Annotated in this window: 57 protein-coding genes (2 of these 57 cut by a window edge); 28 read left to right on the forward strand and 29 right to left on the reverse strand. The window is 60.7% G+C overall.

Annotated features, from left to right (window positions below; genetic code table 11):
• Positions 1-220, reverse strand: the 5' end (the start) of a protein-coding gene (typA, locus tag AC245Y_RS20840; RefSeq protein ID WP_012759331.1) for a translational GTPase TypA. The gene continues 1601 nt to the left of window position 1, outside the view; the window shows 220 of its 1821 coding nt (coding positions 1-220); its start codon is at positions 218-220; the stop codon falls past the left edge of the window.
• Positions 221-377: 157 nt separating this feature from the next.
• Positions 378-2465 (reverse strand): M3 family metallopeptidase, encoded by a 2088-nt coding sequence (locus AC245Y_RS20845; RefSeq protein ID WP_017995421.1) that lies wholly within the window; start codon positions 2463-2465, stop codon positions 378-380.
• Positions 2466-2674: 209 nt separating this feature from the next.
• On the opposite strand from AC245Y_RS20845, the gene AC245Y_RS20850 reads away from it, so the two are divergent.
• Positions 2675-3106 carry a hypothetical protein gene (locus AC245Y_RS20850; protein WP_017995422.1) on the forward strand — a complete coding sequence of 144 codons (432 nt, stop codon included), beginning with the start codon at positions 2675-2677 and terminating at the stop codon, positions 3104-3106.
• Positions 3107-3132: 26 nt separating this feature from the next.
• Here the strand turns inward: AC245Y_RS20850 and AC245Y_RS20855 are convergent, their stop codons facing one another.
• On the reverse strand, positions 3133-3774 hold the full coding sequence (locus AC245Y_RS20855; protein WP_017995423.1) for a LysE family translocator: 642 nt from the start codon (positions 3772-3774) through the stop codon (positions 3133-3135).
• Between the two features lie 322 nt (positions 3775-4096).
• Positions 4097-5257 (reverse strand): hypothetical protein, encoded by a 1161-nt coding sequence (locus AC245Y_RS20860; protein WP_017995424.1) that lies wholly within the window; start codon positions 5255-5257, stop codon positions 4097-4099.
• 439 nt (positions 5258-5696) lie between these two features.
• Between AC245Y_RS20860 and AC245Y_RS20865 the strand changes: the two genes are divergently transcribed.
• Positions 5697-8951, forward strand: coding sequence for a tetratricopeptide repeat protein (locus AC245Y_RS20865; RefSeq protein WP_157628343.1), 3255 nt, complete (start codon positions 5697-5699; stop codon positions 8949-8951).
• A gap of 252 nt (positions 8952-9203) precedes the next feature.
• Here the strand turns inward: AC245Y_RS20865 and AC245Y_RS20870 are convergent, their stop codons facing one another.
• Positions 9204-10427 carry an argininosuccinate synthase gene (locus AC245Y_RS20870; protein WP_026157498.1) on the reverse strand — a complete coding sequence of 408 codons (1224 nt, stop codon included), beginning with the start codon at positions 10425-10427 and terminating at the stop codon, positions 9204-9206.
• A gap of 177 nt (positions 10428-10604) precedes the next feature.
• On the opposite strand from AC245Y_RS20870, the gene AC245Y_RS20875 reads away from it, so the two are divergent.
• The 3 genes from AC245Y_RS20875 (at position 10605) to AC245Y_RS20885 (ending at position 12847) form a co-directional block, all read left to right on the forward strand.
• A complete protein-coding gene (locus tag AC245Y_RS20875) occupies positions 10605-11456 on the forward strand; it encodes an SDR family NAD(P)-dependent oxidoreductase (protein WP_017995427.1) in 852 nt (283 codons plus the stop codon).
• A gap of 84 nt (positions 11457-11540) precedes the next feature.
• Entirely contained in the window at positions 11541-12182 is a 642-nt protein-coding gene (locus AC245Y_RS20880; protein WP_017995428.1) for a LysE family translocator, read from the forward strand.
• 299 nt (positions 12183-12481) lie between these two features.
• Positions 12482-12847 (forward strand): hypothetical protein, encoded by a 366-nt coding sequence (locus tag AC245Y_RS20885; RefSeq protein WP_080634393.1) that lies wholly within the window; start codon positions 12482-12484, stop codon positions 12845-12847.
• Positions 12848-12919: 72 nt separating this feature from the next.
• Here the strand turns inward: AC245Y_RS20885 and AC245Y_RS20890 are convergent, their stop codons facing one another.
• The 5 genes from AC245Y_RS20890 to AC245Y_RS20910 form a co-directional block, all read right to left on the reverse strand.
• A complete protein-coding gene (locus AC245Y_RS20890; RefSeq protein WP_017995430.1) occupies positions 12920-13714 on the reverse strand; it encodes an ABC transporter ATP-binding protein in 795 nt (264 codons plus the stop codon).
• Positions 13711-14589 carry an ABC transporter permease gene (locus tag AC245Y_RS20895; protein WP_011653881.1) on the reverse strand — a complete coding sequence of 293 codons (879 nt, stop codon included), beginning with the start codon at positions 14587-14589 and terminating at the stop codon, positions 13711-13713. The genes AC245Y_RS20890 and AC245Y_RS20895 overlap by 4 nt, the downstream gene beginning before the upstream one ends.
• A 130-nt stretch (positions 14590-14719) precedes the next feature.
• Entirely contained in the window at positions 14720-15673 is a 954-nt protein-coding gene (locus AC245Y_RS20900; RefSeq protein WP_017995431.1) for an ABC transporter substrate-binding protein, read from the reverse strand.
• 93 nt (positions 15674-15766) lie between these two features.
• On the reverse strand, positions 15767-16996 hold the full coding sequence (gene rlmN, locus AC245Y_RS20905) for a dual-specificity RNA methyltransferase RlmN (protein WP_017995432.1): 1230 nt from the start codon (positions 16994-16996) through the stop codon (positions 15767-15769).
• A gap of 245 nt (positions 16997-17241) precedes the next feature.
• Entirely contained in the window at positions 17242-17751 is a 510-nt protein-coding gene (locus AC245Y_RS20910) for an invasion associated locus B family protein (RefSeq protein WP_003543638.1), read from the reverse strand.
• Between the two features lie 336 nt (positions 17752-18087).
• Between AC245Y_RS20910 and AC245Y_RS20915 the strand changes: the two genes are divergently transcribed.
• Complete coding sequence (locus tag AC245Y_RS20915; protein ID WP_012759346.1) at positions 18088-18648, forward strand: sigma-70 family RNA polymerase sigma factor; 561 nt, start codon at positions 18088-18090, stop codon at positions 18646-18648.
• 81 nt (positions 18649-18729) lie between these two features.
• Here AC245Y_RS20915 and AC245Y_RS20920 read toward each other — a convergent pair whose 3' ends face one another.
• Together AC245Y_RS20920 and AC245Y_RS20925 are read right to left on the reverse strand one after the other, a co-directional pair.
• Positions 18730-19122, reverse strand: a complete 393-nt coding sequence (locus AC245Y_RS20920; protein WP_012759347.1) for a YkvA family protein — start codon at positions 19120-19122, stop codon at positions 18730-18732.
• An 80-nt stretch (positions 19123-19202) separates the two neighbouring features.
• Positions 19203-19508: a 4a-hydroxytetrahydrobiopterin dehydratase gene (locus tag AC245Y_RS20925; RefSeq protein ID WP_012759348.1), complete on the reverse strand. Its 306-nt coding sequence runs from the start codon at positions 19506-19508 to the stop codon at positions 19203-19205.
• 35 nt (positions 19509-19543) lie between these two features.
• Between AC245Y_RS20925 and AC245Y_RS20930 the strand changes: the two genes are divergently transcribed.
• On the forward strand, positions 19544-20044 hold the full coding sequence (locus AC245Y_RS20930) for a low molecular weight protein-tyrosine-phosphatase (RefSeq protein ID WP_026157499.1): 501 nt from the start codon (positions 19544-19546) through the stop codon (positions 20042-20044).
• Here AC245Y_RS20930 and thpR read toward each other — a convergent pair.
• Both thpR and AC245Y_RS20940 read right to left on the reverse strand, forming a co-directional pair.
• Positions 19951-20544 (reverse strand): RNA 2',3'-cyclic phosphodiesterase, encoded by a 594-nt coding sequence (gene thpR, locus AC245Y_RS20935; RefSeq protein ID WP_003543644.1) that lies wholly within the window; start codon positions 20542-20544, stop codon positions 19951-19953. The two genes, AC245Y_RS20930 and thpR, sit on opposite strands and share 94 nt — an antisense overlap.
• 68 nt (positions 20545-20612) lie before the next feature.
• Positions 20613-21257 (reverse strand): arylesterase, encoded by a 645-nt coding sequence (locus AC245Y_RS20940; protein ID WP_017995436.1) that lies wholly within the window; start codon positions 21255-21257, stop codon positions 20613-20615.
• A gap of 72 nt (positions 21258-21329) precedes the next feature.
• On the opposite strand from AC245Y_RS20940, the gene AC245Y_RS20945 reads away from it, so the two are divergent.
• The 4 genes from AC245Y_RS20945 to AC245Y_RS20960 all read left to right on the forward strand — a co-directional run bounded on the left by AC245Y_RS20945 (position 21330) and on the right by AC245Y_RS20960 (position 26145).
• A complete protein-coding gene (locus AC245Y_RS20945) occupies positions 21330-22037 on the forward strand; it encodes an ABC transporter ATP-binding protein (protein WP_017995437.1) in 708 nt (235 codons plus the stop codon).
• Positions 22034-24577, forward strand: a complete 2544-nt coding sequence (locus AC245Y_RS20950; RefSeq protein ID WP_017995438.1) for an ABC transporter permease — start codon at positions 22034-22036, stop codon at positions 24575-24577. The genes AC245Y_RS20945 and AC245Y_RS20950 overlap by 4 nt, the downstream gene beginning before the upstream one ends.
• Positions 24578-24757: 180 nt before the next feature.
• Positions 24758-25486, forward strand: coding sequence for a Bax inhibitor-1/YccA family protein (locus tag AC245Y_RS20955; RefSeq protein ID WP_012759353.1), 729 nt, complete (start codon positions 24758-24760; stop codon positions 25484-25486).
• Between the two features lie 110 nt (positions 25487-25596).
• A complete protein-coding gene (locus AC245Y_RS20960) occupies positions 25597-26145 on the forward strand; it encodes a GNAT family N-acetyltransferase (protein ID WP_017995439.1) in 549 nt (182 codons plus the stop codon).
• Between the two features lie 6 nt (positions 26146-26151).
• On the opposite strand, the gene AC245Y_RS20965 is transcribed toward AC245Y_RS20960, so the two are convergent.
• The 3 genes from AC245Y_RS20965 to acnA all read right to left on the reverse strand — a co-directional run bounded on the left by AC245Y_RS20965 (position 26152) and on the right by acnA (position 30534).
• Positions 26152-26553: a DUF2794 domain-containing protein gene (locus tag AC245Y_RS20965; protein ID WP_026157500.1), complete on the reverse strand. Its 402-nt coding sequence runs from the start codon at positions 26551-26553 to the stop codon at positions 26152-26154.
• A gap of 315 nt (positions 26554-26868) precedes the next feature.
• The gene (locus AC245Y_RS20970) at positions 26869-27609 is read right to left on the reverse strand and encodes a DUF1223 domain-containing protein (protein ID WP_017995441.1); all 741 of its coding nucleotides are present in this window, start codon (positions 27607-27609) and stop codon (positions 26869-26871) included.
• Positions 27610-27843: 234 nt separating this feature from the next.
• Positions 27844-30534: an aconitate hydratase AcnA gene (gene acnA / locus AC245Y_RS20975; protein ID WP_012759357.1), complete on the reverse strand. Its 2691-nt coding sequence runs from the start codon at positions 30532-30534 to the stop codon at positions 27844-27846.
• 262 nt (positions 30535-30796) lie between these two features.
• Between acnA and ccmA the strand changes: the two genes are divergently transcribed.
• The 5 genes from ccmA to AC245Y_RS21000 are packed head-to-tail and all read left to right on the forward strand — an operon-like array spanning position 30797 to position 33750.
• Entirely contained in the window at positions 30797-31441 is a 645-nt protein-coding gene (gene ccmA, locus AC245Y_RS20980; RefSeq protein ID WP_017995442.1) for a heme ABC exporter ATP-binding protein CcmA, read from the forward strand.
• Between the two features lie 52 nt (positions 31442-31493).
• Positions 31494-32153 (forward strand): heme exporter protein CcmB, encoded by a 660-nt coding sequence (gene ccmB / locus AC245Y_RS20985; protein ID WP_012759359.1) that lies wholly within the window; start codon positions 31494-31496, stop codon positions 32151-32153.
• 48 nt (positions 32154-32201) lie between these two features.
• Positions 32202-32963 carry a heme ABC transporter permease gene (locus AC245Y_RS20990; RefSeq protein ID WP_012759360.1) on the forward strand — a complete coding sequence of 254 codons (762 nt, stop codon included), beginning with the start codon at positions 32202-32204 and terminating at the stop codon, positions 32961-32963.
• 2 nt (positions 32964-32965) lie between these two features.
• Positions 32966-33145, forward strand: a complete 180-nt coding sequence (ccmD, locus tag AC245Y_RS20995) for a heme exporter protein CcmD (RefSeq protein ID WP_012759361.1) — start codon at positions 32966-32968, stop codon at positions 33143-33145.
• Positions 33142-33750, forward strand: a complete 609-nt coding sequence (locus AC245Y_RS21000; protein ID WP_017995443.1) for a DsbE family thiol:disulfide interchange protein — start codon at positions 33142-33144, stop codon at positions 33748-33750. The genes ccmD and AC245Y_RS21000 overlap by 4 nt, the downstream gene beginning before the upstream one ends.
• 19 nt (positions 33751-33769) lie before the next feature.
• Here AC245Y_RS21000 and AC245Y_RS21005 read toward each other — a convergent pair whose 3' ends face one another.
• From AC245Y_RS21005 to AC245Y_RS21030, 6 genes are all read right to left on the reverse strand, one after another.
• Positions 33770-34357, reverse strand: a complete 588-nt coding sequence (locus tag AC245Y_RS21005; protein ID WP_017995444.1) for a DUF2585 domain-containing protein — start codon at positions 34355-34357, stop codon at positions 33770-33772.
• Positions 34354-34998, reverse strand: coding sequence for a septation protein A (locus AC245Y_RS21010; protein WP_017995445.1), 645 nt, complete (start codon positions 34996-34998; stop codon positions 34354-34356). Before AC245Y_RS21010 ends, AC245Y_RS21005 begins: the two co-directional genes overlap by 4 nt.
• A gap of 75 nt (positions 34999-35073) precedes the next feature.
• The gene (gene ftsY / locus AC245Y_RS21015; protein ID WP_017995446.1) at positions 35074-36675 is read right to left on the reverse strand and encodes a signal recognition particle-docking protein FtsY; all 1602 of its coding nucleotides are present in this window, start codon (positions 36673-36675) and stop codon (positions 35074-35076) included.
• A gap of 16 nt (positions 36676-36691) precedes the next feature.
• Positions 36692-37966: a tRNA (N(6)-L-threonylcarbamoyladenosine(37)-C(2))-methylthiotransferase MtaB gene (gene mtaB, locus AC245Y_RS21020; RefSeq protein WP_012759366.1), complete on the reverse strand. Its 1275-nt coding sequence runs from the start codon at positions 37964-37966 to the stop codon at positions 36692-36694.
• The gene (dapF, locus tag AC245Y_RS21025; protein WP_017995447.1) at positions 37963-38877 is read right to left on the reverse strand and encodes a diaminopimelate epimerase; all 915 of its coding nucleotides are present in this window, start codon (positions 38875-38877) and stop codon (positions 37963-37965) included. The genes mtaB and dapF overlap by 4 nt, the downstream gene beginning before the upstream one ends.
• Positions 38878-38993: 116 nt before the next feature.
• Positions 38994-39218, reverse strand: a complete 225-nt coding sequence (locus AC245Y_RS21030) for a hypothetical protein (protein WP_017962453.1) — start codon at positions 39216-39218, stop codon at positions 38994-38996.
• A 500-nt stretch (positions 39219-39718) separates the two neighbouring features.
• On the opposite strand from AC245Y_RS21030, the gene ffh reads away from it, so the two are divergent.
• The 10 genes from ffh (at position 39719) to AC245Y_RS21080 (ending at position 48558) form a co-directional block, all read left to right on the forward strand.
• Positions 39719-41305 (forward strand): signal recognition particle protein, encoded by a 1587-nt coding sequence (gene ffh / locus AC245Y_RS21035; RefSeq protein WP_017995448.1) that lies wholly within the window; start codon positions 39719-39721, stop codon positions 41303-41305.
• A gap of 16 nt (positions 41306-41321) precedes the next feature.
• Positions 41322-41642: a chorismate mutase gene (locus AC245Y_RS21040; RefSeq protein ID WP_003543666.1), complete on the forward strand. Its 321-nt coding sequence runs from the start codon at positions 41322-41324 to the stop codon at positions 41640-41642.
• Between the two features lie 49 nt (positions 41643-41691).
• The gene (gene rpsP, locus AC245Y_RS21045) at positions 41692-42063 is read left to right on the forward strand and encodes a 30S ribosomal protein S16 (protein WP_003543667.1); all 372 of its coding nucleotides are present in this window, start codon (positions 41692-41694) and stop codon (positions 42061-42063) included.
• Positions 42064-42176: 113 nt separating this feature from the next.
• Positions 42177-42746: a ribosome maturation factor RimM gene (gene rimM / locus AC245Y_RS21050; RefSeq protein ID WP_012759372.1), complete on the forward strand. Its 570-nt coding sequence runs from the start codon at positions 42177-42179 to the stop codon at positions 42744-42746.
• On the forward strand, positions 42746-43477 hold the full coding sequence (trmD, locus tag AC245Y_RS21055) for a tRNA (guanosine(37)-N1)-methyltransferase TrmD (protein WP_026157501.1): 732 nt from the start codon (positions 42746-42748) through the stop codon (positions 43475-43477). Before rimM ends, trmD begins: the two co-directional genes overlap by 1 nt.
• A 286-nt stretch (positions 43478-43763) precedes the next feature.
• A complete protein-coding gene (gene rplS / locus AC245Y_RS21060) occupies positions 43764-44318 on the forward strand; it encodes a 50S ribosomal protein L19 (protein ID WP_012759374.1) in 555 nt (184 codons plus the stop codon).
• A 144-nt stretch (positions 44319-44462) separates the two neighbouring features.
• Complete coding sequence (locus AC245Y_RS21065) at positions 44463-45260, forward strand: transporter substrate-binding domain-containing protein (protein ID WP_017995451.1); 798 nt, start codon at positions 44463-44465, stop codon at positions 45258-45260.
• Positions 45261-45276: 16 nt separating this feature from the next.
• A complete protein-coding gene (locus AC245Y_RS21070; RefSeq protein ID WP_012759375.1) occupies positions 45277-46089 on the forward strand; it encodes an amino acid ABC transporter permease in 813 nt (270 codons plus the stop codon).
• Positions 46090-46373: 284 nt separating this feature from the next.
• Complete coding sequence (gene leuC / locus AC245Y_RS21075; RefSeq protein ID WP_003543674.1) at positions 46374-47783, forward strand: 3-isopropylmalate dehydratase large subunit; 1410 nt, start codon at positions 46374-46376, stop codon at positions 47781-47783.
• 421 nt (positions 47784-48204) lie between these two features.
• Positions 48205-48558, forward strand: coding sequence for a hypothetical protein (locus AC245Y_RS21080; protein ID WP_017995452.1), 354 nt, complete (start codon positions 48205-48207; stop codon positions 48556-48558).
• 86 nt (positions 48559-48644) lie between these two features.
• On the opposite strand, the gene AC245Y_RS21085 is transcribed toward AC245Y_RS21080, so the two are convergent.
• Positions 48645-49475 carry an aldo/keto reductase gene (locus AC245Y_RS21085; RefSeq protein ID WP_017995453.1) on the reverse strand — a complete coding sequence of 277 codons (831 nt, stop codon included), beginning with the start codon at positions 49473-49475 and terminating at the stop codon, positions 48645-48647.
• A 131-nt stretch (positions 49476-49606) separates the two neighbouring features.
• Positions 49607-50128, reverse strand: a complete 522-nt coding sequence (locus tag AC245Y_RS21090) for a L,D-transpeptidase family protein (protein WP_017995454.1) — start codon at positions 50126-50128, stop codon at positions 49607-49609.
• Positions 50129-50295: 167 nt separating this feature from the next.
• Between AC245Y_RS21090 and AC245Y_RS21095 the strand changes: the two genes are divergently transcribed.
• On the forward strand, positions 50296-50979 hold the full coding sequence (locus tag AC245Y_RS21095) for a response regulator transcription factor (protein WP_017995455.1): 684 nt from the start codon (positions 50296-50298) through the stop codon (positions 50977-50979).
• 114 nt (positions 50980-51093) lie between these two features.
• A complete protein-coding gene (locus AC245Y_RS21100; protein WP_017995456.1) occupies positions 51094-51549 on the forward strand; it encodes a cyclic nucleotide-binding domain-containing protein in 456 nt (151 codons plus the stop codon).
• 49 nt (positions 51550-51598) lie between these two features.
• Here the strand turns inward: AC245Y_RS21100 and AC245Y_RS21105 are convergent, their stop codons facing one another.
• The 4 genes from AC245Y_RS21105 to AC245Y_RS21120 all read right to left on the reverse strand — a co-directional run.
• Positions 51599-52402: an exodeoxyribonuclease III gene (locus AC245Y_RS21105; protein ID WP_026157502.1), complete on the reverse strand. Its 804-nt coding sequence runs from the start codon at positions 52400-52402 to the stop codon at positions 51599-51601.
• Positions 52403-52653: 251 nt separating this feature from the next.
• Positions 52654-53322, reverse strand: a complete 669-nt coding sequence (locus tag AC245Y_RS21110) for an outer membrane lipoprotein carrier protein LolA (protein WP_012759384.1) — start codon at positions 53320-53322, stop codon at positions 52654-52656.
• A 139-nt stretch (positions 53323-53461) separates the two neighbouring features.
• Positions 53462-56155 (reverse strand): FtsK/SpoIIIE family DNA translocase, encoded by a 2694-nt coding sequence (locus AC245Y_RS21115; protein WP_017995458.1) that lies wholly within the window; start codon positions 56153-56155, stop codon positions 53462-53464.
• A 250-nt stretch (positions 56156-56405) separates the two neighbouring features.
• A protein-coding gene (locus AC245Y_RS21120; protein WP_017995459.1) for an ammonium transporter crosses the window boundary here: on the reverse strand, positions 56406-56700 show its end. 1136 nt of this gene lie beyond the right edge of the window; only the last 295 of its 1431 coding nucleotides appear in the window; its start codon lies beyond the right edge, outside the window; its stop codon occupies positions 56406-56408.

Here is a 56700-nt window from a genome sequence, read left to right on the forward strand (position 1 = left end):
GGGTGTCGACGATGTTGATGCGGACACCCTTCCATTCCACCGAGGTCGCCTTGGCGAGAATGGTGATGCCGCGTTCTTTTTCGAGATCGTTCGAGTCCATCACGCGTTCAGCGACACGCTGATTTTCGCGGAACGAGCCGGACTGCTTGAGAAGCTCATCCACCAGGGTCGTTTTGCCATGGTCAACGTGCGCGATGATCGCGATATTGCGAAGTGACATATGTGAAATCTCTGAGGCTGGGGCGCACGCTCTAGAGGACGCGCCTATTAGTTTGGGGCGTCCATACAGTTTTTTTTGCGTTTGCGAAAGGGGGGAACGCGCAAAAGCTGCGGCAGGGCTGTCGCCCCGCCGCACCATGGCATGTCATCAAATTGTCTTAGGCGTCGCTGCCTGTCAATTCCTCGAAGGTCGAAAGTCCCTTTTTGACAAGCATCGCATCCGGGCTCGGCAGCTTGCCGCGGAAGGCCTTGTATGCGTCTTCCGGATCGACCGAACCGCCGACGGAATAGATATTGTCCTTGAGCTTGCGCGCCATCTCGCCGTTGAAGGCGTCTCCCGTCTCCTCGAAGGCGGCAAAGGCGTCGGCGTCGAGCACCTCCGACCACATGTAGGAGTAATAGCCGGCCGAATAGCCTCCCGAAAAGATGTGCTGGAAGTGCGGCGTCGCATGGCGCATGACGATCGACTTCGGCATGCCGATCTCGGCCAGTACCTCCGCCTGCACCGCCATCGGGTCCTCGACGGCCGTTCTCGTGTGAAACGCCATGTCGACCAGCGCCGACGAGGTGAACTCGACGGTATTGAAGCCGGCATTGAAGGTCCGGGCGGCAAGCACCTTGTCGAGCAGGGCCTGCGGCATCGGCTCGCCGGTTTCGACATGCACGGCGTAACGCTTCAGGATAGCGGGCACCGTCAACCAGTGCTCATAGAGCTGCGACGGCAGTTCGACGAAATCGCGAGAGACGCCGGTGCCCGCAACCGAGGGATAGGTGACGTTCGAAAGCATGCCGTGCAGCGCATGGCCGAATTCGTGGAATAGCGTGCGGGCATCGTCGAGCGAAAGCAGCGCCGGCTTGCCTTCCGCCGGCTTGGCGAAGTTGCAGACATTATAGATGATCGGCAATTCGCCGTGGCGGCCGTTCTTCAGTTCCAGCCTGTGCTGCGATTGCAGCGAGCTCATCCAGGCGCCTGATCGTTTCGAACTGCGGGCGAAATAATCGCCGAGGAAGAGGGCGACGAGCTTGTCTTCGTGGTCCCTGATTTCGAACACCCTAACGTCAGGGTGATAGGCGGCGACGCCCTTCTTCTCGACGGCCCGGACGCCGAACAGTCGGCCGGCGACGTCGAAGCAGGCTTCGATAATCTTCTCGAGCTGCAGATAAGGCTTGAGCTCGGTTTCGGAGAAGTCGAACTTCCGCGCCCGGATCTTTTCGGCATAGTGGCGCCAGTCCCAGGGCATGACCTCATGGTTCCGGCCCTCCTCGGCGATCAGTGCCGCGATATCGATCTCCTCCTCGCCGGCGCGTTTCACCGCCCGCGCCCAGACGGCCCTCAGCAGGCCGTTCACCGCATCCGCCGTCTTCGCCATCGTATTGTCGAGCTTCAACTCGGCGAAGTTGCCGTAGCCAAGCAGCGTCGCCACCTGATGGCGCAGCGCCAGCGTTTCCCTGATGACGGCGCGATTGTCCGTCTCACCGTCATTTTCGCCGCGCGCCACCCACGCCTTGAATGCCTGCTCGCGCAGATCGCGGCGCTCCGAAAAGGTGAGGAACGGCTCGATGATCGAGCGCGACAGCGTCACCGCATATTTGCCCTCCTCGCCGCGTTCGCGCGCTGCCCCCGCCATCGCGTCGCGAAGGAATTCCGGCAGGCCCTCGAGCTCGGCGCCGTCGGAAAGGACCAGTGCCCAGGCCTTTTCGTCGGCCAGCACGTTCTGGCCGAATTGCGTGCCGAGGCCGGCAAGCTTTTCATTGATCGTGGCGAGTTTTTCCTGCTCGGCCTTTTCAAGCTTGGCGCCCGATTTGACGAAGCCTTTCCAGTGGCGTTCCAGCACCCGTGTCTGTTCGAGCGTCAGGCCGAGGCTGTCGCGGCTCTCCCAGAGCGTGTCGATGCGGGCAAAAAGCGCTGCATTCATCCCGATCTTCGAATAGTGGCGCGACATCTTCGGCGAGATCTCCCGCTCCAGCGCCTGGATCACATCATTGGTATGGGCGCCCGCCTTGTTCCAGAACAGCGACGAAACACGCGACAGCGCGTCGCCGGCAATCTCCAGCGCCGCGACCGTATTCTCGAATGTCGGCGCATCGGCGTTTCCGGCGATCTCATCGATCTCCCTTTCATGCGCGGCAAGCGCTGCTTCGAAGGCAGCGGCGAAATCGCCGTCATTCAATGCGTCGAAACGCGGCAGGCCGTGAAGACCGTCCCAGGTTACCAGCGCCGGATTGAAATCATGGGGAGAAGACATCGAAGAATTCCTTTTTGGCATGCAAGTGGATCGTCAATATAGGAGAGCCGTCAGAGAATTGGTATGTTGCCGGAAGGGCCTTTTTGGCTCGCCTATCAAATCTGGTGGACAACAATTGATACGTGAAAATTAACCAATCGTTAACGATTGACGCGAATCACGCGTAAGCGCTACGTTCCTCATGTTCTTCTTGTAAGGGGACATGCGCCATGGAAATTTTTTCTGTGCGGTCCTCTCAGAGTTTGCTTTTTAAAAACAATCCTAATAACGCAAAAAGTTCGAAGACCTCTGATATTGAAATCGAGACCAGAGCTCCCGCCCCGGCCTCGTTCCAGTTCGAAGACGAAGTTGGCGAAGGCCCGGATTTCACCGCGGTCAGCCCTGGGGAACTGCGCAATTACGCACGCCAGAGTTTCGACAGCGGCCTGATCGATCAGAACACCTACGCCGCGATCTCCGAACCGCTGCCGATGCATGCGATCGATCCGCTCGGCAACATCGTCGATCTCTCCAGCGTCACCGACGGCACCAGCTTCAATTTCCTCGACTATTACAAGAACCAGCTGCAGATCGCCATGTCGATCGGCGATGCTGACGAGGTCCAGACGCTGAAATCGATCGTCAATTTCCTGGATGGCTGATCGGGGCATGATGCCGAAAATCTAGGTCAGGCCTTGCGCCAGCCGAGCAGGCCGGGCGTTGCGTGCCAGAGCGCCTGGGCGGCAAATCCCATGAAAAGCACGCCGGAGCAGCGCACGATCAGCCGTTCATGGGCGCGATAGAAGCGCCGCACCGTACCGGCGCCGATGATGCCGATCAGGATGATGTCGGCCGTCACGAAACCGACGAACGACACGACGAGCAGCACCGGCAGCGCCTCGAAATCGAGCGCGCCGGCCGAGCCTGCAACCAGTGCGGTGAAGGTGGCGAGCGCCACCGGATAACCCTTCGGATTGGTGACGCCGAAGATCAGACCACGGCGAAACGGCTGCTCGACCACAACAAGCGCCTGCCCTTCCGCTTTCGGCTTGGCATTGACGGCGCTCCAGCCGATCCAGGCAAGGTAGAAACCGCAGGCAAGGCCGAGCAGGTCGAAGACGAAGGTTCCGATCGTCTTTGCGCCGACGATCGCGATCAGCGCCAGCGACGACCAGATGAGATCCCCGACCAGATGCCCCATCATGAAGAAGGCGCCGGCCTTGCGCCCCTGCCCGGCGCCGATGCCGAGCAGCTGCAAAAAGGCGGGTCCCGGAATGAGCACATAAAAGAGCGCCGCCAGAAAGGCGCCGAAGAGCAAAGACTGCGTCATGGAAATGCTCCGGAGGATGATGGCAGCAGACTAGGCGATCACGGGCGTTCGTCAAGGGTGGTGCGCTGGCACGAAGAGTGGGATCAGGTAGCAAACGCTACCGGAGGCGGCTTTCGGCCCGAGGCGGACATCTGTTCGTTGTTGAAGGATGCGGCTGCTTTGCGCTCTCTTCTCGGCCGTTGAGTCCAGTTCCACGATGTCCCAAAAGCAGCCCTTCAGCTCAAACCGCCTCATCGTCGATGATGGGGCGGGGAGCGGTCGCGACCAACGCGCCTACCCATTAACATAGCTCTGTGGGCAAAGGGGGTTGGTCGCAGTCGGATTACGATTCCTTCGGTTTCCGATCCGGTGAGCCGCCATACTGAGCATAGGCGTCCAGCATCATTTGCGTATACTCACTCGTGCTAGAGGCTATCTCGCCCAGGCCCGGCCAGGCGAAAGGTATCGTGGACCAACTCGAGACAAGTTCAACCTCGAGATCTAGTAGCTCCGCTACAGCCAGAGCCTGAACGGGGTCCTTGCCCTCCGGCCACAAATCTTCCTCAAGAACAATCCCGACGCCATTCTCGTCATCGACACTGATCTCAGCCTGAAGAGCGCCCAGCTTCTCGCTGATGTTGGTAGCGTCATCAAGCAAAGCGCTGCGGATGAGCAGAATAATCTTCTCTTCATTCAGGTCGAGCTTGGGCCTGCCATCGACAATCCGGGAATCGGGCTCGTCTCTATCCACGGCACCGTCAGCTTTCACCGGGAGGAAAGACTTGCCGTCATCATCAGACCAGAATGGCGTGTCAAAGATGTCGAGAGGCGATGCCCCGCATCCCGGGCAATGCCAGAGGTTCTGAGCGATCTGGGCGCCGGTGATCTTTCCATCGCAATGTAGACAGAACCACACGGCCGACTCGCCGCGGCCTAGCGGATGTCGAACCACACCACTAAGGTCAGGTTTGGTAGACCGTCGAGGCCAATCGGCAGAGATTTCCGCACGAACCTGAAGAGCCCGATCTCTGGCCAGACTGAGTGCTTTCTGCAAGAATTCTGGATCAAGGACAGGGCATTCCGCTTCCTGATCCGCAAATGTCTCGACGATCGGGGGCACGCCAGGGTTCTCTGGCACTCTGATGCTCCATCCTTCACCTGCTATGATGACGTCGTGAAAAACCTCTTGAAGCCGATATGCATGATCCCCAATCATGCCTTGTTCGGCCTGTTCGAGGTATGCGAAGCGCCGGTTCATGGTTTCGGGATCACCGTTCCGGAAGGTTGCCGCCGGGAGGGGGCGCTTGACGAAGGTTTCGAGGCCCGCCATTTGTTCGGTAGCGATCTGCCAACCTTTCTTGCTGGCAGCGATGAGCTTGGTCCAGTGAGGGAAACCCAGTTCCCCCGCTATCAGGTCAAGGGCCTGATGTTGCGCGATCCTGTTTGCGCGCGCGTATCGCTTTGCCAGAGCCTTAAGTCTGCGAAATTCATTTGTTTCGGTCATTATCCAAATCCTGGATTGATCCGACCATGTGCCCGCTAATGGCCAGACCCATGCCCGTTGGCATGGAGTGACACTTTTAGAATTTAAACGCTGACATAGCTTTGCGTGGCGGGCACACCGGCCCGCGTGTAGGGCCATGCTCTGTATGCCAAGCCTGACGATAGCGGTCAAGCCTATCTATATTTGCTCATAGCAATCAGGCGCAACGTGCCGGCTCCTGACCCGCATTCGGAACCGCAACATCTGAGCACTTATGAAAGAATGCCGCGCGCGGGATAAGCTGGGATGGAGCAACAGCTGGGGGTCGGCAACGGCCGGTCTACAATGTGCCCTATCCGGCTATGGCGGTGGGCTAAAGAGAAATGTGCAATAAAACCGGACTGCAATCATGGAGTGAGGGTAATGGAATCTGCTATGCTTTCGAGTAGAGGAAACAAAGATGAGTCGCTTCCCCACACCGTCTGAAATGATGCGGGTCAGGCGCCCTTATCTCTATTCAGATAGCGAATGCACTGACGCCTATAGGCTGAGCGAATCCGAGCTGAGCCACCATCTGGACACGCTCACCGATCGCAACCAGCACAAGGATTTCGAAATCTTCTGCCGCAAATTGAGCGAGCGGGAACTTTGCCCCAACTTGCGCCCCCAAACAGGGCCGGAAGGCGGGGGAGATGGCAAGGTGGACACAGAGACCTATCCGGTTGATGAGCGAATTTCAGAACGTTGGTATGTTGGCGACGGGAAAAGCGGCACAGAGCGATGGGGATTTGCATTCAGCGCAAAGAAAGCCTGGTCCGATAAGGTGCGTTCCGATGTCAAAGGGATCGTTGGAACAGAGCGTGGCTATGACCGGATCATCTTCTTTACAAACCGCCCTGCACGGCAGCGTGATCGTCTTCGGATAGAAGACGAATTGCATAAGGAACATGGCGTTAAGGTCGCAATTCTTGACCGGGAGTGGATCATTGACCGCATATTTTCCCACGGTCATAAAGACCTCGCCTACGAGCACTTGAAAGCCGGAGAACATCAACCCGACAACATCAAGCTCGGACCGAGAGATTTCAAGCGCCAGCAGGCACTGGATGAACTGGAAGCCGGCCTGAAGAAACTGGGCTCGACCGCTCAAGAGCAGACCCAGGCGGTTTCTGATACATTTGAAGCTGCACGGCTCTCAAGAGAACTCGAAAGGCCTCGGTTTGAGACAGAAGGCCGCTTTAAGCGAGCAATTGACCACGCAAAGAAATACGGCGCGAGCTACCAGCATCTACGTGCGGTGTACGAGCATGCTTGGACGGCGTTTTGGTGGTTCGATGATATCGAGACCATTCAGGATAAATACGAACAGGTCGAGGCCATTGCCTTTGCGAGCGGGCACGCCGTCCACATCAGCAAAGTCTGCAATCTCCATCAGCTTTTGGTGGGCAGGGTCTTCCAAGGTCATGAAACCCCCGAAGAATTATCCTTTGTTGATAGGTCAAAACGGCTGAAGGAAAAGCTTTTAGAACTCGCTGCCGATGAAACCCGCCCCAACAATGCCTTGCATGCGGAGACGCTGCTTGTCTTTCACCGTATGAGTGAAATGTCCCTTTCCGCGGAGCGGGAAAATCTGGACGAAATTTGGCAGGCCCTCTGCGGGATCATTGATAGAGCAGAGGGCTTGGCAGAGTTTCCGGCTGATTTGCTGGAAACCATGGTCGAGGCAATTGGTGGAAGCGCACCAGATAGCAAAGCTTTCGATACCCTGGTCGAAAAGCTTGCGGAATTCATGGCCGAGCGGAGCAAAGAGATTAAGGCTGGAAGCCTCTATTTGCAGCAAGGTGAACGCAAGCTCGCTGCTGAAAAACCTGTTGACGGCATAAAATGGCTTGGCCGTGCCGTCATACATCTTTCGAAAGACGAAAGCAGGGAGGATCAGGCCAAGGCGCTCTATTACTTGGCGGTAGGCTATCGCGGGGCCGGTCTTCGCTGGGCAGCCCGCGCTGCTGCTCTGGCTTCAATCATCCAGTATTTCGCGTTGTCGGAAACTGAGGGAGATTTGCGGGTCGAAACGATCCCGGCGCTAAACCTGTTCGCAATGCTGTCTTTGCAGCTAGGCCATATCATGGATGTCCTCAGCGCCATTCGCTTTCTACAGGCTATCGGAAGCAATGCTCCGCTGGATGATGAGAGCGGGGAGAGGCTGAAGAACCAGATCAGTCAGTTTGATCAATTGCTCGCTTGCCTGCTCATAATTCAGCCGCCCGAAGAAATCCGCAGATTGGAGAGCTTGCCCGATGTTCTGGACGGGTTGACGCTGTTTTCGGCACGTGTGGCTCTGCTCTACCGCCTCGGACACATTGATGAGCTGAAGGCGGACGGTTCAATTCCCGAAGAGACAGACGATCACGAAATCCATGAAATGATGACGTTCCTGGCCTCACAGCCTGCATGTGGCAGCCTCCCGAACAAAGTCGTACTCTTTGATGAGGCGTTCAGCGGCGTTCGAACCAAAATACTGGGCGTGGAGATTAGAATCGAGGCCTCGAACACGCTTGAAGGGGTTCTACAGGCCGAAACGTATGCCGCAGCATTTGAGGGATTTGCGGCAACACTGCTCAATGCCGGGGCGTTTCCACATACAGAAAAGTTCAGGGTTCGGATTCGGCAGCTAGACAACATTCAGGAAGCATCGGTCGCCGAAGATGATGATTTCATGATGGAGGTTTGTGTCCCGGCGGATTGGCGGCTTGCTGAAATAGGCAATATCGGGAAGTACAACAAACACCTAATTTTCTCCTGCATCCATGCCTTGGCGAGCGTGGCTATGCTGCGCGATGCCGCCGAGACCATCGAAGAATTGGTGAGAACCGAGAACGTGTTCGAGCGCGCCACATTGTTTTGCCGTGCCGGCATTTCCAGAAACAGGGTGTTCGGAACCCATGCAGGCCGTATTTCCGATTGGGGTGACTACATCATTCAGAAATTTCCAATGGCATCGGATGCGCCTGCGAGGCCAGCAGCAATAGAACTACCGGCGCTCGAAGGCGACGATGAAGAAGAGGTGCCGCAGGTTTTCGGTGAAATTCGCAGCCACAGTGATGTGGTCGTTCGAGCAATCATCAATCCACGGCTTTGGGACGCTGCTGAGTGGAAAGGTATGATGTACGGAGTGACAGTGCCGGGCGAACCGCCGTTTCTTGGCTTGATGTTTGCAAATGCATCAAAGGGCGAAGCAATTTTCAAGGACTGGCATGCCCGTTTCGGCAGAGAAGACAGCCAAGATGAAATTCATATTTCGGTCATCAAAGGCATAGATCGCCAGAACCCGTTTCATTACAGAGGGCACATTACACAGGACTTCGGCACGCTGTCAGGAGAACCCGGGAAGGTATTCGTCAATACGTCCCGTATGAATACGATGATGGTGGATAATCATCGGAACCTTGAGATGTTCTTCGAACACCTGAAGGCCTGCGGAGCTTATTTTCTCGTTCCCGCTGTTTTTGGTGAGTCGGGCCTGCCGGAACTTCGCATGGAACTCGCGATCCTCAAGCAAAAATTCCAGGTGCGGGAAGCCTGGCAGATCGGTCCGCATGACGTCGATATGGTGGCCGTACGGTCGGACGACGATGTTATCATACCGGAAGGGGAGACCGCTCCACCTGTTCACGAGCTTGCCAAATTCCGCGAGAAACTGCGTCGGAAAGGGTGAGATTAAAAGCTTCGCTTCTTTGCCTTCGGGGAGAGTCGAATGACAGCTATCCGCCGCACCCTGCGGATAGCGGACCTTCAGAAAACGGCCCCCTAGCGGTCGTCTATCCAAGCCGAGCCGATGTCCGTTGTCGATGCAATCCGGCCATCCAAAACGCTCTATGAATTTGGTGGCGTTTGCTACCTCACTCCACGAAAAAGCCCGCACGGCAATGCCGGCGGGCTCATATCCGGTTCGAAAAGCGAACCGTGATTACTTCGCGAGGTTGCGCTTGGCGAGCGTGCGCAGGCGCAGCGCATTGAGTTTGATGAAGCCGGCCGCATCCTTCTGGTCGTAGGCGCCCTGATCATCCTCGAAGGTGACGAGCTTGTCGGAATAGAGCGACTTTTCGCTTTCGCGGCCGATGACCATGACATTGCCCTTGTAGAGCTTCAGCGTCACTTCGCCATCGACATGCTCCTGGCTCTTGTCGATCAGCGCCTGCAGCATCTCGCGCTCCGGCGAGAACCAGAAGCCGTAATAGATCAGCTCGGCGTAACGCGGCATGATGTCGTCCTTGAGATGGGCGGCACCACGATCGAGCGTGATCGATTCGATGGCGCGGTGCGCCGTAAGCAGGATCGTGCCGCCTGGCGTCTCGTAGACGCCGCGCGACTTCATGCCGACAAAACGGTTTTCGACGAGGTCGAGACGGCCGATACCGTTGTCGCGGCCGTAATTGTTGAGCGCAGCCAAGAGCGTCGCCGGGCTCATGCGCACGCCGTTGATCGAAACCGCATCACCCTTTTCGAAGCCGACCTTGATGGTCGTTGCCTTGTCGGGGGCTGCCTCAGGCGAAATGGTGCGCATATGCACATATTCAGGCGCCTCCTGGGAGGGGTCCTCGAGAACCTTGCCTTCGGAAGAGGAATGCAGAAGGTTGGCGTCGACCGAGAACGGCGCCTCGCCCATCTTGTCCTTGGCAACCGGGATCTGATGCTGTTCGGCAAAGGCGAGCAGATCCGTGCGGCTCTTGAACGCCCAGTCGCGCCACGGCGCGATGATCTTGATGTCGGGGTTCAGGGCATAGGCGGAGAGCTCGAAACGGACCTGGTCGTTGCCCTTGCCGGTCGCGCCGTGGGCGATCGCATCGGCGCCGGTCTTCTTGGCGATATCGATCAGGTGCTTGGAAATCAACGGACGGGCGATCGACGTGCCGAGCAGGTAGACGCCCTCGTAGACGGCATTGGCACGGAACATCGGGAAGACGAAATCGCGCACGAATTCCTCGCGCACATCCTCGATATAGATCTCCTTGATGCCGAGCATCTCGGCCTTCTTGCGCGCCGGCTCCAGCTCTTCGCCCTGGCCGAGATCGGCGGTGAAGGTGACGACTTCGGCGCCGAGCTCCGTCTGCAGCCACTTCAGGATGATCGAGGTGTCGAGACCGCCGGAATAGGCGAGAACGACTTTCTTCACGTCTTTGTATGATGCCATGATGATGAGGTCCGTTGCATAAAAGGCCGGCAAAACCCGGTATCGCGGCACTTTTAGCGAGATTGGCGCGTGACGCAAGGGCAAGTGCGACGGTGATGGTGCCGATAGCGTTTGACAGGGAGAAAGCGGAGCCCATATTCGCCAGCGTCCGCAAATGCTCGAGGAGAGGCTGCCCCCGTGACGAATATTCAAGACATTTTCAAGACATCCAATGTTGCCGTCATCACCGGCGGCGCCTCCGGCATCGGCCTTGCCGCGGCGAAATATTTCGCCGGACGCGGCATGAGCGTCGCCATTGCCGATCTCGGCGGCGATCGGCTGGCCGACGCCGCCAACGAACTCAAGGCCATCGCCGGCGAGGAAAATGTGATGGCGGTCGAGACCGACGTCGCCAGCAGAGACTCGCTGGAATCGCTTGAGCGCGCCGTCCTCCAGCGTTTCGGCCGTGTGCACGTGCTGATGAACAATGCCGGTATCGGCCCGGAAACCTCGATCTTCAGCCCGCAGGCGAACTGGGACAATATCTTCGCCGTCAACCTGATGGGCGTGATCAACGGCACGCGCACCTTCGGCCCGAAGATGCTGTCGCACGGCGAGCCGGGCCTGATCATCAACACCGGCTCCAAGCAGGGCATCACCACGCCGCCCGGCAATCCCGCCTACAATATCTCCAAATCGGGCGTGAAAGTCTTCACCGAAGCATTGCAGCATGAGCTTCGCAATACCGAAGGCGGAAAGATCTCCGCCCATCTTCTGATCCCCGGCTTCGTCTTCACCGGCCTCACCAAGGGCGATCGCGCGGAGAAACCGGCCGCCGCCTGGACGCCGGAGCAGACCGTCGATTTCATGGTCGTGAGCCTCGAACGCGGCGATTTCTATATCCTTTGCCCCGACAATGATGTCGCGCGTCCGGTCGACGAGCGCCGCATGCTCTGGGCAGCCGGCGATATCGTCGAGAACCGGCCGCCGCTGTCACGCTGGCACAAGGATTATGCCGACAAGTTCAAGGCCTTCCTCGACCAGAAGTAATCGGCGCCATCAGAAGGTTTGATTGGTAATTTTCCGAAAGCCGGGTAAGAGATCGTCGGATCTTTCCGGCTTTCGGAGCGTGTCATGGATTTCCTGCCCAGCCTGCCGACCCTTCTGGCCTTCGCCGCCGCGACGCTGCTGCTTGCAGCGACCCCAGGCCCCGACATGACGCTGTCGATTAGCCGCGCGCTGGCCCAGGGCAAAAAGGCGGCGCTCTTCGTTGTCGTCGGCACCAGCCTCGGCATCGTCGTCCACACCATGCTGGTCGCTTTCGGCATTTCGGCGCTGATCACCGCCTCGCCGACCGCCTTCCTGATCCTGAAGACCGGCGGTGCCGCCTATCTGCTCTGGCTGGCGGTGCAGGCTATCCGCTTCGGCTCGAAGCTCACCGTCGCCAAGGTCGAGGAGCAGAAGGGCACGCCACTTTCCAACATCTCCTCGGGCTTCTGGGTCAATCTTCTGAACCCCAAGGTCATCATCTTCTTCATGACCTTCCTGCCGCAATTCGTCAGCGCCGGCGATCCGGCCGTCACCCAAAAGCTGCTCTTTCTCGGCTTCTGCTTCATCCTGATCGGCATGCCGGTCAACGCCAGCGTCGTCTTTGCCGCCGACTGGCTGGCCTCATGGCTGCAGAACAACAAGAAAGTGCTCCGCGGCATGGACTACACCTTCGCCGGCGTCTTCTCGGTCTTCGCTGCGAAGATCCTGCTCACCCAGGCGAAATAGCCCGCGGTCGGCTTATCGATCCGCCCGCGGTCGGTTGATCGATCCGCCCGAGGTCGGTTGATCGATCCGCCCGAGGTCGTGAAACGATCCGCCGCCAGCTACACCAATATTCGCGAGACGCCACGCCGGAGCAGGCTGTGACCGCGAATTTCGTCATCTTCCAAATTTATTCCATGCCTTTCGCGCGATTACTTGTGATCAACATATGATCGTAAGTCGGCAATTGTGGCTAGGCCACGCCACCTTCGCTGCCCACATATCCTTTACGGCTCGAAGAGCTGCCTTGAAAGGATAAGCCCATGATTATGTTCCGCAATATCATAACGGCAGGAGTTGTTGCGCTGACGCTTGCCGCCACGTCCCTTACAGCGACAACACCTGCCTTAGCTCACGGCGGCGAAGGCCATGGCGGTGACGGCTTCTCGCGGGATGGCGGCCATTTCGGCGGTGGTGCGCATATGGGCGGCGGCAATTTCGCCGATCGCGGCTTCGGAGCGCATCATTTCGGCGGAGCCGGCCATTTTAGCGGACACCGCGACGGCCGTTTCGCCTTCCATGATAGAAATCGTCTGTTCTTCGGCGATGACGACTATGACCCGGAACAATGCCAGCCGGAATGGCTCAACCAGTACGGCCATCGCGTGCTGGTGGAAGTCTGCTCTTGATGACGGTTCCCCTGGCTTCTGAGGAGTCGTGAAACGATCAGCTGCCCGCTAACCGATCAGCTCGCTGTCGGCCTAGCCGATCAGCAACGCATCGTCATCCAGCGTCTGGCCGCGCATCTTGCGGAACATCGCGATCAGATCCTCGACCTGCAATGTCTTGCGGCTGTCGCCGGCGACATCGAGCACGATCTCGCCGCCATGCAGCATCACCGTGCGGTGGCCATAATCGAGCGCCTGGCGCATCGAATGCGTCACCATCAGCGTCGTCAGCTTGCGCTCGGAAACGATTTTCTGGGTCAGGCCCATGATGAATTCCGCCATGCCGGGGTCAAGCGCCGCCGTATGTTCGTCGAGCAGCAGCACTTCCGAGCCCGCCAGCGTCGCCATGACGAGCGAGACCGCTTGGCGCTGGCCGCCGGAAAGCAGGTCCATGCGGTCCTTCATGCGGTTCTCCAGCCCGAGATTGAGCTCGGCGATCCTCGCGCGAAAATGGTCGCGCCGTTTTGCGCCAAGCGCCGAGACGAGCCCGCGTCGTTCGCCGCGGCGCGCCGCAAGCGCCAGGTTTTCCTCAATCGACAAGGCGCCGCAGCTCCCGGTCAGCGGGTCCTGGAAGACACGGGCGACCAGCCCGGCGCGCGCCGCCGTCGTCTTGCGCGTCACGTCGGCACTGCCGATCAGCACCTGCCCTTCGCTCGCCAGCACATCGCCGGCGAGCACACCGAGCAGCGTCGATTTGCCGGCGCCGTTCGAGCCGATGACGGTAACGAAGGAGCCTTCCTCGATCGTCAGGCTGACACCCGAAAGCGCCTGCTTCTGCAGCGGCGTGCCGCGCCCGAAAACGACCTTGATGTTCTTGAGGTTGATCACGACGCGGCACCTCCGCGCAAACGGGGAAGGATGAGCGCCACGGTCACCAGCACGGCCGTCACGAAATTGAGGTCGGACGCCTGCAGGCCGATGACGTCGCTCGAAAGCGCCAGCTGGATCGCGATGCGATAAAGGATCGAGCCGAGCACGCAGCCGATCAGCGCGATCAGCAGTCCGCGGCGCCCGAGCAGCGTCTCGCCGATGATAACGGCGGCCAGACCGACGACGATCGTGCCGACGCCTGAGGTGACGTCGGCAAAGCCGTTCGTCTGGGCAAACAGGGCGCCGCCGAGCGCCACCAGCGCATTCGAGATCGCCATGCCGAGATAGATCTGCCGGCTGGTATCGACACCCTGGGCCCGCGCCATCCTTGCATTGGCGCCGGTCGCCCGCATTGCCAGCCCGGCATCACTCTCGAGGAAACGCCAGACCAGGATGAGCGCGATGACGACCAGAACACCGACGAAAAGCGGCCGCACGTAGAAATCGCGAAGGCCATGGCCGAAGAACGGGCTGATCATCGTGTCGGCATTGATCAGCGCGACATTGGGTTTGCCCATCACGCGCAGATTGACGGAAAACAATGCGATCATCGTCAGGATCGAGGCGAGCAAATTGAGGATCTTGAAGCGCACGTTGAGCAGCGCCGTCACCATGCCCGCGGCGGCACCGGCCGCCATGGCGATCAGCGCTGCAAGCCAGGCATTGACGCCGGCAATGATCAGCACGGCCGTCACCGCCGCACCAAGCGGAAAGGAGCCGTCGACCGTCAGGTCGGGAAAGTCTAGAACACGGAAGGCGAGATAGACGCCGAGAGCGACGAAGGAATAGACCAGTCCGAGTTCGACGGCCCCCCAGAATGCGATTTGGCTCAAGGCTTCCGCCCCTCTTCTGTCCGTTTCCGCTCCGCGCCTTGCGCGAAACATCAGGCTTTTAATACCATCAGCCGCCCCCGTGTGGAACGGGAGCGGCTGCAAACTCGATCAGCGACGGCAGTCGCCTTGTTTATTCGATGACTTTGCTAGCGCGGGAAAGCACGCTCTGCGGCAGTGTGACCCCCATCTTCTCGGCCGCCGCCTTGTTGACGACGAGGTCGCTGCCGGCGGCAGTCTTGACCGCGATGTCGCCCGGGTTCTCGCCCTTCAGCACACGCACGACGATCTCGCCGGTCTGCTTGCCGACATCATAATAGTTGAAGCCGAGGGCGGCGATCGATCCACGCGAAACCGAATCCGTATCGGCGGTAAAGAGCGGCAGCTTGCTCTCCTCGGCCACCGCGACAGCGCCTTCGAGCGCTGAGATGATCGTGTTGTCGGTCGGAATGTAGATCACATCGGCGCGGCCGACGAGCGCGCGTGTCGCACCCTGGACCTCGGCCGATTTGGTGGCAGCCGATTCGACTACCTTCAGGCCAGCCTTTTCGGCTTCAGCTTTCAACACGGCGAGCAGCGAAACGGAATTCGCCTCGCCGGAATTGTAGAGATAGCCGATGGTTTTCACATCGGGCAGGATTTCCTTGATCAGCGCGAGGTGCTCGGCGACCGGCGACATATCGGAGAGGCCGGTGACATTGCCGCCGGGCTTGTCCATGTTCTTGACGAGCTGGGCGCCGAGCGGATCGGACACGGCCGTGAAGACGACAGGAATGTCGCGCGTCGAGGAGACGACGGCCTGGGCCGAGGGTGTCGAGATCGGCACGATGACATTGGGCTCGTCACCGGCGAACTGGCGGGCGATCTGGGCTGCCGTCGCCGGATTGCCCTGCGCCGATTCGAACACGAATTTCAGGTTCTCGCCTTCCTTGTAGCCGGCAGCCGTAAGCGCATCGAGAACGCCCTTGCGCGCCGCATCCAGCGCCGGATGTTCGACGATCGCCGTCACGGCGACGGTGACATCATCGGCCTTTGCGGGCAGGGAAAGGGCCAAAGTGGCGGCAAGAGCGAGCAAAATCGGGCGCATGGGGATTCTCCTGAATGATTTTGGGGGCACTTTTAGGAAAAGTGCCCCCTGAAATCAATCGCGGAGAATTGTAGCGAGGATCAAACTTGCTGATCAGTCGTCGGCGCCGTGATTGGCAATCATCATCGCCTCGAAGGCCAAACGATCGGTCTTGCGCATGCGTTCCGACTCCGATTTCAGCTGGCCGCAGGCGGCAAGAATGTCGCGACCGCGTGGTGTGCGGATCGGCGAGGCATAGCCTGCCGAATTGATGAAATCGGCGAACTTCTCGATCTGCTCCCAGTCCGAACACTGGTAATTGGTGCCGGGCCAAGGATTGAACGGAATGAGGTTGATCTTCGCCGGCACGCCTTTCAGGAGCTTGATCAGCCCCTTGGCGTCTTCCAGGCTGTCGTTGACATCCTTCAGCATCACATACTCGAAGGTGATGCGCCGTGCGTTCGAAAGGCCAGGATAGGTCCGGCAGGCTTCGATCAGCTCCTTCAGCGGATACTTCTTGTTGATCGGAACCAGAAGGTCGCGCAGATCGTCGCGCACCGCATGCAGCGAAATCGCCAGCATGACGCCGATTTCCTCGCCGGTGCGGAAGATCTCCGGCACAACGCCAGAAGTAGAAAGCGTCACGCGGCGCCTGGACAGCGACAGGCCGTCACCATCCGTGGCGATCAGCAATGCCTGTTTGACGGCATCGAAGTTATAAAGCGGCTCACCCATGCCCATCATGACGATGTTGCTGACCTTGCGGCCCTCGGCAGGCATGATCGTGCCCTGCGGCGCTTCACGGTCCGGGAAATCCCCAAGCCGGTCGCGGGCAAGCAGCAGCTGCGAAAGAATTTCCTCCGCCGTCAGGTTGCGCACCAGACGCTGTGTCCCGGTATGACAGAAGGAACAGGTGAGCGTGCAGCCGACCTGGCTGGAAAGGCAGAGCGTGCCGCGGCCCTCTTCCGGAATGTAGACGGCCTCGATCTCGACTGGACGCCCGGCGCCGCGGGCGGGAAAGCGCAGCAGCCATTTGCGCGTGCCGTCGTTGGAGACCTGCTCCTCGACGATCTCGGGACGTTCGATGGTGAAATGCTGCTTCAGCATCTCCCGCATGTCCTTGGCGACATTCGTCATATGGTCGAAGTCAGAGACCCCGCGCACATAGATCCAGTTCCAGAGCTGCGAGACGCGCATCTTGATCTGCTTCTCGGCCACACCCTTTTCCCGGAGTGCCGCCCCCATCTCCTCGCGTGACAGCCCGATCAGGGACGGCTTCTCGAAGCCGGAAGCGGCACGAGGCGCCCGAGGCGTGATGACATCAATCGCATCCATGACGGACATAGTCTTTCATCCCGAATTCGAACACGTAACCGCCCCGCAAACCCTGCGAACTTCAGGGCTAAGCCGGAAGACTGGCGGGTGCATGACGGCACATTGGCAGAAATTGAATGGCGGAACGGCGACTGATATCGCGATCTGTCCGCTGTTGCGCGGCCTTTAGCATCATTTTGCCCGCGCGTCACTATAGATGGAAACGACAAGAGCCGGCGCAAGGCCGGCCCTCGAAGCTCTGACAACAAAAAAGCTTACTTGCAGGTTTCGATCTGCTTCAGCGCAGCCGAGATACCCGAGAGCGAATAGCTGTAGGAGGTGCCGGTGCCCTTGCGCGAAACGGCATTGACCGTCATCGAATGACCGGTCTTCATCGCGGCGACGAGGGCCGGCTCCTGCGCCGCGTTCTCGACCCATCCGGCCTTGTCCTTGGTGAACATCACGAAGGTCTTGTTGTCGATGACGACGTTGATCTTCGAATTTTCCTTGACCGTGTAGCCCATCATCGCCTGCGGCTCGTAGGAGATGTTCTGGCCCGGACGTTGGGAGACGATGAAGAAATTGTCGCCGTGGTCGACGCTTGCCGGCTGCTTTGCCGTCGGAACGGACAGCACGTAGCAGACGGTGCTGCTGCCCGACTTGTAGGAGTAAGCGCCCCATGCCTGGAACTGCTGGATGCGGTTCGGCGCGGCCTGCTGCGCTGTCGCAACTCCGGCCATAACAAGGGTGAGTGCGAGAGCGGATACGATACTTTTTACAAACATGGATTCCTGCCGGTTCTTGCGATTCAAGGCCCGAAGCGATCATAGCGGGCGCCGCATAATCACGATCTGCTTTATTTTGACTTAATTCAGGTTACCAAATGGTCAACGATAGCTGCGATTTGTATGTGCCTGTGTCATTTCAGCTCGAGTGTCAATTTTCGCCCCTTTGACGGTATCGACCGCGACACCGTGCCCCAATGGCACTGGCCGTCCGTTCGGCTGAATTTAAGACACAAAGATTCAGGCAAGAGTTTGACCTTTCCCAAATCCGTTGTACCTCAGTAAGACTTGGAAATCCGAGACGAAATTATTGCCGCAGGGGGCTGGTGAGGGGATATGGATGCCGAGGAAAGACAGCGTTTCGCTGCCCTCGCGAAGGCCGTCGCGAACGATCGCGACCAGCAGGCCTTTTCCATCCTGTTCGACTATTTCGCACCCCGCCTGAAAGCCTGGCTGATGCGCCAGAGGATGACATCAGGCGAGGCTGAGGAACTGGTCCAGGAGATCATGATCGTGCTCTGGCACAAGGCAGAGCTCTACGATGCCACGCGATCTTCCCTCTCGACCTGGCTTTTCCGTATTGCCCGTAACCGCCGCATCGACATGCAGCGGCGCGCCAACACCCGCATCTTCGATGAGACCGATCCGGCCCTGCAGCCGCCGGCCGATATCGGCGCGGAAGAAATCATCGCCAATGACGATCGCGACGCCAAGATACGCGCCGCCGTCGGCCAATTGCCGGAGGAACAGCGCGACATGCTGCGAGCCGCCTTCTTCCTCGGTCAATCGCATTCGGAGATCGCCGAAGCGACCGGACTGCCGCTCGGCACGGTGAAGTCGCGTATCCGGCTTGCCTTCGGCAAGCTCCGCAAGGTGCTGGAACGCGAAATCGCCTGACGCATGTCGCCCAAACGTGGGCAGCGGTTTTGGTAGGACGTGATGCGGAAAATCAAAGATCTAAAGCGTGACTAGAGCGCTTTAGATCGTCTTCATCGCTTCTTCCGGCCGATCGGCGAGAACGCGGTCGGCCGCTTCGTAGTGGCCCGGCCGGATGTGGCCGCGCACCATGGCGAAGGCAGCCGAGAGCACGGCGATGTCGTCGGAAAAGCCGATGACGGCGAAAATATCCGGGATCATGTCGATCGGCATGACGAAATAGGCGAGTGCTGCAAGCAGTACGCCGCGCACCTTCGTCGGCGTCTGCGGATCGAGCGCGCAATAGAAACCGGCAACGACATCGCGCGAGAACGGGATCTGCCGCACGGCCCGCCGGAATGTCGGCCAGAATTTCTGCCTGACGGTCTTCTCGCGCCGGCTCTGGGTGTCCTCGTCGCCCGGCAACAGGATTTCCCCGAATTTGACCTCGTCCATCCCTGCATCCCTTTTGTCCATGCGAACATATGGTGACGGCGCCCAGTCTTTCAATCGGCCCCTTTCAATCGGCCCCGCTTTCAAGCAACACGTCGCGCCGCAGCCTTCTCCATGGCTTTGGCGAGCTTGAAATCCAGCTCCGTCAGCCCGCCGGCATCATGCGTGTTCAGCGTCACATCCACCCTGGAATAGACGTTGAACCATTCGGGATGGTGGTTGAGCTTCTCGGCCGCAAGTGCTGCCTGCGTCATGAAACCGAAAGCCTCGACGAAATTTGCGAACTTGAACGTCTTCGATATTGACGAACCCGCATCATTGAGCGCCCAGCCCGAAAGCTCGGTCAGCTCAGCCTCAACCGCCGTCCGTTCCAGTTTTTCCATTTTCATGCCATGCTCCTCTTCTCTGTCCGACAGGTTCACCGATGAAACGCATCAGCATCCTTTTCGTTTGCATGGGCAATATATGCCGTTCTCCGCTCGCGGAGGGAATTTTTGGCCACCTCGTCGCCGAGGCCGGCTTGACCGGCGATTTTACGGTCGCTTCCGCCGGCACCGGCAGCTGGCATGAAGGCGATCCGCCCGACCGGCGTTCGATCGCCACCGCGAAAAACCACGGCATCGACATATCGGGGCAGCGCGCCCGGCGCATTCAGTCGAGGGATTTCATGGATTTCGATCTGATCCTTGCCATGGACCGCGACAACCTGGCGGCGCTCAAAAAGAGCGCGCCGCATGGGGCGAATATCCACCTTTTCGGTGATGCCGCGCTGGGAACGGGAGAGGATATTCCCGATCCCTATTATGGCGGTCCTGAAGGTTTCGAACTGGTCTACACCAGGCTCTTGACCGGCTGCTGCAGGCTGCTCGAAACGCTGGGCGTCGAGCGTGCCTCGTGCAACGGGAACACTTCCTCGGTGAGGTAAGGCCCTCCACCGACCGATTCGCGTGACGAAAGCAGCACGAAGCGCGGTGCGGTGAAGGTTGCTGTGTGGAAGTTGCCGCGTCCGGCCAGATATTGCACGACGTCGTCGAGCCGCGAGGATTTCAGCCGCGCCAGCGTCACATGCGGCATGAATTTGCGGGGATCCGGCGGCAGGCCGATGCGCTGGCAGATCCGCTCGATCTCGCCCTGCAGGGCATACATTTCAGGCGATTGCGAGACGCCGGCCCAGACCGAATGCGGTTTCTTCGAACCGAATGAGCCGATGCCTTCCAGCCGGAACTGGAATTCCGGCCGGTCGATCCGGTCGAGGCGTTCAACGATTTCATCGGCCGTGCGGCCGTCGACATCACCGATGAAGCGCAGGGTGATGTGGTAATTCTCCACATCGATCCATCGTGCTCCGGGGAGGCCACCGCGCAGCAATGAAAGACTCATCGCCGCATTGCGCGGAATTTCGAGGGCGGTAAACAGTCTCGGCATCACGAGCACTCCCCGAATCTTTTGCAGGTGCTCACACGGAATCATGCAATCAATAACCGCGCAAGCCCCTATTTCTTCACAGAAGAAATCGTTTCGACGAAATTTGTGACAGCAGGCTCCATCTTTTCGACCATGACGTCGACACCTTTCGTATTTGGATGCATGCCGTCGTCGAGCTTCAACCCAGCCTCCAGTGCGACGCCGTCGAGGAAGAAGGCATAGAGCGGAAGCCCATGTTTTTCCGAGAGCTTCTGATAGATCGGGTTGAATCGTGCGGCATAATCCGCTCCCATGTTCGGCGGCGCTATGATACCGGCGAGCAGTACGGCAATCCCACGCTCCTTTAGCCGGGTAATCATCTGATCGAGATTCTTCGCGCTCTCCTCTGGCGGGATGCCGCGCAACGCGTCATTGGCGCCAAGCTCGAGAATGACCCCATCGGTGCCGTCGGGTACCGACCAGTCGATGCGCGCAAGGCCCCCTGTCGTCGTGTCGCCGGAGACCCCGGCATTGGCGATGGCGACGTCGAGGCCCTTCGCTTTCAGGGCCGCCTGCAGCTTTTCCGGAAAGCCGTCGCCGGGCGGCAACTGATAGCCCGCCATCAAACTGTCCCCAAAACCGACGAGATTGATCGTCCGGGCATTGGCTGCAGTGGCAAGGATCAGCGAGACTGCGATGACGGTGAATTGAAGGGCGGCAACTTTAAATCTCATTCCAGCTTCCCTAGATTGGCGAAGTGCCGTTATGCGGCCATTCGATTACGGACTTATATAGGGCGATTTCTGTTGGCAAAAACCATTATCGAGTTGAAGGGCGCCGATCTGACCCTCGGCAGCGCAGCCGCCTCCGTCCATGTCTTAAAGGGCATCGATCTCGATATCGCGGCCGGTGAATCCGTCGGCATCGTCGGTCCTTCCGGCTCCGGCAAGTCCACGCTGCTGATGGTGCTTGCGGGACTGGAGAAGCTCGACAGCGGTGAGATCAACATCAACGATACGCCCCTCCACAGCCTCAGTGAGGACCAGGTCGCCGATTTCCGCGGCCGCAACATCGGCATCGTCTTCCAATCCTTCCACTTGATCGCCAATATGACGGCGCTGGAAAACGTCGCCGTGCCGCTCGAACTCGCCAATGTCGGCAACGCCTTTGAGATCGCTCATCGCGAGCTGAAGTCGGTCGGCCTCGGCGAACGGCTGAACCACTATCCCGGTCAGCTTTCCGGCGGTGAACAGCAGCGCGTGGCGATTGCCAGGGCGCTCGCCCCCTCGCCTGCCCTGCTGATCGCCGACGAGCCGACCGGCAATCTCGATACCGAGACCGGCCGCCAGATCGCCGACCTCCTGTTCGCCAAGCAGGCCGAACGCGGCACGACCCTGCTTCTCGTCACCCACGACGTCTCGCTCGCAAACCGATGCTCGCGCCAGATTCGCGTCCGCTCCGGCCGGATCGAAGGCGACAGCGCCGCCCGCCGCAGCGAAGCGGCGATCGCATGAGGATCATCACGCCACGCGTCTCGCTCGCTTTTCGCCTGGCGCTGCGTGAGCTGCGCGGCGGCATCCGCGGCTTCTACATCTTCCTTGCCTGCATCGCGCTCGGCACCGGCGCGATTGCCGCCGTCAATTCCGTTTCGCAGTCGATCACCGACACAATCGCCTCGCAGGGGCAGGAACTGCTGGCCGGCGACGTCCGTTTCGAACTCAACAACCGCGAAGCCACGCCTGAGGAGTTGGGTTTCCTCGAAGGCCTCGGCACCGTTTCAGTGTCGACGGGCCTGCGCTCAATGGCCCGCAAGCCCGACGGTTCCGATCAGGCGCTGGTCGAGGTCAAGGCCGTCGATGACGCTTACCCGCTCTACGGCAAGTTCGTGGCCGAGCCGGACTATTCGCTTGCAGCCCTGCTTTCGGGCCAAGGCGGCACCTATGGTGCGGTCGCAGCGCCACTGCTTCTCGATCGGCTCGGGCTTGCGGTGGGCGACGAATTGCTGCTCGGCAACGTCAAGCTCAGCATCACCGGCACGGTGAAAACCGAGCCGGATGCACTGTCGGAAGGTTTTGGCTTTGCGCCGCGCCTGCTTGTCAGCCGCCAGGCGCTCCAAGCCTCCGGACTGATCCAGACCGGAAGCCTGGTCGAACATGCCTATAAGATCCGGCTGGGCGACAAGGGCGCGATGTCGGGCATCCAGGCGCGCGCCTCGAAGGAATTCCCCTCCGCCGGCTGGGCGATCCGCACCAGCGACCGTGCCGCGCCCTCGCTCACCGAAAACATCACCCGCTTCTCGCAGTTCCTGACGCTGGTCGGCCTCACCGCACTGATCGTCGGCGGCGTCGGTGTCGCCAATGCGGTGCGCGCCTTCCTCGATGCCAAGCGCACCACCATCGCCACTTTCAAATGTCTCGGTGCGCCGGCGCAGGTCGTCGTTCTGATCTATCTCTTCCAGATCGCCATCATCGCTCTCGGCGGCATCCTGATCGGCCTCGTCATCGGCGCCCTGTCGCCGATGCTGGCCGCGCAGTTCCTGGCGCAATTCCTGCCGGTCTCGACCGCGCCGACCCTCTACCCCGGCGCCCTGCTGCTCGCCACGCTCTTCGGCATCCTGACGACGCTCGCCTTCGCCATCCTGCCGCTCGGCCACGCCCGCGAAGTGCCGGCGACCGCACTTTTCCGCGAGCAGGGCTTCGAGGCCCGGCACCTGCCCTCCTGGCCCTACATCCTGCTTGCCGCCCTGTTCATGGCCGCCCTTGCAGGGCTTGCTATTCTCACCGCCTATGACCGCTTCATCGCCGTCGTCTTCGTCGGCGCGATCGTCTTCGCCTTCGTCGTCCTGCGCCTGGTCGCCGCGCTGATCGCCTGGCTCGCGCGCCGCAGCCCGCGCGTCAGTTCGCCGGCACTGCGGCTTGCGATCGGCAACATTCACCGCCCCGGCGCACTGACGCCCTCAGTCGTGCTCTCGCTCGGCCTTGGCCTGGCATTGCTGGTGACGCTGACCCTGATCGACGGGAACCTGCGCCGGCAGCTGACCGGCCGGATGAACGAGGGTGCGCCGAACTTCTTCTTCGTCGATATCCAAAGCGCCGAGGTCGGCGCCTTCCGCAATCTCGTCCAGAGCCAAGCGCCGCAGGGCAAGCTCGTCGAAGTGCCGATGCTGCGCGGCCGGATCATCGCCTTCAACGGCGAGGACGTCACCAAGATGAACGTTCCGGCCGCCGGCCGCTGGGTGCTGAACGGCGATCGCGGCATCACCTATGCCGAAACCCTGCCTGACAACGCCGCCCTCACCGAAGGCAAATGGTGGGACAAGGATTACAGCGGTGAGCCGCTTGTCTCCTTCTCCTCGGAAGAGGCGCATGAACTCGGCCTCAAGCTCGGCGATACGGTGACCGTCAACGTGCTCGGCCGCAACATCACGGCGAAGATCGCCAATCTGCGCCGCGTCGAGTGGGAATCGCTGTCGATCAATTTCGTCATGGTTTTCTCGCCGAATACCTTCCGCGGCGCCCCGCATGCGTGGCTGGCGACGCTGACCGATCCCTCTTCGACACCGGCCGAAGATGCGGCGATCCTGAAATCCGTCACCAACACCTATCCGACGATCACCAGTGTGCGCGTCAAGGACGCGATCGATATCGTCAACCAGCTGGTCGCACAGCTCGCGACCGCAATCCGCGCTGCGGCCTCGGTCGCCCTGATCGCGTCGATCCTCGTCCTTGCCGGCGCGCTTGCCGCCGGAAACCGGGCGCGCACCCACGATGCGGTGGTGCTGAAGACGCTCGGCGCCACGCGCGCCATGCTGATCCGCGCCTTCAGCTACGAATATCTGATCCTCGGCCTCGCGACTGCGATCTTCGCGTTGATCGCCGGCAGCGTCGCCGCCTGGTTCATCGTCGCCCGCATCATGCGTCTGCCGTCGACCTTTCTGCCCGACGTGGCGGGACTGACGCTCGTGACCGCGCTCGTCCTCACCGTCGGCATCGGCCTCATCGGCACCTGGCGCATCCTTGGGCAGAAGGCCGCCCGCGTCTTGCGCGAGCTTTGACCGGGCAGCGGCACCCAAACCCTTCACCTTACGGCGATTTAACCGACCGAGCCTTTGCAAGCCTCTTGTTTGCAAAGGACGAAAGCCTCATATTATCCGCAGGCATGCTGGAGCTCCGCAGCGGCGCCCGGGTCGAAAACCCCGACACCGTATTTCCATCGGAGCTTGTAAGAGGAAACTATGGCTGATCTTCGTAACTATCAAAGCCGCGCTCAGACCGGCGAGATGATTGATCAAGGCCTGCGCGCTTATATGCTCAAGGTCTACAACCTGATGGCGCTGGGTCTGGCGATCACCGGTGTGGCCGCATATCTGTCGTTCCAATTCGCCTTCGCCAATGGTGAGCTGACCGCTTTCGGTCAGGCGATCTATGTAAGCCCGCTGAAGTGGGTGGTCATTTTGGCGCCGCTCGCTCTGGTGTTCTTCCTGAGCTTCCGGATCAATACGATGACGGTGGCCGCCGCCCAGACGACCTTTGCGGTCTACGCCGCGCTCGTCGGCCTGTCGCTCTCATCGATCTTCCTGATCTACACGGGTCAGAGCGTCGTTCAGACCTTCTTCGTCACCGCCGCCTCCTTTGGCGCGCTGTCGCTTTACGGCTACACGACGAAGCGTAATCTGTCGGCGATGGGTTCGTTCCTGATGATGGGTCTTTTCGGCTTGATCATCGCCTCGATCGTCAACATCTTCCTGGCGTCGTCTGCCGTGCAGTTCGCCATCTCGGTGCTCGGCGTCCTGATCTTCGCAGGCCTCACCGCCTACGATACCCAGCGGATCAAGGAATTGTACCTGGAAGCCGATGACGTTGCCGTGGCCGGTCGCAAGGCGATCATGGGTGCGCTGACGCTCTATCTCGACTTCATCAACCTCTTCATGTTCCTGCTGCAGTTCATGGGCAACCGTAAATAAGCAGGACCGACTGAGATCGAAAAGGCGGCTTCGGCCGCCTTTTTTGTTGCGCAGGCTTTCGCGGGATGGTTTTAGGAAGACACATCCTCGCCAACGGACCTGCCGCCAAAATGTCCTTCCTCCTGCGCGATGCTTCGAACGCCGATATTCCCGCCATTGCCGATATCTATCGCGAATCGGTCCTGAACGGCGTCGCGAGCTATGAGATCGTCCCGCCCTCCGAGGCCGAGATGGCACTACGTTTTTCGGCGATCGTCGGCCAGCAATATCCCTATATTGCCGCAACCGATGCGGATGGAACTCTGCTCGGCTACGCCTATGCCTCGGCCTTCCGCACGCGTCCTGCCTATCGCTGGCTGGTCGAGGATTCGATTTATCTGGCGCCGCAAGCCCGCAGCCGCGGTATCGGCAAGGCGCTGCTCGCCGAACTGATCATCCGTTGCACCACCCTCGGCTTTCGGCAGATGGCAGCCGTCATCGGTGGCGCCAGCCCCGCCTCGATCGCGCTCCATCGCAAGGCTGGCTTCGAGGAGGTCGGCCTGATGAAGGGCACCGGCTACAAGCACGGCCGCTGGTTGGATACGATGTTCATGCAGCGCCCCCTCGGCGAAGGCACGAGCACAGATCCGGACCCGTCAGCCTATCCCGGCACGCTGTAATGCGCCCTATTTGTCGACGAGCTTCAGGGCCTTGTCGAACACCTTCAGCACCTGGTTCAGCTCGTGACCGCGCTTCAGGATCGTGCCGTTGACGCTGATCACGCAATAGGCGCCCTGCTTGGCGGCGAGCTTCGGGTTTTTCTCGATGCGGAAGAGTGGCATTTCGCCGGAACGCTTGAAAACGGAAAAGACCGCCCTGTCCTTCAGGTGATCGATGGCGTAGTCGCGCCATTCACCATCACCGACCATCCGACCGTAGATCCAGAGGATCGCGTCCAGTTCGCGCCGGTGGAAGGTCACCGGAAGCGGGTCCTTGCTTTGCTTGTATTCCCTGAGATCGACGACGACTGAGGAACTGTGGTCGACGGAACGGTTTTCGCCGTGTCGCAAATCCGGCTGATCTGTCATCAGTCTCACAAGGCCTCCACATATGACAGGAGAGTGACAGTTTGCCCGAGCTGCCGCAAATTGCAAGAGTGCCGGCTGTCACATTCAGCCGCACTACAGCGCCGCGCGTCTCTCGCGCAAGGGCGCTGGGCAGGCCAACGGTTTCTCCGCAGCGCCGCATTTCAGTCAAAACAGCGCCTCATTTGCAGGAGATTTATGAGCTCCAGTTTGGCGCCAGCGCGCCAAAGGGCCCGGCGGAGCGTATCGACCTTAACCCCAGCCCCGAATACGCTCGGCCGGGCCGCCCCAGCATTTCATCCGCAGCCGGATGAAATTTCAGATATTTTTGCCAGCCATCACCACGGTCGCGCCAAGGATCGCAGCCGGATCGCCGTCTGCGGTTGCCGATTGAAGCAGAATCGCGCAGCCCTCGAGCTGCGGCCGTTGCAGCACGCTAGCCGGCAGCGTCAGACTGGTCGCCTTGCCGTCCCACATGCCGACGGTTTCGACATTGGTGACGCTGTGGAGATAGGAGATCTTCTGGCCGCTGTTCTCGCCCTTTTCGACGTCGATGGTCTTTTCCTTGTCGAAATAGACCATCACGACATTGGCTTTGCCCTGTCCCGCGCCGATCTTGATCTCCAGCTCATCGCCGCGCATCGCGGCACTGATCGGAACGGTCAGCCCATTGCCTTCGCTGCTATAGGTGTTGATCTGGCTGTTGATGCCATTGAGATCGGCGCCAGCCAGATGGCCGCGTCCATTGACGATCGCCTGCGGCGTGTAGACGTTGCTGCGGCCCATTGTCTTGGCATAGCCATACTGCCGCTCGGTATTTTCCTTGGAACTCAGCGTATCGGCCCAACCGAGATAGTTCCAGTAATCGACATGATAGGCGAGCGCGATGACATCGCCCTGGTTCACCAGCTTGCGGAAAGCGGCATCAGCAGGAGGACAGGAGGAGCAGCCCTGCGCCGTGAAGAGTTCGACGACACCTTTCGGTGTGCCGTCTTCGGCCTGCAACGGGCCTGAGAGAACAACGCCGGCGATCAGCGGAATCAAAAAACGGGGGGACATTCACCTGCACCTCTTTTTCAGCGCCGACGGCATGTTGGAACCGGAGGCCCTGACATATGAACGTACGAATAATCCTTCCGGGTCCAAACGAAAAGTCACGAACGGGTGAGACGTAGCTAGACGGGAACTTGCGTAAAACAAATCATCGTGAGCCCCGTTTAAAGACTGTCGCCGCAAAGAAAAACCGCCGGAAACTGCTCTCCGGCGGCCATTATCATGTGAGTGTCTTAAAAATCAGGCAGCGAGGTCGCGCAGAACCGTCTGCAGGATGCCGCCATTGTTGAGGTAGACTACCTCGTCGAGCGTATCGACGCGCGACAGCAGCGGAACCTCCTTCACGGTGCCGTCGCCATAGGTGATCCTGGCGATCTTCTTCTCGCGTGGCTTGATCTTTTCCAGACCTTCGATGGTGACGAGTTCGTCGCCCTTGAGGCCGAGGCTCTGCCAGGTCGTGCCCTCTTCGAAGACAAAGGGGATGATGCCCATGCCGACCAGGTTCGAGCGATGGATGCGCTCGAAGGATTGGGCGACCACCGCCTTGACGCCGAGCAGGTTGGTGCCCTTGGCAGCCCAGTCGCGGGAGGAGCCATTGCCATATTCGACACCGGCGAAGATGACGAGCGGCACGCCTTCCTGCTTGTACTGCATCGCGGCGTCGTAGATCGAGGTCTCTTCCTTCGACGGGTAATGGATGGTGTAGCCACCTTCCTTGCCGTTCGGGCCGAGCATGTGGTTGCGGATGCGGATATTGGCGAAGGTGCCGCGCATCATCACTTCATGGTTGCCGCGGCGCGTGCCGTACTGGTTGAAGTCGGCAACGGCGACGTCGTGGTCGATGAGGTAGGCGCCGGCCGGCGATGCCGCCTTGATCGAACCGGCGGGCGAGATGTGGTCGGTGGTGATCTTGTCGCCGAACAGGCCGAGGACGCGGGCGCCCTTGATGTCGGAAACGCCGCTGCCCTTCTTGCCCATGCCGACGAAGTAGGGCGGGTTCTGCACATAGGTCGAATTGTCGTCCCAGGCATAGGTCTGGCCCGGCGGGATCTGAACGGCCTGCCAGTTGACGTCGCCCTTGAAGACGTCGGCATACTTGCTTTCGTAAAGCTCGCGGGTCACGTATTTCAGGATGAATTCCTGAACTTCCTTCGAGGTCGGCCAGATGTCCTTGAGATAAACCGGGTTGCCGCTCTGGTCCTCGCCGATCGGCTCCTTGGTCAGATCCGTCTGCACCGTGCCGGCAAGCGCATAAGCGACGACCAGCGGCGGGGATGCGAGATAGTTCGCCTGCACGTCGGGCGAGATGCGGCCTTCGAAGTTGCGGTTGCCGGACAGAACGCCGGAAACGATAAGGCCCTTGTCGTTGATCGTCTTCGAGATCGGTGCCGGCAGCGGGCCGGAATTACCGATGCAGGTGGTGCAGCCGAAACCGACGAGGTTGAAGCCAAGCTTGTCGAGGTCGGCCTGCAGGCCCGACTTGGCGAGATATTCGCCGACGACCTGCGATCCAGGAGCCAGCGAGGTCTTCACCCACGGCTTCGTCTTCAGGCCCTTGGCAACGGCGTTGCGGGCAAGAAGGCCGGCGGCGATCAGCACTGACGGGTTGGAGGTGTTGGTGCACGACGTGATGGCGGCGATCGCCACATCGCCATGGCCGAGATCGAAGTCGGTGCCTTCGACGGCATAGCGGTTGTTCAACTGGCCGGGCTTCTTGTAGTCGGCATCCATGGAGCCGGCAAAACCGGTCGCGATGTTCTCAAGCGAAATGCGGCCTTCCGGACGCTTCGGGCCGGCCATCGACGGCACGACGTCGTTCAGATCGAGTTCCAGCGTATCGGTGAAGACGAGCTCGGAACCGTCGCCCTCACGCCACATGCCCTGGGCCTTCGAATAGGCTTCGACGAGGGCGATCCGGTCATGCGTGCGGCCGGACATGGTGAGGTAGTTGATGGTTTCGCCGTCGACCGGGAAGAAGCCGCAGGTCGCGCCGTATTCCGGGCCCATGTTGCCGATCGTCGCGCGGTCGGCGAGCGGCATGTTGTCCATGCCAGGGCCGAAAAATTCGACGAACTTCGAAACGACGCCCTTCTTGCGCAGCATCTGCACGACGGTGAGAACGAGGTCGGTCGCCGTGACGCCTTCCTTGAGTTTGCCGGTCAGCTTGAAGCCGATGACTTCGGGCAGCAGCATCGAGACCGGCTGGCCGAGCATCGCAGCTTCCGCTTCGATACCGCCCACACCCCAGCCGAGAACGCCGAGACCGTTGATCATCGTCGTGTGGCTGTCGGTGCCGACGCAAGTATCCGGATAGGCGATCGTCTCGCCGTCCTCTTCCTTGGTCCAGACGGTCTGGCCGAGATATTCGAGATTGACCTGATGACAGATGCCGGTGCCGGGAGGCACGACGCGGAAATTCTTGAAGGCCTGCTGGCCCCACTTCAGGAAACGGTAGCGCTCGCCGTTGCGCTGGTATTCCAGCTCGACGTTGCGGGCGAAGGCCTGCGGCGTGCCGAATTCGTCGACGATGACGGAGTGGTCGATGACGAGATCGACGGGAACGAGCGGGTTGATCTTCTCGGGATCGCCGCCGAGCGACACCATCGCGTCGCGCATCGCGGCAAGATCGACGACGGCGGGAACGCCGGTGAAGTCCTGCATCAGCACGCGCGCCGGGCGATAGGCGATTTCGTTTTCGACTGCACCCTTATTGTTCAGCCATTCGGCAACGGCCAGGATGTGCTCCTTGGTGACCGACTGGCCGTCTTCGAAGCGCAGCAGGTTTTCGAGCAGGACTTTCATCGAATAGGGAAGCTTCGATACGCCGGCCAGACCGTTTGCCTCAGCCTTGGGCAGGCTGTAATAGACATAGTCCTTCCCGTTGACGGAAAGCGTGGAACGACAATTGAAACTGTCAAGAGATTTAGACACGAGATACCCCGTTTCTGATAGCCAACACAGTCGTGCGAACGCCTATGCACTTAATGCACATCAGGATGCGGGTACGGCCATTTCCGCTGTCCGCACGTGGAACAGACGCTCCAAGTTCGGCGCAAGGATGAAATTCACGCCGACCGCTGGCGTGGTTGCAGGTCTTATAGATAATTTCCTAAAAACTTGCCATACCCGAGGACAGTCAAAATCGGACATTTTTTGACCCCGCCGCGAGCCGAAACCAAGAAAGAGCCGACGCATGCATCTCACCGCCGAAAATCTGGCTGCAAGGCGCGGTGAGGATCTCATTTTCGTTAACATTTCCTTTCACTTGGCAGCCGGCGAGGCGCTTGTCCTGACCGGTAGAAATGGATCGGGAAAGTCCACTTTGTTGCGTGTCGTGGCCGGCCTCCTCAGGCCGGAAAAAGGCACCGTCAAATTTCACGATGGAGAGAGCGGGGCAGACAGACATGCCGGCGAGGTCAGCCACTACCTCGGCCATAGAAATGCGATGAAGAATGAACTTACGGTTGCAGAAAACCTCGATTTCTGGCGCAGCTTTCTCGGCAATACAGGCGCCGCCGCCCTTTCCGTCGAGGACGCCACTGACGCCGTCGGTCTTTCCGGCATCACCCACCTTCCCTTCGGTTATCTCTCCGCTGGCCAGCAGCGCCGGATAGCTTTCGCCAAACTGCTCGTCGCCCACCGCCCCGTCTGGATCCTCGACGAACCGACCGCCGCACTCGATGCCAGCGCCGACCGGCTGTTTGCCGATTTGATTGGAGCGCATCTGGAGAAGGGCGGCATCGTGCTGGCGGCAACGCATCAGCCGCTGGGGCTGAGGAATTCGCAGGAATTGAAGATGACGGGCTTTGCCGGGGTCGATCATGGGGTATGGGGTTGATGCTTCTCGACGTAGCTACCCCGTCCACCGCACATGCAGAGAGCCGCCGCGCATGACCGCCCTCTTTCTCCGCGACCTGAAGCTCTCGATTCGCGCTGGCGGCGGTGCGCTGATCGGCGTGCTGTTCTTCCTGACCATCGTCGCCGTCATTCCCTTCGGCGTCGGTCCCGATCTCAAACTGCTGTCGCGTATCGGCCCCGCCATCGTCTGGATCGGCGCGCTGCTCGCCGCCCTTCTCGGCCTCGACCGCCTGTTCCAGGCCGAACGCGACGACGGATCGCTCGACCTGATGCTGATTCAGGAAACGCCCCTGGTCCTGACCGTGCTGGTCAAATGCCTTGCCCATTGGACGGCCACCAGCCTGCCGCTCGTTATCGCCTCGCCGTTGCTCGGCCTCTTCATGAACATGGACGAGACGGCGATCGGCGCGACCATGCTGACGCTGCTGGTCGGCTCGCCCGCCATCACCTTCATCGGCGCCGTGGGTGCTGCCGTTGCCGTGGCGCTGCCCCGCGGCGGCCTGCTGGTCTCGATCCTCGTGCTGCCGCTGACCATTCCGGTGCTGATCTTCGGCGTCAGCGCCACCTATGCCGCAGTCGAGGATCCCGCCCCCTTCCTGCCACCCTTCCTGATCCTCATTGCCCTGACGCTCTTCTTCGCGGTCATCGGCCCGGCAGCCGCCGCCCTGGCGCTACGAAACACAGCGGATTGATGGGCCGTTCGATTGCGGGAAAAGCCGGTTCAAGGTAAGGAAGCGGACATGAGCGAAACGAGCCTTGCCATCAGCAAATTCAGTGACCTCGCCAACCCGACGCGGTTTCTGGCGCTGGCGGCGCGCGCCATTCCGTGGCTGGCCGGCATCACCGCACTCTGTTTCGCGGTCGGCCTCTATCTAAGCTTCGCCACCGAAGGCGATTACCAGCAGGGCGAGACCGTGCGCATCATGTATGTGCATGTGCCCTCGGCCTGGCTTTCGATGATGTGTTATACGATCATGAGCGTCTCGGCGATCGGCACGCTGGTCTGGCGCCATCCGCTGGCCGATGTCTCCGCCAAAGCCGCAGCCCCGCTCGGCGCCGCCTTTACCCTGCTTGCACTCGTCACCGGTTCGCTCTGGGGCAAGCCGATGTGGGGCACCTGGTGGGTCTGGGATGCACGGCTGACCTCCGTCTTCGTTCTCTTCCTGATGTATCTCGGGCTGATTGCGCTCGGCCGCGCCATCGACGATCCGTCGAAGGCCGCGCGCGTCAGCGCCGTGCTCATCCTCGTCGGCTTCGTCAACATCCCGATCATCAAATTCTCGGTCGAGTGGTGGAACACGCTGCATCAGTCGGCAAGCGTGCTCCGCCTCGACGGCCCGGCGATCGATCCGGAATTCCTGCGGCCGCTCTTCGTCATGGCGATCGCCTTCACCCTGCTCTTCTTCACGCTGCACATCATGGCGATGAGGAACGAGATCTGGCGCCGCCGCATTGCCGCCCAGCGCCGTCTTGCTGCCCGCATGGCGAGCCGGGAGGAATAGCCGTGACGCATGCCTTCTACGTCTACGCTTCCTATGGCTTTGCAGCCCTGGTGACGATTGCCGTCACGGCCTGGACCTGGGCCGACGGCCGCGCCCGCCGCAGGGAACTTGCAGCCCTTGAGGCTGCCGGCATCCGCCGCCGTTCGGCGCGCCCCAAGGACAGCGTGGGGGATGGCGAATGAACGACACGCCGGAAAACACCGCCGCCAAGCCGCGCGGGCTGAGCCGTTACGCATTGGCGCTGCTGCCGCTCATCGTCTTCGGCGGCATCGCTGCCACGGCCGCAAAGATGCTCTACGACCAGGATTTCCATGGCAAGAACATCGCAGAAATTCCCTCCGCCCTGATCGGCACCAAGGCACCGGCGCTGAACCTGCCGCCTCTCGACGGCGCCAACCTGCCGGCGCTGACCGATGCGGCAATCAAGGGCAAACTGACCCTCGTCAACGTCTTCGCCTCATGGTGCCTCCCCTGCCGCGACGAACATCCGGTCTTGAAAGAACTGGCAAACGACGGACGGCTGAATATCGTCGCCATCAATTACAAGGACCAGAGCGCCAACGCCCTGCGTTTCCTCGGCGAGCTCGGCAACCCTTTTCGGGCGATCGGCGTCGATCCGAACGGCAAGGCAGCGATCGACTGGGGTGTCTACGGCATTCCGGAAAGCTATCTGGTCGGGCCTGACGGCACGATCCTCTACAAGCGCGTCGGCCCCTTCGACGATATCAGCCTGAAGGAAGGGCTTTTTCCAGCGATGGAAAAGGCGCTCGGCAAGCCGGCTTCGTAGTTTCGTCTCCGGAAAAGCCTTAAAGCCCGCTCTGCCAGACCTTGATCGCCTCCACCGGCCAGATCAGCATGACAACGTTGAGCGTCAGGTTGTCGCGGATCACGTAGCCAGTGAAAATCTCGAAGAAGATGGCGATCGCAACCGTGAGCGCCACCGGCGCGCGCCGCGCGAAGAAGAAGCCGACGCACATGAAGACGGTGTCCATCGCCGAATTCAGTATGCTGTCGCCGTAATAATCGAGCGCGATCGTTGCCGTGCGGTAGCGGTCGATGATGAGAGGTGAATTCTCGAGCAGCTCCCAGCCGGATTCGATGACGAGCGCCAGCAGCAACCTTGCCGCCAGCGGCTTGCCGCGCAGGATGAGATGCGCGAGCCCGTAAAACAGGAAGCCGTGGATGATGTGTGACGGCGTATACCAATCCGACAAATGCTGCGAATTGCCGCTGGTATTGACCCCACCCTCCCACAGCTTGACAGTGCCGCAGGCGCAGATCGGCACGCGGCCCATCATATATTCGGCGGCAATCTGAATGATCAGAACCGCAAGGCAGGCGGCGAACCAAAAGGTCTGGTGTCTTACGCGGTATTCGGCCTCTGCAGCGCTCACTTCTCGCCTTCCGTTTCCAGGTTGATGCTGTGCTTCAGCACCAGCGGCATCTGCGCCAGCGTGAAGATGATGGTGATCGGCATCGTGCCCCAGACCTTGAAGGCGACCCAGGTACCGTCGGAAAAGTTGCGCCAGACGACTTCGTTCAGCACGGCAAGGAAGAGAAAGAAGATGCCCCAGCGAATGGTGAGCTTGCGCCAGCCCTCGGCATCGAGCTGGAAGGCGGCGTTGAAGACGTAGCCGAGCAGTGACTTGCCGAAGGCCAGCCCGCCGAGCAGCGCCACTCCGAACAGCGCGTTGACGATGGTCGGCTTCATCTTGATGAAGGTTTCGTTCTGCAGCCAGATCGACAGCGACCCGAACATAACGACGACGATGCCGGATACAAAAGGCATGATCGGCAGATGGCCGAGCACGATCTTCGACACGATCAGCGAGATGATCGTCGCCGCCATGAACAGCCCGGTCGCAACGAACAGCGGTCCGCCCAATTCGGAAAGAGCAGGAAACGTCTCCACCAGCCACTGGCCGCGCAGATTGGCGAAGAAGAAGATCATCAGCGGCCCGAGTTCCAGCGCCAGTTTCAGCAGCGGATGGTGCCGGTCGGCAGCAGACGGGGTGATATCGCTCTCGGTGCTCATGCGTTCTTCAAACCTGTTTTCCTGGAAACCTGTCGCGGCCGTGGCCTGCAGGCTTTTGGCGGCATATCTGTGGCATCATTGCCCAAGTCCGGCAATGGCATGGGCAAAATCCTCGGCCTCGAACGGCTCCAGATCCTCGACGCCCTCGCCGACGCCGATGAAATAGACCGGCAGCTTGTGCTTGGCAGAGATGGCAACAAGAATGCCGCCGCGCGCCGTGCCGTCGAGCTTGGTCATGATCAACCCGTTGACGCCGGCGACGTTGCGGAAGATCTCGACCTGGCTGAGCGCGTTCTGCCCGGTCGTGGCATCGAGCGTCTGCAGCACAGTATGCGGCGCATCGGGATCGAGTTTGCCGAGCACGCGCACGATCTTCTCGAGCTCGGCCATCAGCTCTGCCTTGTTCTGCAGGCGGCCGGCGGTATCGACGATCAGCACGTCGCATTTTTTTGCCTTCGCCTGTTCGAAGGCATCATAGGCAAGGCCGGCGGCGTCGGCGCCGAGCTTGGTGCCGATGAATTCGGATTTCGTCCGGTCGGCCCAGATTTTCAGCTGCTCGATCGCCGCCGCCCGGAACGTATCGCCGGCAGCCAGCATCACCTTCAGCCCGGCGCCGGAAAGCTTTGCCGCAAGCTTGCCGATCGTCGTGGTCTTGCCCGTGCCGTTGACGCCGACGACGAGAATGACATGCGGCTTGTGCGAGAGGTCGAGCTGCAGCGGCTTGGCGACCGGCTTCAGGACCTTGGCGATTTCGGACGCCATGATCCGGCTGACATCCTCGCCGGTGACATCCTTGCCATAGCGCTCAGAGGCGAGCGTGTCGGTGACGCGCATGGCGGTCTCGACACCAAGATCGGCCTGGATCAGCAGGTCCTCGAGATCCTGCAGCGTCTCGTCATCGAGCTTGCGCTTGGTGAAGAGCGCGGTGATCTGGCCGGTCAGCTGCGAAGAGGTGCGTGCAAGGCCATTGCGCAGGCGCTGGAACCAGCTGAGTTTTGGCTGCAGGACAACGGGCTCCGGCTCGACGACCTTCGGGCCGGTGGCAAAGCCTCTGGGGAGGATGGGAGAGCCAATCTCCGGTTCTGCCGCGGGGCTATCCCCCTCCGCCCTGCCGGGCATCTCCCCCACAGGTGGGGAGATTGGCTGGGAGGGCGAATCCAGCCCTGCATCATCCTCAGTCGGAATCTCTTCCGGCTCAGCCGGAACCTCTTCCGGAAGCTTTTCGACGATCTCTTCGAGGTCAGCCGGCTGTTCGAGCGCTCCGGTCTCCACAGGATCTGCCGCCTCGTGCGGGAGATGTTCCAGAGGGACAGAAGCGGGTATTTCCGCAACGGGTTCGGCGACCGCCTGGATTTCAGCTTCCGCCTCCGCCTCCGCTGCTGCCTCGGCTTCCAGCAATGAGAGCGGCACGACACCCATGTCGTTCAGCTGGTCGGCGGCGGGCAGGATTGAGGATTCGACATCATCTTCAGCAACCGCTGCTTCGACCCCGCCCTCGTCAATATCGGCAGCCGGTCCGCCGGCCGTATCCATTTCCTCGGCCAGCACCGGATCGTCGGCAACCGGCAGATCTTCGTCGCGCGAACGCGGCTCCAGCTCCCTTTCCACGGCCGCAGGCACAGGTTCTTCAGCCGGCTTGCCGAAGGTGAAGACCTTTTTGATGAAACTGAGCGCCATGGGGATTCCGTGAAAGTCAGGCCGCTGCTGCGGCCGTCAATTGCATGTCGAGATGCTTGCCATTGTGGCCGGTGATCGTGACCGGCACAAGTTCGCCGGGACGAAGGCCGGGGGCTGCGACCAGCGTGAAGTTCTCCGTATGCGCCAGGCCGTTGTTTTCAACAAGCAGCCATTGCCGGGTTCCGATCATCCGATCGAGATGGGATTGATGCAGCCTATGTCCAGCGGCGCGTAGCTTTGCGGCACGATCCTTGACCAGCGACCGGTCGAGTTGCGGCATGCGGGCGGCCGGCGTGCCCGGACGCAGACTATAGGGGAAGACATGCAGATGAGCGATATTGGCTTCTTCCGCCAATCGCACGGCATTGTCGAACATCTCTTCGGTTTCGGTGGGAAAGCCGGCAATCATATCGGCGCCGAAGCTCATCTCGGGGCGGAGGCGGCGCGCATCCTCGATGAAACGCAACGCATCGGCGCGTAAATGCCGGCGCTTCATGCGTTTCAGGATCATGTCGTCGCCATGCTGCAGCGACAGATGCAAATGCGGCATGAAACGGGGCTCGTCGGCGATGAGATCCATCAGATGGGCATCGGCTTCGATGCTGTCGATCGAGGAAAGCCGCAGGCGGCGGATATCAGGGATCTGTTTCAGCAGCGTCTTGGCCAAAAGCCCGAGCGTCGGGGCACCGGGCAGATCGCAGCCATAGCTGGTGGCATCGACCCCGGTCAGCACGATCTCGCGATAACCGCCGTCGACCAGTTTGCGGGCTTGATCGACGACGGCTCCCATCGGCACCGAGCGGGAATTGCCGCGGCCATAGGGAATGATGCAGAAGGTGCAGCGATGGTCGCAACCATTCTGCACCTGGATGAAGGCACGCACATGGCCGTCGATGTGCCTGACCATCTGCGGCGCCGTCGCCTTGACGCTCATGATGTCGTTGACGCGAAGTTTCTCTTCGGCCGAAACGCCGAAGTCCGGCAGGCCGCGATAAGAAGCGGTCGTCAGCTTTTCCTCGTTGCCGAGCACGGCATCGACCTCTGCCATCGCGGCGAAGGTTTGCTTTTCCGTCTGCGCGGCGCAGCCGGTGACGATGATGCGGGCATGCGGATTGTCGCGCCGTGCCCGGCGGATCGCCTGGCGGGCCTGGCGCACGGCCTCGCCGGTCACGGCACAGGTGTTGACCAGGATGGCGTTGTTGAGCCCGGCCTTCTCAGCCTGCGCCTTCATCACTTCGGATTCATATGTGTTGAGGCGGCAGCCGAAGGTAATGACCTCGATGCCGCTCACTGCGCCTCCGCCTCTCGGGTACCCTCGTGCGACCAGAGACCGGTCGAAGGATCGAGCCTGCCCGACCATTCCCATTCGGCCGGACCGGTCATGATCACGTGATCGTCGCGCTCGCGCCATTCGATGGAAAGTGTGGCCGGTGGCTTGGCGCTTGCCACATTGATCGTCACCTTGCGGCCGGTGCGGCCGGTGCGGCCGGTGCGCGCAGCACTGACGGCAGCCGAACATGCAGCCGAGCCGCAGGCAAGCGTCAGTCCCGCGCCGCGTTCCCAGGTGCGCGTCGTCACCGATGTCGGAGAGGTCACTTGCGCCAGCGTGATATTGGCGCGCTCGGGAAACATCGGATGGTTTTCGAGCAGCGGTCCGAAACGGGCGAGGTCATAGGACATCACGTCCCTGTCCACCCAGAAGATCGCATGCGGATTGCCCATCGACATTGCCGAAGGCGAATGCAGCACCGGATTGTCGATCGGACCGATCTGCAACTCGATGCGGCTGGTGTCGTGAAATTCTTCCGCCAGCGGGATCTTGTCCCAATCGAAGACCGGCCGACCCATATCGACGGAGATCGTCCCGTCCTCGTGCTCGACGGCGTTGAGGATGCCGGCGACCGTCTGGAAGGTAAAGACCTTCCTGCCGGTCTCGGCGGCAAGCGCCTGCACCACGCAGCGCGTACCGTTGCCGCAGGCCTGGGCCTTCGAGCCATCGGAATTCAGGATATCGATGAAGGCATCGGTGCCTTCGGCCTTCGGATCATGGATCGCCATGATCTGATCGAACTCCGTGTGCGGATCGGCATTGAGCGCGACCGCTGCCGCCGGCGTCACTTTGTCCGGCCGGCCGCGCATGTCGACAACCAGGATCTTGTTGCCAAGCCCGTTCATCCTCGCGAATTCGACCGTTGCGCTCATGGTACCATTCCGTCTGTCTTTCCGGTGTATATGGCGGAAATGCGAAGGAATTACCAGTGGGTGAGTGCCGGGCAGGCGTTGCAGCCCGCTGACCCATCGAGGCAGCAGTTCGGCTTTTACCGCTGTGCCCCGTCGGGATCGAAGGACGCAGCATGGGCTTCAACAATCGCTGCGGTGATGACTTTTCTCAGCTCGTAGACCAGCGAGCGGGACCGCTTGCGATCCAGATCCTGTGCCGCCTTTGCAAGATTCAGGCCTTCGTTCAGGACAATATGATGGGCCCGCGCCAGCGCCCAGCTCTCAATATCAGCATTTAACATTCGATATCTCCGCCGATTCATTCGGCATCAAGGATATTCACGAATCATCTTACAGGACGCACTTAAGTAGAAAGTAGAATCACACGCCGAATAATTTGCAACTGGCGTTGCCAGCGAATTCAGGCCCCGACTGGAATATTTATCGTCAAAACCTTAAACCCTGGGGGATTGCGCGAGCCATTACATCGATTTGCTTGAATGTGTACTTTTGCCACAACCGCTGATTGAGACGACGGCGAACGCCACCGCCCTCTCGTCACACGGGTTCTGAGAAGTCCGTCATGCGGTCATTTGTCCGCATCGCCTTGACTTTCGCGCGGCTTTCCTGTTTATCGCGCCCAATCCGCGACGAGCCGCATGACTCCGAGCCGCCGACCGGGACCTGAAATCCCGGAGGTCAACACCCGACAGCGCGATGCGCCCTCGGGTGCTTTTTGGCTTTGCGTCTTGTTTTCGTCAAGGAAAAGCACGACGTTTCCGGGCATATAAAAACCCGCCCGAAACGTATCAAGGAAGAGCCGATGTTTGAAAACCTCCAGGACCGTCTTGGATCCATTCTGAATGGACTGACAGGCCGTGGCGCGCTTTCGGAAGCCGATGTTTCCGCAGCGCTGCGCGAGGTTCGCCGTGCGTTGCTGGAGGCCGACGTCGCGCTCGACGTCGTGCGTTCCTTCACCGACCGCGTGCGTGAAAAGGCTGTCGGCGCCGAGATCCTGAAGTCGATCAAGCCCGGCCAGATGGTCGTCAAGATCGTGCATGACGAACTGATCGAGATGCTGGGCGGCGAAGGGGTCGGCGTCGACCTTCATGCCGCTGCCCCTGTCGTCATCATGATGGTCGGCCTGCAGGGCTCCGGCAAGACGACGACATCGGCAAAGATCGCCCACCGCCTGTCGACCCGCGAGAAGAAGAAGGTGCTGATGGCATCGCTCGACACGCGCCGTCCGGCCGCGCAGGAGCAGCTTCGCCAGCTCGGCGCTCAGGCCAATATCGACACGCTGCCTATTATATCAGGCCAGTCGCCGACCGATATCGCTGCTCGTGCCGTTCAAGCCGCAAAGCTTGGTGGCCATGACGTCGTCATCCTCGACACCGCCGGCCGTACGCATATCGACGAGCCCTTGATGGTCGAGATGGCCGACATCAAGAAGCGCTCGAACCCGCATGAAATCCTGTTGGTCGCCGACAGTTTGACAGGTCAGGACGCCGTCAACCTCGCCCGCAGTTTCGACGAACGCGTCGGCATCACCGGTCTGGTGCTGACCCGCATGGACGGCGATGGCCGCGGCGGTGCCGCTCTTTCGATGCGTGCCGTCACCGGCAAGCCGATCAAGCTGATCGGCGTCGGCGAGAAGATGAACGAGCTGGAGGAATTCCATCCCCGCCGCATCGCCGACCGTATTCTCGGCATGGGCGACATCGTCTCGCTCGTCGAGCGCGCGGCGGAAAACATCGACGCCGAGAAGGCAGCCGCCATGGCCGCCAAGATGGCCAAGGGCAAGTTCGATCTCGATGACCTCGCCGACCAACTGCGCCAGATGCAGAAGATGGGCGGCATGGGCGGCATCATGGGCATGATGCCCGGAATGGCCGGCATGAAGGACAAGATGGCCGCAGCCGGCCTCGACGACAAGCTTTTCGGCCGCCAGATCGCCATCATCCAGTCGATGACCAAAGCCGAGCGCACCAATCCCGACCTGCTCAAGCATTCGCGCAAGAAGCGCATCGCCGCCGGTTCCGGCACCGATGCCGCCGCCATCAACAAGCTTCTGAAGATGCACCGCCAGATGGCGGACATGATGAAGATGATGGGCGGCAAGGGCAAAGGCGGCATGATGAAACAGATGATGGGCGGCCTTGCCGGCAAGATGGGGCTCGGCGGCGGCATGGGCGGCATGGGTGGCGGCATGCCCGATCTCTCGAATATCGATCCCCGGCAGCTCGAGGCCTTGCAGAAGCAGGCGGAAGCGGCGGGGCTTGGAAAACCGGGTGGGGGCATGCCCGGTCTCGGCGGTCTGCCGGGTGGTTTGTCGGGCCTCGGCGGCGCCAAGCTGCCGGGCCTTGGCGGTGGTTTCCCGGGATTGCCCGGATTGCCGAAGAAGAAGTGAAAGGATCGCTTGCCCCATGATTGATCCAAACGTCAAAGCCCAGCTCGCGAGCTATCGTCAGTCGATCGACAATATCGATGCCGCTCTCGTGCACATGCTGGCCGAACGCTTCCGCTGCACCAAAGAGGTCGGCGTGCTGAAGGCCAAATACAATTTGCCGCCGGCCGACCCGGCGCGCGAGGAATACCAGATCGAACGCCTTCGCCAGCTGGCGAAAGCCGCCAATCTGGACCCGGATTTCGCTGAGAAGTTTCTGAACTTCGTCATCAAGGAAGTCATCCGGCATCATGAGCAGATCGCTGCGGATCACGCTGAACAGAGCGCTGCAGCCCGATAACCCGTACCGCTCAAGATAGCGGTCAAGAAAAGCCCAAGGAGTAAAGAACATGGCACTGAAAATTCGTCTCGCCCGCGGTGGTTCCAAGAAGCGCCCGTATTACCACGTCGTTCTCGCCGATGCGCGCAGCCCGCGTGACGGCCGCTTCCTCGAAAACCTCGGTTCCTGGAACCCGATGCTTGCCAAGGACGATGAGAAGCGCGTTCAGCTGAACGCCGAGCGCATCAAGCATTGGATCGAACACGGCGCTCAGCCGACCGACCGCGTTCTGCGCTTCCTCGATGAGGCCGGCGTTGCCAAGCGCGAAGTCAAGAACAACCCGGTCAAGGCAAAGCCCGGCAAGCGCGCCCAGGAACGCGCCGCCGAAAAGGCTCAGAAGGTCGCCGACGCTGCGGCTGCTGCTGCCGACGCCGCGGAATAATCGCGACATTCTCTTCGAGCGGGCGGCATGGCGACATGCCGCCCGTTTTCGTTTCCAATCGCCTGCACTTCGTTTATGAGAAACCTGTCTTTCGGCTTCACATGAAGGAACCCATGACCAAGCTTGAAAACCCCGTTCTGATGGCGACGATCGGTGGCGCGCAAGGCCTCCGGGGCGAGGTGCGCGCCAAGGCCTATACGGCCGATCCCGGCGCGCTTGGCGACTACGGCCATCTGCACAGCATGGACGGCCGCAGCTTCGAAGTCCTCGAAATCCGCGAGATGAAGAATGTCGTCGTCGTCCGTTTCCGCGGCGTCAACGACCGCAATGCCGCCGAGGCTCTGAACGGGCTTGAACTCTATATCGAGCGGGACAACCTGCCGGACGAGGAGCTGGAGGACGACGAGTTCTACTACGCCGACCTCGAGGGGCTCGAGGCGCGTGACGACAAGGGTGTCAGCTATGGCACGGTCACCGGCGTGTTCGATTTCGGCGCCGGCGACCTGCTGGAACTCAAAGGTCCGGGCAAACGCCCGGTGCTGATCCCCTTCTCGGAAGCCTCGGTACTGGAGATCGACCTCGAGGCCGGCACGCTGCTGATCGATCCGCTGGCGGCGGGGCTGGTCGAAGATCCCGAAGAGCTTTCGAAATTCACTCCCGACAAGCCGAAAAAGAAGAAGTGATGGCTTTCCGGGCGAGCGTGCTGACACTTTATCCGGAAATGTTTCCGGGGCATCTGGGCTTCTCGCTCGCCGGCAAGGCGATGGAGCGGGGGCAATGGTCGCTGGACATGGTGCAGATCCGCGACTTCGCCACCGACAGACACCGCACCGTCGACGACACCCCGGCAGGCGGCGGCGCCGGCATGGTGCTGAAGGCCGACGTTCTTGCGCGTGCGATCGACAGCGCCTCAGAAAACGATACCCGCCCGCGACTGCTGATGAGCCCGCGCGGCCGGCCGCTGACGCAGGAGCGTGTGCGCGAGCTCGCGGCGGGCGACGGCGTCATCATCGTCTGCGGCCGCTTCGAGGGTATCGACCAGCGGGTGATCGAGGCGCGCGAGCTGGAAGAGGTCTCGATCGGCGACTACGTCCTATCAGGCGGCGAGCCGGCGGCGCTGATCGTGCTCGATGCGATTATCCGCATCCTGCCCGGTGTCATGGGCAACGATCTTTCCGGCCTGCACGAAAGTTTCGAAGGCGGACTGCTGGAACATCCGCATTATACCCGGCCGCAGGAATGGGAAGGCCGGGAGATTCCCGCGATCCTCACCTCGGGCAACCACGGCGCCATCGAAAAATGGCGGCATCAGGAAGCGGTGCAGCTGACGCGGGAGCGGCGGCCGGATCTGCTGGAAAAGGCTGGTGCATCGGCCGGAAACTCGGGATCGAATATCGGAAAGCGCGATGCGTAGATTCAAAATGCTACAGCGTCCTTTGTGCGTCTGAAAAGACGATCGGCGCTGTAAAGTGAGAAAAACGGCTGATTTTGCAGCCCTTTTCACAAAAATGCCGTCCAAGGGATGACAAGCCCTGGCCTTTCGTGTATTGGCGCACGCGGAAATGGGGTTTATCCCCGTCTGCCAGCAAACAAAGAATGGCGAATCCGCTCCCGCCCTTGACGGGCAAAGTCCTGAGGCCAGTTCCGAAGGATCAGTGTTGAGCGCTCTGGCTGTTTCAGAAGAACCAAAGGTTAAGACGATGAACATCATTCAGCAGCTTGAGGCCGAACAGGCCGCCAAGATCGAAGCCAAGCGCACGCTTCCGGAATTTTCCCCGGGCGACACCGTCCGCGTCAACGTGAAGGTCACGGAAGGCACCCGTACCCGCGTTCAGGCCTATGAAGGCGTCTGCATCGCCCGCTCCGGCGGCGGCCTGCAGGAAAACTTCACGGTCCGCAAGATCTCCTACGGCGAAGGCGTCGAGCGCGTATTCCCGATCTACTCGCCGATGATCGAAAGCGTCGACGTCGTTCGCCGCGGTAAGGTCCGTCGCGCCAAGCTCTATTACCTGCGCGACCGTCGCGGCAAGTCTGCCCGTATCGTTGAAGACACCGGCGTCCGCGCCCGCAAGCTCAACGACGCCGAGCGCGCCGCCATTGCCGAGGAAAAGGCACGCATCGAAGCTGAAAAGGTTGCAGCAGCTCAGGCGCTCGCCGCCGAGAGGGCAGCAGCAGAAGCTGCGGAAGCCAAGGCCGCTGCTGAAAAGGCCGCCGCAGAAGCAGCCGCCGCTGCAGCGGAACCGGCAGCAGAATAAGATCTGCGCCACGCAAAATTCTTTGCTTGGAAAGGCGGCCTTCGGGTCGCCTTTTCTATTTTTTGCGCGGGCACGCAGTGGGCGGCCTTGCCTCGGGCCTATCTTCCGTGACAGTTTTTGCCGTTCAATTTGGGGAACCGTTCAATGTTGTTTCGTCGTACCGTTCTTGCGAGCTTCGCCGCCCTTGCTCTTCTACCCCTCGCCGCATCGGCGGCCGAGCTGCCCGATCTCGGCGGCAAGAGCGTCGTCGTCGTCACCGAGAATGCCTATCCGCCGCTGCAATTCGTCGATCCGAAATCCGGCAAGGCGATCGGCTGGGAATATGATGCGATGAACGAGATCGCCAAGCGGCTGAATTTCAAGGTCGAATACCAGAACACCAGCTGGGACGCGATGATCCAGGCGGTGTCCGACGGCCAGTACAACATCGGCATGACCGGCATCACCATCAAGGAAGACCGCAAGCAAAAGGTGGATTTCTCCGATCCGTACATGCGCTCGCAGCAGTTCATGCTGGTGCGCGGCGACGAGAAGCGCTTCACCGATGCCAAGTCCTTCGGCGAATTCAAGGACGGCCTGGTGGGCGCGCAGGCCGGCACCACGCCCTTCTACACCGCGGTCTACGAAGTGCTTGATGGCAACGAGCAGAACCCGCGCATCAAACTCTTCGAAACCTTCGGCGCCACCGTCCAGGCCCTGAAGGCCGGCGACGTCGACGTCGTGCTGACCGACGGCACCGCCGGCAAGGGCTATGTCGATGCCTCGAACGGCGCCTTGAAGCTGATCGGCGGACCGCTCGGCACTGAGGATTTCGGCTTCATCTTCCCGAAAGGCTCCGACCTCGTCGCCCCGGTCAATGCCGCCATCGCCGCACTCCAGGCCGACGGCACGCTGGATGGGCTGAACAAGAAGTGGTTCCTCGACTACAAGATGGGCAAATGACGCCGAGCAGCTGCTGATGGCGTTGCGACCATCTCCCGACAGACACGTCAAGGACGACTATCCCTGGTGGCTGGTCGCCCTCGTCACGATCGGCATCGTCCTTGCCGTCGTCATCGTCGCCAACGATATCTATGCCCAGGTCTTCCGCACCGTCGTCAACGGTGTCGGCGTCACCGTCTTCGTCACGCTGGTCGCCTTCGTGCTCGCCACCGTGCTCGGCCTCGGCATCTGCCTGCTCGGCATGGCTGACAGCCAGGTGCTACGGCAGATCGCACGATTCTACATCGAGATCATCCGCGGTATACCGATCCTCGTGCTGCTGTTCTACGTCGCCTTCGTCGGCGCGCCGGCTCTGGTCGCAGCCTATAATTTCCTGATTTCGCCGCTGGTGACGTCAGGTATGGCCGAGCCCATCCTGGTGCGCGACCTCTCGCTGATGTGGCGAGCGATCATCGCGCTGACGGTCGGTTATTCCTCCTTCATCGCCGAAATCTTCCGGGCCGGTTTCCAGTCGGTCGATCTCGGCCAGATCGAGGCGGCCAAGGCGCTCGGACTGTCGCGCTACCGGCGCTTTCGCTCCGTCGTCTTCCCGCAGGCGATCCGCGTGATCTTCCCGCCGCTCTCCAACGATTTCGTCTCGATGGTGAAGGACAGCTCGCTCGTCTCCGTGCTCGGCGTCGCCGACATCACCCAGATGGGCAAGGTCTATGCCGCCGGCTCCTTCCGCTTCTTCGAGACCTATTCGATCGTCACCTATATCTATCTGATCCTGACGATCGGCCTGTCGCTAGCGCTCCGGCGGACGGAGAAATGGATGAAGTCGCGGTAAGCGATCAATCCCCGCCGCGCCGCTGAGAGGCCGCAGAGCGCCTGCTGATGATTCAAATTGAAGCCGCCGCGAAAAATCGCTATATGCAGGGCCATGGAATCCAAGTTCAGATGCATTGGCGCGCATATTTTCGTGCTGCAGGATCACTATCGCCTGCCGGCGCGGTTTTTTGCGTGTGTGTCTGGTGCGCTCAACAGCCGACTTCGTTGATCGAATGACGGCCGGCGGAGCCTGATCTGCCATTCTCGATTTTCCAAAAGCTTCAGAAAAACGGACTTAACGCCATGAGCGCACCGCGTACCCTCTACGACAAGATCTGGGACGATCATCTGGTCGACGAACAGCCGGACGGCACCTGTCTTCTCTACATCGACCGCCACTTGGTCCACGAAGTCACCTCGCCGCAGGCTTTCGAAGGCCTGCGCATGACCGGCCGCAAGGTTCGCGCGCCGGAAAAGACGCTCGCCGTCGTCGACCACAACGTTCCGACCTCGCCCGACCGCCATCTCGGCATCAAGAACGAGGAAAGCCGCATCCAGGTGGAAGCGCTGGCCACCAACGCCGCCGAATTCGGCGTCGAATATTATTCGGCAAGCGACAAGCGCCAGGGCATCGTCCACATCGTCGGTCCGGAACAGGGCTTCACCCTGCCTGGCATGACCATCGTCTGCGGCGACAGCCACACCTCGACGCATGGCGCCTTCGGGGCGCTGGCGCACGGCATCGGCACCTCCGAGGTCGAGCATGTGCTGGCGACCCAGACGCTGATCCAGAAGAAGGCCAAGAACATGCTGGTGCGGGTCGACGGCCTGCTTCCGCCGCACGTCACCGCCAAGGACATCATCCTTGCCATCATCGGCGAGATCGGCACGGCCGGCGGCACCGGCCACGTCATCGAATTTGCCGGTGAAGCGATCCGCGCGCTGTCGATGGAAGGCCGCATGACCGTCTGCAACATGACGATCGAGGGCGGCGCCCGCGCCGGCCTGATCGCCCCGGACGAAAAGACCTTCGAATACATCAAGGGCAAGCCGCGCGCGCCGAAGGGCGAGGCGCTGGAACAGGCGATCGCCTACTGGAAGACGCTGCAGACCGACGAGGGCGCTCATTACGACCGCGTCGTCGTCCTCGACGCCGCCAGCCTGCCGCCGATCGTTTCCTGGGGCTCCTCGCCCGAGGATGTCATCTCCGTCCAGGGCATCGTTCCGAACCCGGATGACATCCAGGATGAAACCAAGCGCACCTCCAAGTGGCGCGCGCTCGACTATATGGGCCTGAAGCCGGGCACGAAGATGACCGACATCACGCTTGACCGCGTCTTCATCGGCTCCTGCACCAACGGCCGCATCGAAGATCTGCGCGAAGTCGCCAAGGTCGTCGAAGGCAAGACGGTTGCCTCAACCGTCGACGCGATGATCGTGCCGGGTTCCGGCCTCGTCAAGGAACAGGCGGAAGCCGAAGGCCTCGACAAGATCTTCAAGGCCGCCGGTTTCGACTGGCGCGAACCGGGCTGCTCCATGTGCCTTGCGATGAACGACGACCGTCTGAAGCCGGGCGAACGCTGCGCTTCGACCTCAAACCGCAACTTCGAGGGCCGTCAGGGCTTCAAGGGCCGCACGCACCTCGTCTCGCCGGCAATGGCCGCTGCAGCCGCGATCGCCGGGCACTTCGTCGATATCCGCGAGTGGAACTGATCCGTCGAAACGGATAACAATCAAAAGCCCACCGATGCCCCTGCGCATCGGTGGGCTTCGCATTTATGGCACCCCGTGCCTTCGGCACCTGGTGGATAATGCTCCCATGGGCTCGTCAGTGAATGACCCGCGTTCTCGATTTCACCCGTTCGGGCAATCGACATCGGAGGGTGCCTGTGGCTTCATCGAGATGGCGCTTTCAGACGCATCTCGCGCGACTTTCGACAGACACGCTTTCGGGCGTCCATTGCCGGTTTCGGCGATCATTGGCCTGGCGGCGCTACAGCGCGCGCGTCTTTTCAGACGCGCAAAGGACGCTGTAACACTTTGGATTGCTGCATAATTTCATCCTTAAATCGATTCCGATTTGAGGAATCATGCAGGAGCAAAGTTCCGCGTTGTGTGATCTGGGAGAATAGCCATGAGACAGAAAATGGCAGGACGCCTGCCGCAAACCATCCTGGGCCTGTTCGTATCGCTGGCATCGATCGATGCCGCCGCGGCTGCGCCGATCCATCCGGCAGCACCGCCGATCACGGTCTCTTCCGGCTTGTGGCAACAGGTCGCGCAAAACAAGGCACCGTCTCTCAATGGCTATCGTGGCTATAGCAGCGCCCGGCCCGGCTATATCAAGAGCTCGAATGGCTATTGGTATCCCTCGCGCGCCTTCGCTTCGGACGATTATACCGGTTCGATCGGGCGTCCGCAGCGCCTGAACAATGCCTGCAACTTCGGTTTTACCCCGACCAACGGCTCGTCCAAATGTAATTATTGAAGCGGCAGGCCCGTCATACAAAGGCCGCCGCGGGTAATCTCTCCCGAGGCGGCCGTTGATTGCCTTGGCAATGATTGAGACGACGATCAGAAGGTCGCCGTTATCGGATCCGGTCCCATGCGGGCACCGGCGCTGTCGAGTTTGGCGATCGCGGCCATGTCGTCGGCATCGAGCTTGAAGTCGAACACCTGGAAGTTCTCCTCGATGCGCGACGGCGTCACCGATTTCGGGATGACGACGAGGCCGGTATCGATGTGCCAGCGAATGATCACCTGAGCCGGCGTCTTCTGATGTTTTTTGGCGATCTGACCGATATCGGCGTTCGAGATGAACTTACCTTGGCCGAGCGGGCTCCAGGATTCGGTGGCGATATTCAGCTTCTGATGAGCCTCCTGCGCCACCTTCTGCTGGAAATCGGGATGCAGCTCGATCTGGTTGATGACGGGAACGACGCCGGTCTCGCCGATGATACGCTCGAGATGTTCGGGATTGAAATTCGACACGCCGATCGAACGGGCACGACCCTCTTCCCGGATTCGGGCGAAAGCCTTCCAGGTCTCTGTATAGAGGCCGCGATGCGGCGACGGCCAGTGAATGAGGTAGAGGTCGACGTACTCGGAACCGAGCTTCTTCAGGCTGCCCTCGAATGCACGCAGCGTATTGTCATAGCCTTGATCGGTATTCCTGAGTTTGGTGGTGACGAAGATGTCTTTGCGGTCGAGGCCGGAAGAGCGGATGCCTTCGCCGACACCCTCTTCGTTGTCGTAGCCGGAAGCCGTATCGATATGACGATAGCCGGCGGCGATCGCCGTGCGCACGGTGGGAGCGGCAATATCCTGCGGCGTCTGCCAGACGCCGAGGCCGACTTGCGGAATGGAATGTCCGTCATGGAAAGTGATGATGGGTTGAGCGGTCACAATATATCTCCGGGAGTTTGAAGAATTGGACGAGGCATGAATTGCGCCCGCGCTTGCGGACGTCCCTGAACGCATTTCAGCCGGAGCGTTCGGTCACCGACAGCATATAGGCGACCGCATCCGGAAGACAATCAGACGATGCGGACAATCGTTCCCTTTCGAAGATGAGGCAGCAGGCGGCGCATGTCGCGCAGGCTCACCGCCACGCACCCCGCCGTCGGCTCGTAGTCTGGCCTGATGAGATGGAAGAAGATCGCCGAGCCGCGATTGCGCGCACGCGAGGAGATGTTCCAGTCCATCACCAGGCAGATATCGTAGAGCCCGTCGCTGCGCCGCATTTCCTCATGACTTGCGCAAAACGGCGCCCGGACGAGGCGGTTGTAGCTGGCACTGTCGGACTGATCGCACCAGAGCATGTCGGGGCGGATGCGGCGGATGGAAAGCGGAGTGACGAGCCGGCCATTCCGCTCACCGCGCCGGAAGCCTGATATCAGCCTCATCGAGGCGATCGGCGTGGCGCCGTCGCCCTCGCGTTTCATCACTGTGCGGCCGGAGCGGCCGATCGCAGCGGGCACGGTGATGGCGCCGAGCCGGACGATCGCCCGATTCTTGCGCCCCGGCGCAGCACGCACCACCATCGTCGACAGCGTCATACCCCGCCTCTGCCTTGCTTTTTCCATTTTTCTCGCATGTCGTGCCTTGTCTGGGGCTTCGATTGAAATCATATCGAAACCGACCCGGCAACAGCCCGCTGCCCGATCCTTGCCAAACCAGGAATTTGGCGTAGGACTAGGGGACTTAACATGAGGACGCAAACGGCATGACCGCACGCACCATTCTTCTGGTGGATGACGACGATGACCTTCGGCAGACGCTGACGGAGCAATTGTCGCTGTATGAGGAATTCACGGTTCTGCAGGAAGCCAACGCCGGCAAAGGTGTCGCGACCGCCCGCGCGACGCCGATCGATCTGCTGATCATGGATGTCGGCCTGCCCGATATGGACGGCCGCGAGGCAGTGAAGCTGCTGCGCAAGGGCGGTTTCAAGGCGCCGATCATCATGCTGACTGGCCACGATACCGATTCCGACACGATCCTCGGCCTCGAAGCCGGCGCCAACGACTATGTCACCAAGCCCTTCCGCTTCGCCGTGCTGCTCGCCCGCATCCGCGTGCAGCTGCGCCAGCATGAGCAGAGCGAGGACGCGACCTTTACCGTCGGCCCTTACCTCTTCAAGCCCAGCCAGAAGCTCCTGACCACCGATAACGGCCAGAAGATCCGACTGACGGAAAAGGAAGCGGCGATCATCCGCTATCTCTACCGCGCCGAACAGAAGGTCGTCACCCGCGACGTGCTGCTCGAAGAGGTCTGGGGCTATAATTCCGGCGTAACGACGCATACGCTGGAAACCCACGTTTATCGCCTGCGCCAGAAGATCGAGCGAGATCCCTCCAATGCCGAAATCCTCGTCACGGAAAACGGCGGCTACAAGATCATACCCTAGAGCAGTTCCGTTTTTCTCCGAATCACGGAAATGCCTATCTCTTTGTTTTCATGCAATTCCGAACGCAGACTGCGACGCACTTCTGCTGGAATTGCTCTAAGGCGAAAAGCCCGCATGGCGCTGACCGACGACATCCACATGCTCGCGCAGCTTCCTCTGTTCAAGGACATGAACGAGGATCAGCTGCGGTTGATCGCCTTTGGCGCCGACCGGCGCATGATCGCTGCCGGCCAGATGCTGTTTCGCCAGGGCTCACCCGCCGAGAGTGCCTATGTCATCCTCAGCGGCAGCCTGGAGCTGAGCGCGACGAGCAGCGACGGCATGCAGAGGACAGAGGGGATCGCCGGTCCCGGAACCCTGGTTTCCGAGCTGGCGCTGGTAACCCTGGTGGAGCGCAAGTTCACCGCGGTAGCGCGCGAGGACACCAGCATCATCCGCATCACCCGCGCCCTCTTCCACCGGCTGATCGAAGAATATCCGGACGCAGCCCGGCTGATCGAGAACCGCATCCGCGACAATCTCGCCGAACTCGCGGCAAAGGCCGCAAGTCAATTCTATCGCTTCAACTGACCCCAGTTAGAGCGCTTCTGCCCTTTACAAAAAGCTGGACCGAATCGCCCTAGAAATCGAAATGCGCCGTCACCGGTACGTGGTCGGAGGGCCGGTCCCAGCCGCGCGCCTCTTTCAGGATTTCGATTCGCTTGAGATGCGGCCCGAGATCCGACGACGACCAGATATGGTCGAGACGGCGGCCGCGGTCGGCGGCCTCCCAATCCTTGGCGCGGTAGCTCCACCAGGTGTAGAGTTTCTCGTTTTCAGGCACATGCTGACGCATGAGATCGAGCCAGGCGCCGCGCTTCATCACCTCGAGCAGCCCCTCGGTTTCGACAGGCGTATGGCTGACGATCTTCAGAAGCTGCTTGTGCGACCAGACGTCATGCTCCAGCGGCGCGATGTTGAGGTCACCGACGAGGATGGCTGAAGTGTTGGCCTCGCCATTGGCTTTCAGCAGCTTCATCTCTTCGATGAAATCGAGCTTGTGGCCGAATTTCGGATTGATCGTGCGATCCGGCTCGTCGCCGCCGGCCGGGACATAGAAATTATGCAGCCGAACCCGACGATTGCCGCGCTCGAAGATCGCCGAGATGTGACGCGCATCGCCGATGCCGCAATAATCCTGCCGGTGATCCTCGGTCAACGGAATGCGCGAGGCGATCGCCACGCCATGATAACCCTTCTGGCCATGGATGATGATGTGATTGTAGCCCAAAGCCCTGAGCGGTGCCGCCGGAAACAGGTCGTTCGTCACCTTGGTTTCCTGCAGGCAGAGAATATCGGGCCTGTGCTTGAGAACGAGCTGCTCGACGATCGGCATGCGCAGCCGCACCGAATTGATGTTCCAGGTGGTGATCGAAAAACCCATGCCCCATACCCTCTCGCGTCCAATGCCTGCATGCCGGCCGAACCGCAGCTCGACGCGACGCGCTTTCATGAAGGGCTTTAAAACAAAGGCGGACGCGAGGGAACCAGCCACGAGCATGATGCCGAAAAGTGTGAGCGGTTTTCGGACGACATCATGCTCAAATCGTTGATTGAGATCCGGATGTTTTCAAGCCAATCGGCCTGAAAACATCCGGATCTGGTAAAAGCGGCCGGCGATCAACCGAAAAGCTCTCAGTCGCGCGACTGCGGCGTGCCTGGAATGGTCTCATAGGGCACGCGGAAGACGCGATCCTCGAACTGCATGCCGGTTTTGACATTGAAGATCATCACCGAGGTGTCCTTGCCCTGATTGTCGGTGATCGTCCACTGACGCAAGTCGTAAGTCTTCGGGTCGAACATCATGGTAATGGTGGAGTTTCCAAACACCGTATTGTTGCCGAGCGCGATCGTCGTCAGGTCAGACTCTTCCTTCACGCCCTTCACCATGCCCGCCGACAGATCGATATGCTGCGCGAGGAGCAGGCTGAGCGGGGTCTTGGACAGCGGATAGAGATCCCAGGTTTTGAGCTTCATATTGCCGATGGCGACGTTCTTGCCGTCGGCGATCACCCGCATCGGCGACGGATCGTCATAGTTGAAGCGCAGCTTGCCGGGGCGCTGGATGAAGAACTTGCCGCCGGTCTGTTCGCCGCGCGGGCCGAACTGCACGAATTCGCCCTGCATCGTCGTGACGCCGGAAAAATGATCGGCGATCGCCTGCGCCGTGCCGGAGGCGGGAGCTGCCGCCTGCGCATAAGCACCAAGGGGAATGGCGCTCGCTATCGCAGCGACGGCAAAGGCGCCGAGAAGGTCGCGGCGCGTTACCGTCAGGCCGGAGAGGAAGGTATCGGAGTGACTCATCTAAATCTCCTTTATGCGATCTGCATGCTGCCGAAAGGCGGCGTCTTCAAGGCGTTGCGATCGGCCTGCGAGAGGTAACGGCTTCGGCGCTATCAGGTTTCCGCAAAAGCGGCTGTATTGGAAATATATGCCTGTTCTGTCAGCGGTCGAGGATGTCGCCTTCTGTGGGAACGAGGATCTCGCGTTTGCCGGCATGGTTGGCCGGTCCTATGATGCCCTCCTTCTCCATGCGCTCGACGAGCGAGGCAGCGCGGTTGTAGCCGATGCCGAGGCGGCGCTGGACGTAGGATGTCGATGCCTTGCCGTCGCGCAGCACGATGGCGACCGCCTGGTCGTAGGGATCTTCCGATTCGGAAAGATTGGACGTGCCGGCCGGGCCGCCGCCGCCGCCGTAATCGCCATCCTCGTCATCATCGGCGGTGATCGCGTCGAGATATTGCGGCGAGCCCTGGGTCTTCAGGTAGGAGACGATCTCTTCCACCTCGACATCCGAAACGAACGGGCCGTGCACGCGCTGGATACGCCCGCCGCCCGCCATGTAGAGCATGTCACCCATGCCCAGCAGCTGCTCGGCGCCCTGTTCGCCAAGGATGGTGCGGCTGTCGATCTTCGAGGTCACCTGGAAGGAGATGCGGGTCGGGAAGTTCGCCTTGATCGTGCCGGTGATGACGTCGACCGACGGACGCTGTGTCGCCATGATCACATGTATGCCGGCGGCACGGGCCATCTGCGCCAAACGCTGGACGGCGCCTTCGATGTCTTTGCCGGCGACCATCATCAGGTCGGCCATCTCGTCGATGATCACGACGATATAGGGCATCGGCCGCAGATCGAATTCTTCGGTCTCGTACATCGCTTCGCCGGTGTGGCGGTCGAATCCGGTCTGCACCGTACGCGAGATCGCCTCGCCCTTCGACAGCGCCTGCTCGACGCGGGTGTTGAAGCCGTCGATGTTGCGCACGCCGATCTTCGACATCTTCTTGTAGCGCTCTTCCATCTCGCGCACGGTCCATTTGAGCGCGACGACGGCCTTCTTCGGATCGGTGACGACGGGCGAAAGCAGGTGCGGGATGCCGTCATAGACGGAGAGTTCGAGCATCTTCGGATCGATCATGATCAGCCGGCACTGTTCCGGCGTCATGCGGTAGAGCAGCGACAGGATCATCGTGTTGATCGCGACCGACTTGCCGGAGCCGGTGGTGCCGGCGACGAGCAGATGCGGCATCTTGGCGAGGTCGGCGATGACGGCTTCGCCGCCGATCGTCTTGCCGAGCGCCATGGCGAGCTTCGCCTTGCTGCCCTCGAAATCCCTCGAGGCGATGAGTTCACGCAGATAGACGGTCTCGCGCGTCTGGTTCGGTAATTCGATGCCGATCGCGTTGCGGCCGGGCACGACGGCGACGCGGGCGGCAATGGCGCTCATCGAGCGGGCGATATCGTCGGCAAGGCCGATGACGCGCGACGACTTGATCCCGGGTGCCGGCTCCAGTTCGTAGAGCGTGACGACCGGGCCGGGGCGGACATGGATGATCTCGCCCTTGACGCCGAAATCTTCGAGCACGCCTTCGAGCATGCGGGCGTTCTGCTCCAGCGCATCGGCCGAAAGCGTGGAGTCGCGCACGACATTCTTTGGTTCGGCGAGCAGATGCATCGACGGAAGCTGGAAACCCTCGGGACGGATGAACGAGCCTTGCGCCTCCCGCTCGATGCGGGCGCTGGGCTTCGGACGTGCGACCACGGGGATGACGCGCGGTTCCGGCTTGCCGGCGGCCTTTGCCGGCGCGCGGATCATCCAGTCCTCGTCATCGTCGTCGGGCAGGATATCGGCCGGGCGCGGCGGCATATCGGTATCGAAGGGCAGGTCGTCGTCATTATCGTCGTCGTCATCGATGGACAGCGACGGCGCGGAAACGACGCGCCGCGGCGAAGCCGTCCTTGCTCCCATCGATGGCTCCATCGACGGTTCCATGCGCTCGCCGCGAGCGGTCGGCGCCTTGGCGCGCACGGGTTCGTTCAGCGTGCCGAACTCGTCATCGTTGAAATCATAAGGGGATTCGTAATCGCCCTGGCGCCGCTTGCGCGGCCCCATGCCGAAGAGCCGGCGCAGTCGGCCCTGGCTCATATACCAGGCATGCGTCACGGCACCGCTGAGAGCGACCCAGCGGGATTCGTCCTCCTCCTCGTCCTCGTCTCCGACGACGCGGGCCTTGCTACTGCGCGTATCGACGTACTCCTCCTCGACCTCCTCGTCGGCGTCGCTGCGGCCGACCAGGCCGGAGGCAAAGAGCATCATCCAGGCGGTCGGCGCGGCAAAGATGCAGCCGACGACCATGGCGAAGGTGCCTGTGGGATAAGCGCCGACGAAGAGTGCGGGAAAACGCAGGATCATGTCGCCGACGACGCCGCCGATGCCGTTCGGAATCGGCCAGGTGAGCGGCGGCGGAAAGCAGCCGATGATGGCGCAGGAAAGCACCGAACCGGCCAACCAGGCGCCGCCACGGGCCGGAATACGGCTGAAGCGGCGACCCGAGATCAGCGTCAGCGCCCAGGCGACGATCGGCAGCATCGAAACGACGCTGGCAAGCCCGAGGAACTGCATGACGATATCGGCAAAGGCAGCCCCGCTGTAACCGAGAATATTCGTCGGCAGGTTAGCGGTCGCATAGGAATAGCTCGGATCCGCAACATTCCATGTCGCCAGCGCCGCGACGCAGAACGCCAGCAGCAGAAAGATCGCAAAGCCGATGAGCGCCTGGATCTGCCGCAGCATGAATGCCGAGAAGGAGAACCGATCCGGACGGCCATCCATTGCCGGCGACGTGCTTCTTGCCATGTGTCTAACCCGTCCAATGCCTGAGGACACGCGAATCGCTGAAGCTTCGCCGTGCCAAAATGCGTCCACTCTACCTAATCAGAGCCGGGTTAAAGCGATGTTAACCATGCATGGCTGGACGACAATTCTAGACCGGGAAATGAAAAAAGCCCGAACCTTGGAAGGTCCGGGCCAAATGCGGTCTATGGTTAGATAGGCCGCGACGGGCCGTGAAGCGGCGCCCTTCTGCCGGGCGCCGCAAACCCTGTGATCAGGAAGAGTGGTAAGCGGCTTCGCCGTGGGTCGAGAGGTCGAGACCTTCGCGCTCGGCTTCGACGGTGACACGCAGGCCGATGACGACGTCGACGATCTTGTAGAGGATCGCCGAGCCGATACCCGACCACAGCAGCGTCGTCAGCACGCCCTTGGCCTGAGCCCAGACCTGGGTTGCCGTGCCGGCATAGGAGGCTGCGAAATCGGCGGTCGAATAATCGACGATGCCTGCACCGCCGAGCGCCGGGTTGACGAGGATACCGGTGCCGAGAGCGCCGATGATGCCGCCGACG

The organism is Rhizobium sp. SRDI943 (assembly GCF_057653695.1).

Bases quoted from the DNA above. Each gene is read 5' to 3' on its own strand.
- AC245Y_RS20845 (WP_017995421.1), bottom strand. From the start codon at position 2,465: ATGTCTTCTCCCCATGATTTCAATCCGGCGCTGGTAACCTGGGACGGT.
- AC245Y_RS20850 (WP_017995422.1), top strand. From the start codon at position 2,675: ATGGAAATTTTTTCTGTGCGGTCCTCTCAGAGTTTGCTTTTTAAAAAC.
- AC245Y_RS20855 (WP_017995423.1), bottom strand. From the start codon at position 3,774: ATGACGCAGTCTTTGCTCTTCGGCGCCTTTCTGGCGGCGCTCTTTTAT.
- AC245Y_RS20860 (WP_017995424.1), bottom strand. From the start codon at position 5,257: ATGACCGAAACAAATGAATTTCGCAGACTTAAGGCTCTGGCAAAGCGA.
- AC245Y_RS20865 (WP_157628343.1), top strand. From the start codon at position 5,697: ATGAGTCGCTTCCCCACACCGTCTGAAATGATGCGGGTCAGGCGCCCT.
- AC245Y_RS20870 (WP_026157498.1), bottom strand. From the start codon at position 10,427: ATGGCATCATACAAAGACGTGAAGAAAGTCGTTCTCGCCTATTCCGGC.
- AC245Y_RS20880 (WP_017995428.1), top strand. From the start codon at position 11,541: ATGGATTTCCTGCCCAGCCTGCCGACCCTTCTGGCCTTCGCCGCCGCG.
- AC245Y_RS20885 (WP_080634393.1), top strand. From the start codon at position 12,482: ATGATTATGTTCCGCAATATCATAACGGCAGGAGTTGTTGCGCTGACG.
- AC245Y_RS20900 (WP_017995431.1), bottom strand. From the start codon at position 15,673: ATGCGCCCGATTTTGCTCGCTCTTGCCGCCACTTTGGCCCTTTCCCTG.
- rlmN (WP_017995432.1), bottom strand. From the start codon at position 16,996: ATGTCCGTCATGGATGCGATTGATGTCATCACGCCTCGGGCGCCTCGT.
- AC245Y_RS20910 (WP_003543638.1), bottom strand. From the start codon at position 17,751: ATGTTTGTAAAAAGTATCGTATCCGCTCTCGCACTCACCCTTGTTATG.
- AC245Y_RS20915 (WP_012759346.1), top strand. From the start codon at position 18,088: ATGGATGCCGAGGAAAGACAGCGTTTCGCTGCCCTCGCGAAGGCCGTC.
- AC245Y_RS20920 (WP_012759347.1), bottom strand. From the start codon at position 19,122: ATGGACGAGGTCAAATTCGGGGAAATCCTGTTGCCGGGCGACGAGGAC.
- AC245Y_RS20925 (WP_012759348.1), bottom strand. From the start codon at position 19,508: ATGAAAATGGAAAAACTGGAACGGACGGCGGTTGAGGCTGAGCTGACC.
- AC245Y_RS20930 (WP_026157499.1), top strand. From the start codon at position 19,544: ATGAAACGCATCAGCATCCTTTTCGTTTGCATGGGCAATATATGCCGT.
- thpR (WP_003543644.1), bottom strand. From the start codon at position 20,544: ATGCCGAGACTGTTTACCGCCCTCGAAATTCCGCGCAATGCGGCGATG.
- AC245Y_RS20940 (WP_017995436.1), bottom strand. From the start codon at position 21,257: ATGAGATTTAAAGTTGCCGCCCTTCAATTCACCGTCATCGCAGTCTCG.
- AC245Y_RS20950 (WP_017995438.1), top strand. From the start codon at position 22,034: ATGAGGATCATCACGCCACGCGTCTCGCTCGCTTTTCGCCTGGCGCTG.
- AC245Y_RS20955 (WP_012759353.1), top strand. From the start codon at position 24,758: ATGGCTGATCTTCGTAACTATCAAAGCCGCGCTCAGACCGGCGAGATG.
- AC245Y_RS20960 (WP_017995439.1), top strand. From the start codon at position 25,597: ATGTCCTTCCTCCTGCGCGATGCTTCGAACGCCGATATTCCCGCCATT.
- AC245Y_RS20965 (WP_026157500.1), bottom strand. From the start codon at position 26,553: ATGACAGATCAGCCGGATTTGCGACACGGCGAAAACCGTTCCGTCGAC.
- AC245Y_RS20970 (WP_017995441.1), bottom strand. From the start codon at position 27,609: ATGTCCCCCCGTTTTTTGATTCCGCTGATCGCCGGCGTTGTTCTCTCA.
- ccmA (WP_017995442.1), top strand. From the start codon at position 30,797: ATGCATCTCACCGCCGAAAATCTGGCTGCAAGGCGCGGTGAGGATCTC.
- ccmB (WP_012759359.1), top strand. From the start codon at position 31,494: ATGACCGCCCTCTTTCTCCGCGACCTGAAGCTCTCGATTCGCGCTGGC.
- AC245Y_RS20990 (WP_012759360.1), top strand. From the start codon at position 32,202: ATGAGCGAAACGAGCCTTGCCATCAGCAAATTCAGTGACCTCGCCAAC.
- AC245Y_RS21000 (WP_017995443.1), top strand. From the start codon at position 33,142: ATGAACGACACGCCGGAAAACACCGCCGCCAAGCCGCGCGGGCTGAGC.
- AC245Y_RS21010 (WP_017995445.1), bottom strand. From the start codon at position 34,998: ATGAGCACCGAGAGCGATATCACCCCGTCTGCTGCCGACCGGCACCAT.
- ftsY (WP_017995446.1), bottom strand. From the start codon at position 36,675: ATGGCGCTCAGTTTCATCAAAAAGGTCTTCACCTTCGGCAAGCCGGCT.
- dapF (WP_017995447.1), bottom strand. From the start codon at position 38,877: ATGAGCGCAACGGTCGAATTCGCGAGGATGAACGGGCTTGGCAACAAG.
- AC245Y_RS21030 (WP_017962453.1), bottom strand. From the start codon at position 39,218: ATGAATCGGCGGAGATATCGAATGTTAAATGCTGATATTGAGAGCTGG.
- ffh (WP_017995448.1), top strand. From the start codon at position 39,719: ATGTTTGAAAACCTCCAGGACCGTCTTGGATCCATTCTGAATGGACTG.
- AC245Y_RS21040 (WP_003543666.1), top strand. From the start codon at position 41,322: ATGATTGATCCAAACGTCAAAGCCCAGCTCGCGAGCTATCGTCAGTCG.
- rpsP (WP_003543667.1), top strand. From the start codon at position 41,692: ATGGCACTGAAAATTCGTCTCGCCCGCGGTGGTTCCAAGAAGCGCCCG.
- rimM (WP_012759372.1), top strand. From the start codon at position 42,177: ATGACCAAGCTTGAAAACCCCGTTCTGATGGCGACGATCGGTGGCGCG.
- trmD (WP_026157501.1), top strand. From the start codon at position 42,746: ATGGCTTTCCGGGCGAGCGTGCTGACACTTTATCCGGAAATGTTTCCG.
- rplS (WP_012759374.1), top strand. From the start codon at position 43,764: ATGAACATCATTCAGCAGCTTGAGGCCGAACAGGCCGCCAAGATCGAA.
- AC245Y_RS21065 (WP_017995451.1), top strand. From the start codon at position 44,463: ATGTTGTTTCGTCGTACCGTTCTTGCGAGCTTCGCCGCCCTTGCTCTT.
- AC245Y_RS21070 (WP_012759375.1), top strand. From the start codon at position 45,277: ATGGCGTTGCGACCATCTCCCGACAGACACGTCAAGGACGACTATCCC.
- leuC (WP_003543674.1), top strand. From the start codon at position 46,374: ATGAGCGCACCGCGTACCCTCTACGACAAGATCTGGGACGATCATCTG.
- AC245Y_RS21080 (WP_017995452.1), top strand. From the start codon at position 48,205: ATGAGACAGAAAATGGCAGGACGCCTGCCGCAAACCATCCTGGGCCTG.
- AC245Y_RS21090 (WP_017995454.1), bottom strand. From the start codon at position 50,128: ATGACGCTGTCGACGATGGTGGTGCGTGCTGCGCCGGGGCGCAAGAAT.
- AC245Y_RS21095 (WP_017995455.1), top strand. From the start codon at position 50,296: ATGACCGCACGCACCATTCTTCTGGTGGATGACGACGATGACCTTCGG.
- AC245Y_RS21100 (WP_017995456.1), top strand. From the start codon at position 51,094: ATGGCGCTGACCGACGACATCCACATGCTCGCGCAGCTTCCTCTGTTC.
- AC245Y_RS21105 (WP_026157502.1), bottom strand. From the start codon at position 52,402: ATGGGTTTTTCGATCACCACCTGGAACATCAATTCGGTGCGGCTGCGC.
- AC245Y_RS21110 (WP_012759384.1), bottom strand. From the start codon at position 53,322: ATGAGTCACTCCGATACCTTCCTCTCCGGCCTGACGGTAACGCGCCGC.
- AC245Y_RS21115 (WP_017995458.1), bottom strand. From the start codon at position 56,155: ATGGCAAGAAGCACGTCGCCGGCAATGGATGGCCGTCCGGATCGGTTC.